Raw genomic sequence first — 57,671 nt, 5'->3', positions numbered from 1 at the left:
ACTTAGCATTTGCCACTACAATTCGTACATGGTCAGGATTGCGTCCCCGCCCAGAAAAACGCCCCGCCCCAATTATTGATAAACTCCCAGGATATAATAACGTCCTCCTCGCCACCGGACACTATCGCAACGGCGTTTTACTCGCACCTGCCACAGCGATCGCAATTCGTGAGATGATCTCTAACAATACCAATTGAAGAAGGCAGGAGGCAGGAGGCAGGAGGCAGAAGGAGCGATTTGTCCTTAATTCCCAAGGAGTCTAAATCCCTTCATAATTTTTTCCTTCTGCCCTCTGCCCTCTGCCCTCTGCCTTTCTTCTTTAATTCCAATGTCAGTTACAGAAAACAAACTTAAACTCAATTCACTAGAATGGTTTTACCGCGAAGCCACTCCAATAGGTACAAGTGACTTGCTACCTGTACTATTGCTGCATGGCTTACCATCACAAAGTTACAGTTGGCGTAACATATTACCAGCATTAGCACAACAAGGGACAAGAGCGATCGCACCAGATTGGATTGGATTTGGCTTTTCATCAAAACCAGAAAAAAGAGATTTTGCTTACACTCCCGATGCTTTTATCACAGCAATAGCCGAATTTATCCAAGCCTTAGAACTCAAACATTTTTCCCTAGTTGTACAAGGATTCTTAGGTTCGGTGGGATTACAATATGCCTTACGTCACCCAGAACAAATTGCCAACATAGCTATACTAAATACACCTGTTTCCAGTGGGGCAAAGTTACCTTGGCAAATTCAGCAAATGGGTTTACCTTTAGCTGGGGAAATGATCACTCAAGATCCTCTACTAGTTGATCGTACCCTAGAAGGTGGTAGCCGTTACCGTATAAATGATGCTGATTTGGATGTTTACCGTAAACCATTTTTAAAAAGTTCTGCTGCGGGGCGAGGTTTGCTTGCTACGGTGCGCAATTTTCAATTAAAAGCAGCTATGACAGAAATTGAATCTGGCTTTAAAGGTTGGCAAAAACCAGTTTTAGTTTCTTGGGGAATGAATGACCCTTGGTTAAGTGTAGATGTGGCAGAAAGTTTTGTCAATTCCCTACCTCAAGGAGAGTTAATTAAACTTAACAACGTTGGGCATTATCCTCAAGAACATTACCACGAAACGATTTTGCAAGATCTTTTGCCGTTTGTGCGTTGTTCTAGTTCTTGACAATAGATTTGTGTAGCTTTGATTTCTTTAAAATTAACCACAGATGGACACAGATGAACACAGATGATTTATCAGTGTGAATTTGTGTTTATCTGTGTTTTAAATACTACAAAGGCACTTGGAGTTACAGATTCATGGCTTATTCCTGGTTTAAAGCATTTCACCTTGTTGGTATTGTTGTTTGGTTTGCTGGTTTGTTCTATTTGGTACGTCTTTTTATCTATCACGTTGAAGCTAATGAAGAACCAGAACCAGCACGTACAATTCTGAAGAAGCAGTACCAAGTTATGGAACAGCGTCTTTATAGTATCATTACTACTCCAGGAATGTTGGTGACGGTAGCTATGGCGATCGGTTTACTGACTACTGAACCACAGGTGTTGAAAGAACCTTGGTTGCATGTTAAACTACTTTTTGTCGTCCTTTTGATTGGCTATCACCATTACTGCAAGCGTTTGATGAAGCAGTTGGCAGAGGATCAGTGTGCTTGGGGTAGTCAGCAGTTACGTGCTTTGAATGAAGCGCCTACTGTGATGCTGGTGGTAATTGTGCTGCTTGCTGTATTTAAGAATAATCTACCTACTGATATTACTGCTTGGGGTATTGTTGGTTTGGTGATTGCTATGGCGGCTACTATCCAACTCTATGCTAAAAAACGTCGGCGCGATAAAGAAGCGGCATTGTCGCAGCAGAGTTAATCGATTGTGGCGCGTTATGTAGAGACGTTACATGTAACGTCTCTACATTAGATGTCGTTTCATTGTTGGTTGTAAATCCTGGTTTGGTATAAAATATATAAATTTGATATCTCCAACTATAATATGTCGGATCAACCTTTGGGTAAACCTCGTCCGTTGTGGCGGGTAATTTTCTTATCTGTTGTCACTTTGATGTTGTACTATGGGTGGTATAAGTGGATTATACAAGAGGAATTGCGACGCTATAACGGTTATGGTTGGTCGGGTACGTTATGTTTAGCGCCTTTTGTTTTAGGTGTAGCTGTTCCTCAAGCTTTGCGCATATTCGATCCAGATGTGCCTGGGTGGTTTGGTTGGTTTTCTTTGCTTGGTGTTGCTTGGATTTATATTGTGCAGTTCAAGCTATATAAAACAGTAAATGAACTTTACCGCCAAGCCGGAATGAAAGAACCGCTTTGCGCTTCGTGGATTTTTGTACCGGGTTTGAATTTGATTGTTGGGTTGCGACAAATTCACTTTTTGAGTCAGTTTTGGGCAAGGGAACAGGGTATCCTTGTTAAGGATGCTCTGGCAGAGAATATTCCTTTGCTTTCGGCAAATGTGTAATGGATTTTCCTGTGTTGAAGTCAGGGAAGGCGTATGTATTATTGCAGACTATTAACACAGTCAAGAGCAAGAATTAGGGGGATGAGCCACAATGAGAATTCTGATCGTAGAGGATGATGAGTTAACTGCTCTTGCGCTCACAAAAGTCCTCGAACACCAAAATTATGCAGTGGAAGTTGCCACAGACGGTGAATTAGCTTGGGATTTAGTAGAAGCCTTTGATTACGACTTAATCATGCTTGATGTCATGTTGCCCAAGCTAGATGGTATTAGCTTTTGCCGACTCCTGCGATCGCACGACTATAAAATGCCCGTCCTCTTGCTTACAGGTCGAGACAGCAGTCATGATAAAGCAATCGGGCTAGACGCAGGTGCAGATGATTATGTCGTCAAACCCTTCGACTCTGAGGAATTAGTCGCACGCGTGCGTGCTTTACTGCGTCGAGGCAATTCGACTGCACAGCCTATACTAGAGTGGGGAAGCTTACGCCTTGATCCCAGTTGCATAGAGGTACATTATGAAAAACATCTTGTACAGCTAACTGCTAAGGAGTATGCTCTATTAGAGTTGTTTATGCGGAATCCTCGCCGGGTGTTTAGCTGTAGTGCAATTCTTGATCGCGTTTGGTCGTTTGACCATACACCAGGAGAAGAAGCAGTCAGAACTCAAATCAAAGGTTTGCGACAAAAGTTGAAAGCAGCAGGTGCTCCTGCTGATTTAGTAGAGACTGTTTATGGCATCGGATATCGCCTCAAACAACTTAGCACAGACGTTGCCGACAACGTCTCTACTGTGGAACAAATTCAACAGCAGACATTGGCAGCATTGGGTGGAGTTTGGAGGCGATTTCAAGGAAAAATTAGTCAGCAAGTGTCCGTCTTGGAACAAGCTGCCACAGATGCGTTGCAAGATACACTCAGTCAGGAACTACATGCAATAGCAGAACAGCAAGCTCACACACTAGCAGGTTCTTTAGGCACTTTTGGTTTTAGCTCTGGTTCTCAACTGGCAAGGAAAATTGAACATTTGTTGCAAGCTGGTAAGTGCGTGGGTTTGAAAGAGGGCAAACACCTACGTAAATTAGTGCTCAAACTACGTCAAGAAATCGAGCAATCACCCCTTGTGCCAGTTTCAGCAACCCAAACCAACTCCGATGAAAGATTTGACACGGATACAGAAGCAGTGGTAATGGTCGTGGACGACGATCCGCAAATTTTAGCTACTCTGCAAACCTTACTGGAACCTTGGGGACTTCAGGTAATCACCCTCAACGATCCCCGATGCTTTTGGGAAACGCTAGAAGCATCTTTACCGGATCTGCTAATTTTAGACATTCAGATGCCGCATTTGAGTGGAGTTGAACTGTGTCAAATGGTGCGAAACGAACCGCGTACTTGCGCATTACCAGTACTTTTTTTAACTGCTCACACAGATGCAGCCACTGTGAATCAGGTGTTTGCTATAGGTGCAGATGACTTTGTGAGCAAGCCCATTGTCGGACCAGAACTGGTAACTCGCATTATCAATCGCTTGGAGCGAATCAAACTACTTCGTAGTTTAGCTTCCATCGATCCACTGACTACAGTATTTAACCGTTATAGAGCAACCCAAGACCTAGATAAATTCCTGCATTTAAGCCAGCGACACAATCAACCGCTGTGCTTAGCTATCCTAGATTTAGATAACGTCAAGCTTGTCAACAATACTTTTGGTCACCCAACTGGCGATGCGGTATTACGCCAATTCGGACAACTGCTACGGCAATCATTTCCCTCCGAAGATATTGTCGGACGCTGGGGTGGGGAAAAATTTGTCGTGGGTATATATGCTATGACCAGAAGTGATGGTGTGCTGCGACTTAAAGAGGTGCTAAAAACCCTACACGAACAGGAGTTTTTAGCCCCTGACGGCAGCAAGTTTCGGGTAACTTTCAGCGCAGGCGTAGCTCAGTATCCTGAGGATGGAACTGACTTGCAATCATTGTATCAAGTTGCAGATGCAGCCCTTCATCAAGCTCATGCTGCTGGACGCAATTGTGTGTTACCTGCTGCACCCAAACCTGAACTAATTGTTTCAAATCGTTAATTAAAAATAAATTTTATGAGCGCAAATTCATGTGAAAATGAAGTTCAGCAGATGTGGTTAGCCGTGGCTAAATTAGGTCAATTGGCTTTGTCAGATTGTGAACGTAAGGAAGCCACGCAAATTTTGCAAGCCTCACTTAAAGAACTGGCAGACATTAAGTTTGCTCTAGATCAGTCCTCTATTGTAGCAATTACTGACCCCAAGGGAACAATTATTTACGTTAACGATAAATTTTGCGAAATCTCAAAATATTCTCGAGCAGAACTTTTAGGACAAAACCACCGCATTATTAATTCTGATTATCATCCCAGGGAATTCTTTCAACAGATGTGGAAGACTATTACCAGTGGGCAAGTTTGGAAAGGCGAAATCAAAAACCGTGCCAAAGATGGAACTTATTACTGGGTAGATACAACGATTGTACCGCTATTAGATCATCAGCTTAAACCTTATCAATATGTAGCAATTCGTATTGACATCACCTCACGCAAGCAGATTGAGTCAGCGCTACAAAAAGCTAAGGATGAGCTAGAAATGAGAGTAGTAGAGCGTACAGGCGAATTGATCGGCGTCAACGCACAGTTGCAGTCAGAACTCGAGGAACGTCAGCGGACGCAGTCGGCTCTTAAGCGGGTTAGCCGTCAAAATGAGCTGATTTTAAATTCAATGGGAGAAGGCTTGTGCGGATTGGACAAGTCGGGCAAAATCACCTTTGTGAATCCAGCCGCTGCTAAATTGCTGGGATACCAGGTGACAGAATTAATTGGTAAGCCCATAGATATTATCCTGCCCCCTGCCAAATTAGACGAAACACCTTCACCCTTGACATATTGTCCGATTTATGCGTCTATCCGTGATGCATCAGTGCATCAAGTTACTAACGAAGTCTTTTGGCGCAAGAATGGTTCGAGTTTCCCCGTTGAGTATGTGTCAACGCCGATTCAAGAACAAGGTGAGGTGATGGGAGCTGTTGTCACCTTTAAAGACATTACCGATCGCCAGCTAGTGGAGCGAATGAAGGATGAGTTTATTTCCGTTGTCAGCCACGAACTCCGCACACCCCTGACTTCAATTCACGGTTCTTTGGGTATGCTGGCTAGTGGGCTACTCGATCCTAACTCGCAACGGGGTAAGCGTCTGCTAGAAATTGCTGTAGACAGCACAGATCGCTTGGTGCGACTCATCAACGACATCTTGGATATCGAGCGGATCGAGTCGGGTAAGGTGACGATGGAGAAACAGGCTTGTGATGCTGCTGATTTGCTCACCGAGGCAGTAGATGTAATGCAAACTATGGCACAACGGGATGGGGTGAATTTATCAATTTCACCCATTTCAGTTAAGCTATGGGCCGATCGCGATCGCCTGATCCAAACTCTAACCAACCTGTTGAGTAACGCCATCAAATTCTCACCCCCTGGCAGTACAGTTTGGTTAACAGCCGAACGCCTAGAAGATCAGATACTATTTCAAGTCAAGGATCAAGGGCGAGGTATTCCCGCCGACAAACTCGAAACCATTTTTGAACGCTTTCAACAAGTTGATTCCTCCGACTCGCGCAACCATGAGGGAACTGGCTTGGGCTTGGCAATTTGCCGCAGTATCGTGCAACAACACTCCGGGCGCATCTGGGTTGAGAGTCACTTGGGTGAGGGAAGTACCTTTTACTTTACCCTTCCCATCCTTCAAGAAAAGGAGCAAACCACCGATAGTAGCCCTTTAGTGTTGGTGTGTCATGATGACTTAAAAACCCGGACTGTGTTGCAAACAATGCTCGAAGAACAAAACTACCGGGTTGTTACCACCGTTTCCGGTGAGGAAGCTGTGCAGCAGACAATTACCTTGCAACCAGATGCGATTCTACTTGATTTACTCATGCCAGGGATGAATGGCTGGGAAGTCATAGCGGCTCTCAAGCAGCACTCGGAGACAAAAAATATTCCCATTATGCTCTGTAGTGTATGTGTACAAACGGATACTTTAATTCCTAAGATAGATTCATACGCAACAGCTGCTTCTTTCGATCAAACACCACAAAACCGTACTGCTGATGTGTTGAACTCGAATGAAAACCACGACAATAGCGGTTTTATTAATTGGGTATGTCAGCCTGTAAATGAAACATCCCTACTGCAATCTCTCAAGCAGATTGTAGCTAAATCTCATAAGCGAGTCCGCATCTTGCTGGTAGAAGACGACAATGACTTGGCACATTTACTGATGATGCAGTTTGAGAACCATGACATTGAGGTTTTTCATGCTCCTTCTGCAAGGGAGGCAATCCGCCAAAGTCAGCAAGTGCATCCAGATTTGCTTATTCTCGATTTAATCTTACCAGATCGAGATGGATTTGCAGTTGTAGAGTGGCTTTCTCAGCATAACTACTTACACAACATTCCTTTAGTAGTTTATTCTGCTAAAGATTTGGACGACTCTGAACGAAATCGCCTCAAGCTAGGGCAAACTGAGTTCTTGACAAAAAGTCGCGTAACAGCGCTTGAATTTGAGCAACGGGTGCTGGAATTACTTTCCAGAATTACCCAGAACCAACACAAGGATGGCAGTTATGACAGACAAACGCATTTTAGTGATTGACAACGAGGAATACATTCGGGAACTCGCTCAGATTTGCCCTTTAATCCGCTACAGTTAGCAAGCTTTGTGGCAGAAGCTTTAGGCTGGAGTTTATAACAGCTTGTTGTGCCCCCAATCTGTCAATTTTAGATCTGCACGTTTTATGCATTTGTCTGCATGAACCGCTGTTTATGACCAAGTACGTATAGTAGAATAATAAGCAACACAAGAGGCTTTACTATAGATGGCTCCGACACCTTCACTTCCTCTTCCGGCTTCTGAATAATGTTCGTGGTAGGCGGAATCTCAATGACCTGGTTGTAATTGGGGACAACGGTTCCGCTAGGAGGAGTAGAAGGATATTCCATAGGGCTAGGCAGATTGCTAACAGGGGGTGTAACGGCTGCTAAGGTATCAGGTCTGTTACTTGAGGAACTATCTCCACCAAGGGATAAAATCAACACAAGTGCAGCAAGACCGCCGCCAGGGATGAGCCAGATGGGAAACCTTTTACTAGAGCCTTCTTGAACGAAGACACCTTCTTCCAGGTTGGAAGGAATATCTTGGCTTATCGTTTCTGCCACTGGCAATTCTGGAGGAGCCGCCACGAAGACATCTCCTGGAAGAGTTTGTGCAATCTGCCCATTAAACTCCTGAGGAATGCCAATATTTGGTCGTCCAAATTCCCCGCCACTAGTGGAAAATGGTAATGAAAGTACATTAAGAATGCTCTGTTTGAGCAGGTTCTCATCCCCAGTGTTCAACGCACTCAACCCACCAGAAAGGTTATTTAAATAAAACTGCTTGATATTTGCTGGCAGAGCCAGAGACTGAATCTGCTGCTGGGGGTTGGGAATTTTTGCGATCTCCTCAAACAAGAGACGTCCAAAGGAGTATTTCAAGTTCAGCAATCCACTGCGGAGGCTCTGGGAGTTACCAACTCCCAAGGAAGGTGCCCAGTAGAAGTTCTTGGTGACTTGTCCCAAACCTTGCACAGGAGTTTGACTTACCGGACTGCCAAGAAGGTATTGATAACCATCCATTATATAGGGGCTGCCGTTTCGCCAGAATGAGGCGTATGGTATCAGGTGGAGATTAGGATTGTTACCGTAAAAAGAAGCGAAATTGCGGAAGTTTTCTTCCCCACCAGAGGCTCGCATCAGCAACTCAAGGTAGCTAGCTCCACCCTGAGACTCAAGTAATTGCTCAAGTACTGTTGCAGTCTTGTTGCACCCCAGACCAAATCCCACACTACACGCAGGAATGGTTCGCATTTGAGTCAAATCTTGCCCCGAAAGCTGGTACTGGAGATACTCTGACTCCAGCCCTGCTTGAACTCCATACTGCCCTACATTGAGCTGGGCAAAAGCTCCTTCGCCTATAGCTAGTACTGCCGCACAAGACGAGAACGCGATCGCACCTAGCAAACGAACAAATCTATTCATGTTCTTTCTGATGTAGCACAATAAAGGTTGAACTGAGTTGAACGGGAAAAACTGTCCTGTGTGCATATACTGAAAATCCATCTCTACTAGACACCATCGGTAAACCTTGGGTGGGGTAAAGGTAATAGTTGTATTTATTACCCAAGGATGACCTTAAACGAATATGTATAAAAAAAATGTGAGGAACTTGTGAGTAGAGACGCGAAATTTCGCGTCTCTACAAAAGTTTCGGAATCACACGAAACTATTTTTATACATGGCAGCAACGCCAAAATCTTTAACTGAGGGGAATAGGTGCGCCGCTAGACAGGACAAGGGGGAAATTATGGGTGTTAGGAGCATGCATTGCTTGAATTCCAAGGCTAGCTCGATTCAGCAAATCTGCTTCTGTGTTAATCACAGCACCCCGGCTATCTAAGACGGAATGATGGACGTCCTAAATAGCACCAAATACCAATGAGAAAATGCAGCACAATTAACTGGTAGGTACCACCATTGTAAAGCCATTCATCCAAAGAAGCCGCTTCCCAAATTGGGTAGATGAAATCTAATTCCTTTCGGCGTTGAATGATGGTACTCATTCTATTCAACCTCCTATTACGTTCTCTCCATAGTCATATCTTGTTTTGCACTTTTGTTTTGTACAAAGCATAACTGTGCTCATCTCCAATCACTTCCGGATTGCCGATCAACAAGTAAGCTTGACTTTATCTTCAAGTTATGCTCAAAATTTGAGGAACTTGTGAGGGCATAAGAAACTCATCTTGAGCTATTTTCTTCACCAACCGATCCTGCTAGACAGTTTCTCCAACATAAATACCTACAGATCTAGCTACTTGGACGAGTTCACTATTAGGATCTACAAATAACGGACTTTTAACCACAACATCTTGTCTGGGAACAGCGACAACTTGTCCATTTTAAAAACTTTACAAAATATAGCTGCCCTCTGCCCTCTAACTTCTGACGAACGACGTCGGTCATAAAAGTTAAAATTTTTTGAACCAGTAGCCACAGCTATGGTAAAATTACCTTGAATGTAAATTTTTTACATTAATAAATTAAGTTGCTAGTAGCCTAAGAGCAGGGATGCCAAGACTAAGATAAAAATTAATACAAAAATTCTTTTACTGTATTTTCCTAATGCTTTGATAATATTCATGAATTTACCTCTTTATCTTTACAAAAGAAATACGTGAGATATAAATAATTTCAACGGAACTCAGCCTGCTCAATCTTGGCACGGAAGAACTCTAAGTATCGATCTGTCTCAAACCACCAGCCTGCACTCATCCCAGAGGGAATTGTAAATCCTCCAAATGTGCGTTCTTCCTGATATTCTCCTCCAAAGGGAATGTAAGAATAGCTACCATCCTCTGTTTTATCTCCCCAACGTGGCACAGAAAGCTTCAGCAGTTTCCCGTTAGCAGGATCTATAACTAATGTCAGCGTTACAGGTTCACCATCAATTTTTAGACTAGCTTGGATAGTCCTGTCATCAATTGCCTTCCAACTCACGCCCCCGTTAGGTAGCAATGCCGTTGGCAGCAAAACCAATTCTCCAGCTAGCCGTCCAATGCTGGAGCGCACAATATCAGGGCTGTGGGCATTTACCAATGGAAGGAGTCCCCAAAGGGAAAACTGCATACGACCCGATCCATTAATATAGTAATCAGCTCCTCGCATCTGGAACAAACTACGACCAATGGCTGCTTTCCAAACAAATCCTTTGGCTGAAATAATTTGTTTTGCCCACATCGATAGCCAGGGTTTATCTTGCCCAAGCCTGAAACTGCCACTCATAACTAAGCTTACAGAAGAACCAACAGGAGTTCCCGGTGCAATAGCATGGAAAAAGTAGCGCTGCACAGGAGCAGGTAATCCCGCAACCATGTCTTGAGTGAAACGATTTTCTGCTGGCACTGTTTCAAGCGATCGCGTAGCGTGTGCGGAACACAATCGCCAAATCTGATTAACTTCTTGATCATTCCTTACCCGGATGATGACTAGAGTTATGAATGTAATCAAAAGCAATGCACTAATAGCGAATAAAATTTTTGCCATCATTTTCCTACTCCCTTTTACCTAGAGGCGGAAATTAATCCGGGACATGTTAAAACAAATACATCCCGGCTGCCACTTTTAGAGGCTGTGACTTTGATTGGAGAAGTGTAGTGGAAAAATTGGCGATCGCTGAAGACTAAAAAATCACTTTTCTTGAGAATTTGTGCAAAAACTGGTGGTTCATCTTTAAATTTGTACAGATGAGTTTCTCCTCCTTCTATGCTTTCTCGATTCACACAGAATATCCCTACCAAGTCTACTCCATCTCTATGAATGCCTTCGGGGGCTGGATTGCCAATTTTTTGACAAGAAGTAGTGGTTCTAATCTGATGAACGCCAATCTCGTCAAAGGTGGAACACAGTTTACAAAACTCGAAGAACTCCCAAACAATTTTTTGAAAATCTTCTAGCTCTACCAGTGCATCATCTATTTCTGGATACTCTCTGACAACATTTCCCAAGAGCGGATTATATTCTTTACTTTGGAAGAAGCGGCTATGTGACAACTTAATTAAACGATTGGAACTCACTTTAAAGTGAGATAACCGCCTGAACCGATAGTGTTCTTCCAGATAAGGATCGACAGGAAGATGATCAAAATAACTCTTTAGTCTATCTAAATTGACAGAATTGATGATTTCTAAGGCGTAGTCGGTAACACAATTGAAGTTTTGTTTGGTTAAAGATGACAACATCATAATTGCCTCCTGTACTTTGATCTACTTCAGATCGGTTAGGCAATCCTCAAGTCATTTATAAAAATATCTGTAATTGCCAGCACTCTAGCAACAATGCAGTTAAATCAGATTTACTTTTTGATGATCCCTAACTACTAACAGTCTGTTTCTTCTACTTTTTTGTTGTTTTACGTGGGTTGTATTTTAATTTTTTACCCCATCTTTAATTATAAGCTCAAGTAAAATTGAATGACATTAAGTATTTATGCTCCAAGCAATGGTTGAAATACCCGTAAGGTGGGTACTGTCTATTTTTGACTGTTGAGTGTCAACTGCCTGCAGTTTGCATACCCGCCTTAACCGGGTCAAAATCTAGGGGAAAATGGGTGCTGTAATCGTAGTCTGCTTTTTCTAAGTTCGCTCCTCTAACAGAGGCTTGGCGTAGATTAGCTGAAATTAACAAGGCTCCCCTGAGATCGGCGTCACTTAGATTAGCTTGACTAAGGTCAGTGTAGCTTAGGTCAGCTCCCCTAAGATTAGCATTTTTCAAGTTCGCTTCACTCAAGTCAGCATAACTGAGGTCAGCACCTCTAAGGTTAACGCCTTGCAAATCAGCATTACCTAGTTCTGCTCTACTAAAGTCCCGTTTTCCCTCTGCGTACATCTCTACAAGAGCAGCCACAGAATTAATAGGTTGTTGAAAATTTACTTCAGACATATAACAGCTTTACTCGTTGTTTGGCGATCGCCAATGAGATTGTTAATTTTCCTAATGGAATTCATCCCATCCTGCTCGGAAGTAATAAGTTATGAATTCAAGAAGTTTTTTCTGAATTAATAACTCAAGTATGGCCTAACTCAAAACTGTTTGTTATCTTTAGCAGGATCTCCCTCAAAGGGTTGAACTCCTGTTTTTGGATAGTCGTCATCAGTAGGTCCAAAAATTCTGGTAACTGCGCCTGAAATAAAGCTGATGACACGCCCAATAGCTTCTGGAATTGATTGAAACAATTGCCGTAATATTGTTGGCTTATACATAATATTCTTTCCTTGATTGAAATTATGAGCAAGACTACCTTGTTGGTTGTAATTTCAATTTAGAAGAATAATTTGAGGAACTTGTGAGGTTTGGACAAGTTGTCAGGTTTGTGAAGCGTGTAGCACCGAGTGTAAAGTACTCAGTAAAGCCTCGGCTGTGAAAGGTTTTGACAAGGCTCCTTGGATTTTGAGGCTATTGTTTTGAGCAGTTGCCCCATTGGGCATCAGTCCACTCATGGCAATAATTCGTAAGAGCGAATTCATGCGTTGCAAAGTGAGAATCGTGGTAACACCATCAATACCAGGCATCATCAAGTCTATCAACACCACACTGATATCATTCTTGTGCTGAGCGTAGAGTGCGAGTGCCTCAGCTCCATCGCTGGCGGTTAGAACCTTGTAATTATGGCTTTCCAAGGTATTTTTAGTAATCTCGCAAATTGTCACCTCGTCATCTACTACCAAAATCAATTCGCCATTGCCGTTTGGTAGTTCAGCATCGGCTGCGGCTTGAGTTTCATTTACTTCGCTACTCGGTAGATACACCTTAAAAATGCTGCCCTTGGACACCTCGCTGTACACAGTCACAAAACCGCCGTGACTTTTAATAATACCCATCACAGTGGAAAGTCCTAGACCTGTTCCCTTGCCCAACTCTTTGGTGGTAAAAAATGGATCGAAAATACGTTCCATAATTTCCGGCTTAATGCCCGTTCCGCTATCAGCAATAGTAATCAGAATATAAGGACCCTCCTGTGCATCCACATGCATCCGAGCATAGTTTTGATCGATCCAAAAGTTTTCGGCGCTAATTTTGAGGCTCCCACCATTAGGCATGGCATCGCGAGCATTGACGGTGAGGTTCATCAGCACCTGATGAAGTTGAGTTGCATCTGCAAAAACCATCCAGAGATCGGATGCTATATTAGTGTGCGTTTCGATAGATTTTGGGAAAGTTCGGTGGGCAATATGCGCCACATCTGAAAGTAAATGCCGAACTTGGACGTTGGTACGACTCCCAGACACCCCGCTAGTAAACGACAAAATTTGCTTAACCAAATCACCACCATGTTTTGCGCTGTCTTCCAATATTTTCAACAGTTGCTGATTGTTCTCATCAAGGTTAGGTAATTTGAGGGGAAGTAGTTGAGCAGCTGCCAAAATAGGAGTGAGGATGTTGTTGAAGTCGTGGGCAATACCGCTGGCGAGAGTGCCCAGGTTTTCCAGTCGTTGGGCGTGGAGAAATTGCGCCTCCAGTTGTTTCTTTTCAGTAATATCTTCGATTGTCCCCACATGACCTTGAAACTGACCTTGTGAGGAGTAAATTGGGCTAGCAAGAACACGTACCCACCTGACTTCACCCTGAGGGGTAAGGAGCCTGTGTTCATTAACCCAGGAGCGTTGTTCTGACACTGTGCGCTGCCAGTCCTCCAAAACCTCAGCACGGTCTTCTGGGTGAATCGCCCGATCCCAACCGTAGCCTGAATCAGGTGCGCTTTGACCCGAAATGTCGTACCATAAAGGATTGTTGTAAGTATGCTGCCCTTGGGCATCGGTCTGAAAGATGGCAAGGGGAGCACAGGAGCAGAGTGTGCGAAAACGATCTTCGCTTTCCCGTAAAGCTTGTTCCGCACTGTACCGTTTTTGCCGCTCCTTAGCGTCCCGCAACTCTCGCTCCACTGCAGGCACGAGACGGGTGAGATTGCCTTTGATCAAGTAGTCGTGAGCACCTGCTTTCATTGCTGCGACGGCAGTCTCCTCGCCAATGGTGCCGGAGACAATGATAAACGGTAGATCCAGCTGACGGCGCTGGAGGAGTTTCAAGGCTTCTGGCGCACTGAAGGTAGGCATGCTATAATCGGCAATTACGAAGTCCCACGGCTGTTGGTCTAAAGCTGCCTGCATCTCAACTGCGGTTTCCACCCGAACATAGGTCAAGATATACCCACCCCGACGCAGTTCCTTTAGGGTTAGGAGAGTATCATCTTCAGAATCTTCAACAATCAGAACACGCAGGTGGGTTTTCATCTAAACTTTCTCCCTAAATTGGTGGTGGCTCGTTCATCAGTAGCCAGTACATTCCCAGTTGCCGGACTGCTTCGGAAAACTGGAGAAAATCCACAGGTTTGCGGATGTAACTATTGCACCCCAGGCTGTAACTATCGAGTAAATCCTGTTCTTCGCTAGAGGTAGTCAGAATTACCACAGGTAGCAGCTTACTGCGTTCATCTTCTCGCAAGCGGCGCAGTACTTCAATACCATCAATGCGGGGCAGCTTGAGATCCAGCAAAATTACTGCTGGTTTGACACACAGATCCCGACCTGCATGAATTCCAGTTCCAAACAAGTAATCCAGGGCTTCAACACCGTCATGAGCCACGACAATCTCATTGCTGATGTGATTGCGTTTCAGGGCTCGGATTGCCAAAGCTTCATCATCAGGATTATCTTCTACTAAAAGAATTATTTTGTCGCTCACGCTCATGCCCCTGCCTCATCTGCTACCAGTGTAAAGTAAAAAGTAGCCCCTTGTTCCACAGCCCCTTCTGCCCACACCCTACCGCCATGGCGATGCACAATTCGCTGCACCGTGGCTAGTCCAATCCCATTGCCGGGAAAATCATTCATTTTGTGCAACCGCTGGAATGGTCCAAATAACTTGTTGGCGTAAGCCATATCAAAGCCTGCTCCATCATCTCGAACAAAGTAGACTGGGACGCTCGCTCGCTCGCTCGCTCCAAACTCAATCCGTGCGGTGGTGTGCTTGGAGGTAAATTTCCAGGCATTGTTCAGTAAGTTCATTAACAACACTCGCAACAGACGGCGATCGCCTTGGGCTAACGGAACACTTTGAATAATCAACTCTACCTGCCGCTCTGACTGATGCTGTAACTCAGTGCAAATTTCACTAGCTAAAAGACTCAGATCCACAGTTTCAAAGTTCATTTCGCTGCGCATCACCCGAGATAGGTTGAGAAGGTCATCAATTAAGTGCCCCATCCGCTGAGTGGCTGCCCGAATTCGCTGTAGGTAATCCGAACCTGTTCCGTCCAGGCGATCGCAGTACTCTTCCATGAGAGCTTGACTAAAGCCATCAATACTGCGCAACGGAGCACGTAGATCGTGGGAGACAGAGTAGCTAAAAGCTTCCAACTCCCTAAGCGCGGACTGCTGTTCAATGATCGCTCGCTGCAGTCCCTGGTTGAGAACTTGAACTGCTTGCTGTGCCTGCTGGCGCTCCAGTACTTCTGCCTGTAAGTCATTTAGGAGTTCTGTATGCTGTAGGGCTACACCCAAATGGCTAGCTATTTGGGTAACAAACTCGATTTCTGTCGCTTGCCACTTTCGGGGAGCGCGGCATTGGTGAATACAGAGCAATCCCCAGAGATTTTGACCCAAAAGCAGCGGCACCACTAAATTGGCTCTTACCTGAAATTGGGACAGAATCTGAATGTGACAGTCGCTCAGCCCATAATTGTAAATATCTGCAACTGCCTGAATTCGACCTTGCTGATAATGGACTGCAAACCGATCTCCAAAGCAATGGTCGTGGATTTTTTGCGCCATTGCTGACCCAAAACGAGGCTCCACGTCTTCAGAAACAAATTCCCCATCATCCCAACCTGAGTTTGGGTAGAAGCGAAACATGCCGACTCGGTCTGCTGCTAGAAGTTGGCGAACCTCAGTAGCTGTGGTTTGGAAAAGCCGAGCCAAGTTTAGAGGTTCCCGCAGACTAGTAATTACACGGTACAATGCTTTCTGCTGCTCCACCCGAAAATACGCTTGATGGATTTCTTGCTCCAGATGTTGCATTTCGTCAGACCAAGTCTGCTTTAGCTGCTCAAATGCAGCTTCATCTCGACACAATCCCCGCAATTTTACTAATATCTCTGGTTTCATTAGGTACAGCTAGTTAGAGCGGAAAATCACTTTCAAGATTAGCCAAAATTTTGGGCTGTTGCGAGTGTTGAACAGATTTTAGAGCTAGCGCAAGGGGTAAGTAGTTCCTTTGAAACAAAATATAACAAAGATGGACCTTACCCTGTGGGCATTTCCTGGTCTAACGGCTGTGAAACAGCTTCCCTCACCGCAGGCAAATACACTTGAAATTGACTACCGAGACCCACCTCACTCGCCACGTTCACAAAACCGCCGTGACTTTTGATGATGCCCATCACAGTTGAAAGACCTAGCCCCGTGCCTTTACCAACCTCTTTGGTAGTGAAAAAGGGATCAAAAATTCTCTCAAGTATTTCCCGCTCAATTCCCATTCCAGTATCCGAGACGGTAATCACAACGTAAGCACCCACAGAGGCTTCAAGATTTATCCTAGCATAGTTTTCATCAACGGAAAGGTTTTTAGCACAGATCCTTAAGATACCACCATCAGGCATTGCATCTCGAGCATTGACGGCAAGGTTAATGAGAACCTGTTTCAGTTGAGTGGCATCGCCAGAGACAGTCCAAAGGTTGTCCGGTAGATCGGTAAGGATTTGGATTGATTTGGGAAATGTCTGTTTGGCAATCTGCTCCACTTCTTTGATCATATCCAAGACTAGTAGAATCGTGCGATCGCCTTCGACTCCATGAGCAAACAACAGCACTTGCTTGACTAAAGCCGCAGAGCTTTTTACACTAGATTCTAATATCTGAAGCATCCCCTGACTCTGCTCATCAGGTAATTTCATCTTTAGTAATTGCACTGACATCAGAATCGGTGCTAGCTTATTGTTTATTTCGTGTGCCATGCCCCTTGCTAGTGTACCCAAGCTTTCCAGTCGTTGGGCGCAAATTTTTTGTTCATTGCGCTTGCGTTCATTTAGTTCGATTTGTATCTGCTCTAAAAGTGTAGATTGCTGAATGGCGATCGCGATTTGGTCAGCCACGGCGCTTGTTAATTCTACCTCTTCTGGCTGCCACAAAGCAGGCTGAGATCTCACCAGACCCAGACTGCCCCACACTGCCGAACCAAAGTGCAACGGAATCAGCAACCAAGCTCCAGGAAAAGTTTGAGCAAAGCTGCGATTGATTTCATCAGTACAAGTACTAGCATCATCAACTCGAACGACTTCTAATCGTTTAAGTTTGGCAGCAATCTCATTGCCTTCATCGGGAATTTCTAGCCCCACACCTGATACATTCGGAGAACGGCAATAATCCGCTACATTCAACCAAATCTGGCGTTGTGGCAGATATTGCACAATGTGAGCCCTGTCAGCTTGCAGGAGTTGCGCAATCTCAAAAACTGCTGTGGAAAAGATGGTTTTCAAGTCAAGAGAATTGCGGATGGTTTGAATTACCTGATTGAGTGCCTGCTCTCTTTTCAGTTGATATTGAGTTTGCTGATACAGTTGGCTTTGTTGGAGCGCAATAGCTAGTTGCGTTGCTAATTGCACAAGCAAGTCAATCTCCAACTGCTGCCACTGTCGTGGTGATGAACAATGGTTAGCTACCAGTAATCCCCACAATTGTTCCCCTTGTAAAATTGGTACTACTAAGGTAGCTCTGACTTGAAACTGCGCTAGAAAATCAATATAGCATTGGGGGAGATTACTTGTATAAATATCCGTTGTCGCTTGGAGCCTACCTTGTTTATAGGACTGGGTACAACTTTGGGCAAAGTCGGGGTCTTTAAGACTACTGCCGACAAGAGATTTCCACCCGTTAGCTACAGATTCTACCACGACAACGCCACCCCAGTCTGGCTCAAAGCGGTAAATGAACACTCGCTCTGTCTGCAGAAACTGCCGCACTTGTGACACTGTAGTGTTAAGAACTGCTTCTAAATTCAAACTCTGCCGGATGCGGTGGGCAATATCCGTTACCAGTCGCTCCCGCGCTCTTTGCTGTTGTAGTAATTCCCCTGCTTGTTGGAACTCGGTATTGGCACGGGTCAAGTTGACTAAATTTCGTCGGATTTCAAGTTGTGCGAGAACTTGGCGACCTAATAACCGTAAACCCTCCAATTGCTCTGGATTGAGATGTTTCTCTTTGTAGTCCATTACGCATAGGTGACCGAGTACATATCCTTCCTGTGTCACCAAACATACCCCAGCATAAAACCGGAAATCAGGATTTGATGTAATTACAGGGTTTGCTCCCCAGCATTCATCAGCCAACGTATGAGAAGAAACAACGACGACATTTTGTAGTAAGCTACATTGGGGGCATATTCCCCATTTACGAGCCACAGACGTTACATCCAAACCTACCTTTGACTTAAACCACTGGCGGTTTTCATCGATGAAGCTTATGAATGCTATGGGGGTTCCACAAATATGCGCAGCTAAACGAGTGAGATTGTCGAACGCCTCTTCGGGATCAGTGTCGAGAATCTGATACTGGCGGAGGGTTTCGAGCCGAGCTGCTTCATTGTAGTTGGATCGTGTTTTCACAGTTAACAAATATTTAAGTATCTTTTAAATTTGTGTATTATAAAGGTAAAATATTCATAATTTTAATTAATTATGCCACATTTGTACACACATAAGGCAAGCGTGTATTTTTTCTAGATATGATCATATATGCTCTATATTAACTACTTTTAGATTCAATTTATTAATTAAGTTAATTAAAAATTAAGTATTCAGAAATTGACATAATTCTAAGTAATGGAGATGGCTCCTCAGCCAGTGCACTGAAGGAAGCTTGAAACTAGGTGGCATACGCTATTTTACTTAAAAAGTTACGAAAGAGGTAAAAAATGCAACAAAAGGCATTGAACAACAGAGTGGCAGTATTGGCTACTATGCATCAAAAAGAGAGAGTTATTGCTCCTCTTTTAGAGCAGGAATTAGGTGTTAAAGTTATCGTGCCACAGAATTTTAATACTGATATTTTTGGCACGTTTACAAGGGAAGTTAAACGTTTGGGGACTCAAATTGCTGCGGCAAGATTGAAGGCAGAAAAAGCGCTGGCTGTTACAGGTGAAACTTTGGCGGTAGCCAGTGAAGGTAGTTTTGCTCCTCATCCTAGTTTTCCGTATATTTCTAGTAATAGGGAAATAGTGATTTTCTTAGATAGAGAAAATGACTTAGAAATTATTGGAGAGGAATTTTCCACAGATACTAACCACAATCATCAGGTTGTACAAAGTGTACAAGAGGCGTGTGATTTCGTCAAGAGAGTGGGTTTTCCTGCACATGGCATAGTTGTCATGTTGAGCGAGTCGCCTAAAGATAGTAATGCGATCGTCAAAGGTATCACCCAAGAGACACAACTTGTCGAGGCTGTGAATTGGGCATTAGAAAATTCACAGAGTGGGAAAGTGCATATTGAAACAGATATGAGAGCAATGTACAACCCTACGCGGATGAAAAACATCGAAAAAGCTACCCGCGATTTAATTAGAAAGATTAACAGCCGTTGCCCAAACTGTGCTACACCAGGTTTTGATGTCAGTGAAAGAATTCAAGGATTACCTTGTGCTATTTGTGGTATGCCAACTTCCCTGACAAGGGCGGTAATTTATCAATGCAAAAAATGTAGTTTTAGTCAAGAAGCTTTATTCCCAGAAGGTAGAGAGTACGCCGATCCAGGACTGTGTATGTACTGCAATCCTTAAGTATAAAATAATACATAAATGGCGATAAAGCTTTTGACGAGCTAAAAAAAGCTCTCTTGCTTATGACAAACAAGAGAGCCAAAGTGTGGTGTGAGGAGCAAACTGAAAAGTTTGCTTTCTACAAGTGTAGCAAGTGAATTGTGACACCATAGTGACAATCAAGTAAAAATCATGGAAATTGTCCCAACTTGTCGTAGATATTTGTCGCAACACCCACCTGTTTTAGATTCCTGCTTTCTAGTCCTTCATTACTCCATCCATAAACTCTGACATCAGCACAGAAATTTCTCGAACACCTTCAATAATCCAATTCTTAACCTGCTGTCGGTTCTCTAAACCTGCGTAGTAGTGCAAAGCTTCATTAGCACCTGCTATTCCAGCATCAAAATGTTCGGCGTCTGCAACTATGTGACGGCTAAACCAGTAGTTTGCGGGAAGAAGCTTTCCATCAATTTCCACTTCCGTTTTTTCCAAAAATTCTGTTATATCAGGACGTTTGGTGCGGAAAAATTCATCTAGGATACGGTTTTCATCCTCACCTAATACTTCAGTTCCTAAATGGAAACCGATACCACGAAAAAGATCAGCCTCATCCATGACAACATTTAGACCGTAACTGCTATGGACTTTGAGGATAGCATTATTGGTAGGAGTATGTTGGTGTATGAGTTCGCTCAGAAGCATCATGTCATAACCAAAGAACTGTGCCATCCCTTTAAGTGTTGCTAGTGCTAGATCTCGGTGTGTGTAAGGCTCAGGCGCTTCGCGATCGCCAAACTCATCAATTGCGCCAAAAAATATGCCTGCACCTATTTTAACACTTGTATCAGCAAAGACTCCTATTTCCGTCGGACTGTTGAATAAGTTTTTGCGAATAGCAACGTGACTAGCCAAACAAGCCTGTCCAGGTCCAAAGGCAGCAGCGTATTGGAAAAAGCGACCCATCAGCCGTAAGAGTGCATCTGCACTTGTTGCCTCTTCAAGCAAACGTTTGAATCTGAGCGATGTATATTGCTCGTCAATTGTTTGACATACTTCTGACCTTTGAATGGTGATAGTATTTGTGGGTCGATTAATTACATTAACCATGATGATTGAACTCCCTTTTTCTGAGATTGTTATGTGTGTATGCAAAGAACAGCACAGTAGCTTTTTGTTAAGCTTTGTGCAATAGACTGAAAGTATGTTCTTCTATCCTCAGATCATCTATTGGTTCCACAACGACACCCTGCTCAAGAACTGTTGCTTGCAGGCTGTTCAGAGCTTTAGTATGAACATGGCGATTGATAAAATAGCGGCTTAACGTATCTAAAGACTGATATTTTGCACCAATAATAATTCGTATGCACTGTGGAGAGCCGCACAGGCATACAAAAGGGCGATTCATATCCCATTCTGTGCTGGGGTAAAAAAAGCTAAGTTCTTCATATGGTTCAATGTCTCGCAATGCACGACACTCGAAAGCTACAGTGTCTATTATTATGTTTGGACTGCACGAGTGATTAAGGTGTCTAAGCGTTGGCTCTTCCATATGTGTTTCCAAACCTACCTGAACGCTTGTGTAGGTGGGCTGGTGTATGATTTCGTAATTCGTAATTTTGTAGAAGACTGTACCCTTCTTGATTGCTGAAGTAGTAATCAGCCCAGTTCCCTTAGCAGTAGTGTTAGCTTGAACCTGCAGCATAAAGCTTGTTTTCGTTTTTATTTTGGTTGGCTTAATTTAGTAGAAAATAAGTTCGCTGACAATGAATTCCAAAAAGGATGCAATTCGACTAGTGGCGGTAGCACATTTAGTCGGATATCTTCTTTATTTTTTCGACAAAATTGACTGTCATCACACTTTATAATGTGGAAATGACATCACCTTCTAACAGTATTGGTGTTAAACAATATTTTGTTTGTAGCAGAAACTTAATTTCTGTATTGATTTTTTAATATTTTCTTAAAAATTGTACCCGTGTTTGTACTGGATTCTCAAATATTAATGCAAATAAATATTACTTTGTAAAAATTTGTACTAAAAATTATTGGGTACATTTAAGGCAATTTTTCGTAGGCATGAGCAAAAGTAAACACCAATTACAGAAAGTTATTGGCAAAATCATAACATTTTTACCCTTAGAGAGCGTTACTAGTAAATATTGAGAGGAACTGGAGCATATGGCATTTTAACATAAGTTTTACACCTTTTGCTTAGAATTTGTAGTGGTTAAAACTGGGAAAGATCAAATCCACTTTTTGTAATATAAGTTTAAACTAATACTATTAAAAATAGTATTTTTACTTAAAAGTTATAGTTTCATGACTTTGGGAACAACAAAATATCCTTTTTGTTTAACTAAAAAGTAGGTAATTAACCTAAAATTTCCATAATTATCTACCAAACTACAGATGTTAGCTTGCGCATCAGTCTAAGGTAATAAATACGACAATACAGTAGTGTAATGATAAATACATTTTTAAATCTGATGCTAGCGGGATGTAATTTTTATAATAGTAATGTATAATTTTGAATATATCCGTTCACTCAATAATGCAGATTTAAAAGTGTGTCGATTTACTGAGCGATCGCGTTGCGCGAATATAGCAATATCTTGCCGAAAGTATTGCATCTGCGCCTGCTCTGGAGGTGATTAGTGCAGCATTTCAACTGCTTGAGCAAGCAGATTATAAATATGCACAGTGGCTTGAAGAAATTCGTAAACAAGTGGAAGTCGGCATTGAGCAGCAAAGCAAACAGATGAAGTTGGCAGCAAAAGTAGCGGCTGGAGGGATGGCACCAGTAAGACGGATTGAAGTTAAAGGGCGAAAGCACTTTAACCAACCAGTTTCGTTAACAATGAATGAGTGGCGCAAGGCACAGCAATTAGGAGATTCCTACTGGCTCTATGTTGTTTGGGGTTGCAACACTCCCAATCCACAACTATTAACGATTCAAAATCCAGCCAAAAAGCTTGTAGGTGATGCGAAGGAAATTAAACAGGTAACGCGGTATTTGGTTGGGGCTGAGGCGTTGAGTAGGTATGCTAATTGTTAATTGCTAATTGCTAATAGAAGAATTGTTAATTGCGAATTGGGGAATTGTTAATTTTTGGTTGCAAATTGGGGAATTGTTAATTGGGGAATTGTTAATTGTTAATAGTAATTGTCCAATCTTCAAACTGCAATCCAGGTACACGGGAAAAATCACGCTGATTGCGTGTTACTAAAATACCATTATTGGAAATCGCGATTACCGCAATTCGTAAATCTTGTCTACCGATACGGATTTTTTGACGCAGTAATTCTGCGTAGCGACTGGCTGAATTTTGGTCAAAATCAAGTATTTTGATTGTGTTGAAGAATTCGACTCCCTGTCGCAATCCTAAATAACCCCACATCAGCCTTTGCTCTTGAGAAGATTGTCTGATTACATTAAGCCAACCACGCATTTGCTCTTCTACTGTAATCACGGTAACAGCGATTTCTTTAAGGCTAACTTGATTTACACGCTGTTTCACTAGTGGATGTTGGTTTTGAAAAAGAGAAAGAGTATCTGTATCCAGTATCCACAAACTCATTAAGCTTCATCCTCAACGTCCATTTCTGCATCAAGTTCACGGCGATAACTTTCTATAGATGCCAGAACCTCATTAAAAAGTGGATTATTTTGATACATACCTGCAAATTTCATCCAAGGATGCTCAGATTTTGACAGTTCAATTTCCTGAGAAACTATTTCCACTTTTTGCAAACGAGCATTTATAAGCTGATGCAGATTGGAAAGTGCTTCTTCGCGGGTAGCAGCAAATACTTGATATTCAGGCATTCCCCAAACAGTTGCTTGATATCCATCTTCTTTTTTTTCAATTAATACCGAATAATTTAGTTTGGGTAAGTTATCGTCTGGGGTTTTCAGTAAATCGGTAGTCATCAAATTTATCCTTTTGTTGATTGCTAATTGTTAATTGGGGAATTGCTAATTGGGGAATTGTTAATTGCTAATTGTCTTTAGATGTTAGCCGTTAGTTATTAATAGACCTTTTCTACTTTTAGGACTGTACTAGCATAACTCAAACATACCTAGATATCTTCCACTGTTATGCCTGGATAACTTCTCAATATCTCCGTTAAAGACCAACCTTGAGCCTCTGGAATGCGATTGCTCAATGAAGCAGAAATCGAACAAGAGCTTGCAGAACGTCAGGGTGACTACCTTGAGTCGTAAGAAAACTTATATTGACTCTGGTGTACTCATTACCGCCCCAGCTTGCCTGTGCCTATGGTTTAGCTTCAATGGATGCACTTCATGTTGCCGCCGCAATCCGGCTCAAAGCTGATAAGTTGATCACAACAGAAAAACCCACAAAGCCAATGTACAGAGTTACACAAATCCAGATTTTCTCAATTATGGAAAATTAGCTATTAGCTATTCCATGCCTCCAAATCCAAAGTAAAGTTATGAGGATTGTGAAGTATAAAGGAGCGACTCTGTTTCACTAAATCCCCTTGGCAGAGAACTGGAATCCTGGCTTGATAAGCTTTAACGGCTAGTTCATAAACAGGTTCATCTAATTCAAGTAAGATACGTCGGAGTTTATCCACAATAACACCCATGAGAGTTACTTGGACAGTAGTGGCTCCTTCTTGTAGGTTTGTCACAATACCTTGGATTGTGACATTAGATGCTGAGGTAAACAGATCGCCAAGGATTTCTAATTGGGAGGTTTGCGAAGCTTCCTCCAAAGTTTGCAACACCTCAGCCATCCGACGAGGAAAGTCCAAAAATTCCGACTTTAGTGGTAACAGAATTTCAAACTCTTGTCCTGTTTCATTTTTACGAGTCCAAATAGCAGCTTTATCTTCAATCTGTCTTTGCTCCTGCCAGTGATGCATCTGAAGATAGGTACGCACTTTCTCTGGTTCTAAACTTTTTAAAATTTTGGGATCGCGAACAGTGACTATCATAGAGCTTTGCCTACTCCCATATGCTGGGCTGCTCAAACACACTTAATTATAGTTTTTAATAACAGTTCTAGTCGGCTTAAGCCGACTTCAGCTATGAGCCTAAGAATTTATTCTTAGGTTAAATTGGAAAATAGCCCTGCTAGAGCGCCCGCTTTTCACCGCGTCTTAGCCTCCTCTCCAGAACAGATGCACCACTCGTCAAAGCCATAACTAAAACGTAGTAAATTAACCCAGCAAACAGCAGTGGTTCAAAGTAGATATATTTGTTCGCACCGACGATTTGGGCGCTGCGTAATATTTCCACTACACCAACGGTTGACACTAAAGCGGAATCTTTCAACAGTCCAATAGTTTCATTTACCAAAGCGGGGAGAATGTTCTTCAACGCTTGCGGTAAAATTATATCCCACATCATCAACCAGTAGGAAATACCCATTGACATAGCCGCTTCACTTTGCCCTTTATCTACTGCTTGAATTCCACCTCGGATGGTTTCTGACATATACGCGCCAGAGTTAAGGGTAAAAGTTAGTACACCCGCCTGCAATGCGGAAATGTCGAATCCTGTAAGTTGGGGAGTTGCGTAGTAAACTAGAGCTAATTGTAATAGTAATGGTGTGCCTCTAAATATGGAGGTGTAGGCGTTAGCAAACCAACCCAGCAGCTTAATACCGGAAATCTTCAACAATGATAGTACTGTTCCCCAAATTAAACCTAGTAATGCTGATAATATTGTGAACAATAAAGTTAAGGGTATTCCCTGAAGGATAAAGGGAATGTCGGGAATTATTCTTGTAAAGTCTATATTCAGTCCGGTTTTTGCTGGAGGTACTGTTGACGCTGCATCTGCTATAGTATTGGCGGAGAACCACTTGGCTGCAAGTTTTTCTAGTTCACAGTTGTCTTTGAGTTGTTGTAGGACTTTATTGAATGGTTCTACTAATGGTGAACCTTTGGGAAAGGCGATCGCCGAACCAGTTGCCCTGTCAGGAGGAATGACGTTAAACTCTAATTCTGGGTTGGCTGCAGCAAAGCCTTTAGCCACAGTATCTTCAACTATAGCTGCATCAATGCGTTTAGATTTGATTTCTTGAATTACTTCAGGAACTTTATTGAGTTGTTTGATTTCAATCCCATCGACTTTGACAGAAATTCTCTTGGCATTTTGCTCTTGAATTGTTCCTAGTTGAACTCCTACTTTTTTCCCTGATAATTCTTTGATTGTTTTGATATTACTTGTTTTCGGAGCAACAATTGTATCTTTCGCTTCATAATAAATAATAGAGAAATCTGCGTTTTTCTTCCGTTCTTCCGTGGGAGTCATCCCAGCCATAACAAAGTCAGCCCGATTGGCTTGGAGTGCAGGAATTAAACCGTTAAAATCCGACTCCATTACTTTGAGTTTAAAACCAAGTTGTTGAGCGATCGCACCTGCAACATCAATATCAAAGCCAACAATTTTTCTTTCGCCAACCTTGGTATCGTAATACTCGTAAGGAGGATAGTCAGGGGAGGTAATCATCGTCAGTGTTTCCTTGCCAACTGACGAGGCTGCTTGTAGGGGATAGCTATGAGATATTATACTGTTAATTAGCAGTATTGCTCCAAATAACAGTGATAACAGCAATGCTTGGCGTTTTTTCATGAAATTTTTACTTGGTGGATGCACTGTTTAATGTATGAACTATAACTTTTTACTGCCAAAGTATACCTTGGTAAAGATGAAAGGACAATAATTTAAAGAAACTATAAATTTTCACATTAGCATTAATACCGAAGACATTGCTAACTGACAAAATTATTGTGGTAGAAACGTTCCCCATGTAGAGACGTTCCGGCGGAACGTCTCTACGGATATTCCCCGATTAAAACCTAATTCATTGGGTTCAATAATTAGTCAATTCAAATCGGTTTGTACAAAACAAATTTGGGCGGCTGGATACCCTGATTTTCGTTGGCAAACAAGATTTCACGATCATATTATTCGTGATGAAGAATCCCTAAATCGAATTCGGCAATATATTGTGAATAATCCCACCACATGGGAATTAGACACACATTATCGCATTCCCACCAATCACCCGTAGAGACGTTCCGGCGGAACGTCAAGACAAATCACCGCACGTTCAGACAAATCACCGCACGTTGATCAAAATCCGCACAAATTAGACATGCTCGCCTGGTAATGTTACCAGTTAGAATTTTCGTACACCAGCCAAGATAAAAGCGATCGCCTCAAGAGTATGCCCATCCAACATTGCTTTACCCAGTGGGCGTTTACCAGAGGCAAGATGCTTGAAGTTTCCATGACCAATGTAATAAAATAAGCATGTCCCCATAATATTGATAGCCGTTTGCAAGGGATCGAGAGGGCGAAATGCACCCGTTGCAACACCTCGCTCTAGAATTGCTAACAATGTTGTATCAATGGCTCTTGAACTAGCGTCTTTGTAGTATTTTCCCTGATTCTGTACCGCTTCGTGGAACATAATCATCGGTAGTTTTGGGTGACGAGACACACAATCCAATAGTGCAACTAGAAACTTTTCTAAAGCTACCTCTGGAGAGAGTTGCTCTAAGTCTAGCTGTTGATTGGTTTGCAATAGTACCGCGTGCGATCGCTCTAACACCGCCTGATACAAACCTTCTTTATCTTTGAAGTAGTAATAAATCATCGATTTCGCCACACCAGTTTTAGCGGCGATGGCTTCGGTTCGAGCAGCAATTAAACCATGTTGAGCAAACTCCTCTTCTGCTGCTGCCAAGATGATGGCTTGAGTTGCCTCTGCATCTCGAACCTGTTTGGTATTTGATTTCTCAACTTTCGCTCTTCGAGCCACGGCATTTTTTACTTGTCATCTGATTTGTCAGTTAGTATAGCCTGCCTTAGACGCGCCATGGCGCGTCTCTACATAATCGACCAAATAGTCAGTTGACAAAAAACACAGCCAATCGTTTAATGAAAGTTAATCGACAGACTTGTCAGTTGATTAATAAATAAGAACTTAAATATATGCCAACAGCCAAGAAAATTATTATTGTTGGAGGAGGGATTGGCGGTGCAGCAACTGCCCTCGCCCTTCACCGTGCTAAATTCGATGTCACTGTATATGAAAGAACTCCCCAACTGCGGGAGGTGGGTGCGGGAGTGGCTATTTGGGCTAACGCCACCCATGTTCTGAAAAATTTGGGTGTGCTGGAAGATGTGTTAGGTGAAGGTCAACTAATTACACGTTATCAATTTAACTCACAACGCGGTGAGGAGTTGATGTCTTTACCTGTTGACCATTTTGAGGTTCCTGCTATGTGCATCCATCGCGCCGATTTGCACGCTATACTGTGGCGTAACTTGCCAAGCGAGCAGTTTGTTTTAGGTCAAGAGTTTGAGCGGTTTGAGACAACAAGTACAATTCATGCTCATTTCGCCTCTGGTTTAACAGTCGAGGGCGATGCTTTGATTGGGGCTGATGGTCTTAATTCGCGTGTAAGATCGCAACTATTGGATGATGGTACAATATACCGTGGTTTCACGGCGTGGCGCGGTCTTACTGATTACATTCCTAAGACACACCGTCATGATTACATCCGTGAATTTTTAGGCAATGGTAAAGCTTTTGGCTTTGTGACGCTGGGCAAAGGGCGGATGTACTGGTATGTCGCTGCTAAAGCACCATTAGGAGAAGCTGATGCAGCGATCGGGCGCAAAAGAGAGCTGCAAACCATGTTTCAAGATTGGTGCGCACCTATTCCTGAATTGATTGCAGCTACCGATGAAGCAAACATCCTCAGGAACGATCTGTACGATCGCGTGCCTACTTTACCTTGGAGTCACCAGAATGTCACACTGCTGGGGGATGCGGCACATCCAACCATGCCAACTTTAGGGCAGGGGGCGTGTATGGCACTTGAAGACGCGCTGGTTGTCACCAAATGTTTGCTTGCACACCCCGCAGTAACAGCTTTTCGACAGTATGAATCCCAAAGGTTTGCCCGTACTAAAATGATTGTTGAAGAGTCTTTACAAGCAGCAAAACTTGGTCAATGGGAGAACCATGCTGCCGTAGCACTACGAGAAATAATGATGAAACTGCTACCATTACCAGTCCTAAAAAACAAAGTCAACATTCTTCAAGGTTACAGAGCTTAGTAAAAATCGATAGATAAGTTCGACCTAGTCGGCTGATTGACTCAGCGCTTTCATAAAGGCAAGTATAGTACAATCCCTTTCCACTCTGATTGCTTACTACAGTTGACAAGCAATAGTAATTCGTCGATTGCTTGTCTAGTAGGCATCCGGTCATTCAACACGAATAATCCCGACATTTGTTCTCCTGCCAACAATCGCTCATAAGCAAAGTCGGGCATTGTAGCGCGATCGTGAGTCAAGACAACGCGATCTTGAGTTGCTGCCCAGGCTAAAATTGCTGGGTCATCTACTTCCTGTAAACCAACATCTTGAACACGCAGTAAATCTAGGTTCGGTTGACGCAGAAATAACCCCCGCACAATATCGCCATTCAAGTTTTCATCGCTTAGTAACTTCAGCATCATCACCTTTGAGATTGTTGCTGAGTTAATAAACGAGAACGAATTAGGCTTAAATCTGGTTGAACGCTTGATAAACGCTGACGCACAGATTCAGATAACTGTTCCCGCTGATTAAGATAGGATTCCACTGTGTCTCGGTGGCGAAGATAGTAGCCAATTGAGAGATAAACATCGGATAACGACAAAGATGAGTAACGCTGGACAATAGATTCAGGAGATGCACCATCCTGGAATGCTCGAATTACCAATTCCAGCAAAACTCTCGAATTACCTACTCGAATTGCTCCTGTTGCATCTTCACGAAAGGGAAGAGTCTCAGGCTCAAGAACAAGGTTCATAAGTCAATCTCCCTAAAAGCTACTCCGTTGTTGTAACCTATTATAATCGTGGAACTTCAAACAAGATAACATTTCGTAAAGGGTCTGTACTGACCAAGCGTTGAATATTGTCGTCGTAGGCTTCTATTTGCCAGCTTTCTCCTATGATGGCAATGCCTCCCTTTGTGATCGTTGAATCGGCAGGAGTAAATTGACGAATAAGCTCAAATGGCTCTGTAGGATCGGGAACGCCAAAGCGTTTTTCCAGTTCTTTACCAGCTTCTAAAACTTTAGAACTGATAAAACCTTTAAAACTGTTAAATAATTCATCGAACATGATAAATGCTTCCAACTCATAATACTTTTAGTATTCCCATTTAAAGCGCAATAAAATTCAATGATACCCAAAGTGTGAGAGTCTAGAGAAATCACCATCAACGGAGTGTGAAGAGAATGGAACAACAACGGCAGTCAACGGTTATAATTACGGGTGCATCATCGGGGGTTGGTTTGCAAGCCGCCAGAGCGCTTGCCCAAAGGGGGCAATGGCATGTGGTGATGGCATGTCGCGATCTCCCGAAGGCAGAAAAAGCGGCGAAAGAAGTAGGAATGTCGCCCGACAGCTACACAATCATGCATCTTGACTTAGCCAGCTTGGAGAGTGTTCGCTCGTTTGTGAAGAACTTTAGGGACGGCAGATCCTTAGATGCTTTGGTGTGCAACGCCGCAGTTTATATGCCTTTGTTAAAGGAACCGTTGTACAGTAAAGACGGTTATGAATTGAGTGTCGCTACGAATCACTTGGGGCATTTCCTCCTGTGTAATCTTATGCTGGAGGATTTGAAAAACTCAGGTGCTCAGGAGCCAAGGCTCGTCATTTTAGGTACTGTGACGGCAAATCCGAAGGAATTGGGTGGTAAGATTCCGATTCCTGCGCCTCCAGATTTGGGCGATCTTCAAGGTTTTGAGGCAGGATTCAAAGCACCTATCGCCATGATTAACGGTAAGAAGTTTAAACCAGGCAAGGCTTACAAAGATAGCAAGCTGTGCAATGTGTTGACTATGCGAGAGTTACATCGACGCTACCACGAGTCAACGGGTATCACGTTCTGTTCTATGTATCCCGGTTGTGTTGCAGATACGCCGCTCTTTCGCAACAGCTATCCACTTTTTCAGAAAGTTTTCCCCTGGTTCCAAAAGAATATCACTGGGGGGTATGTGACTCAAGAGTTGGCAGGCGATCGCTTGGCTGCAGTAGTAGCCGATCCAGAATACAACAAATCTGGTTCCTATTGGAGTTGGGGAAATCGCCAAAAGCCAGATCGCAAATCTTTTGAGCAAGAGATGTCTAACGAGGCACTCGATGATAAAAAAGCTCAAAAGCTGTGGGAGCTAAGTGCCAAATTGGTTGGACTTGCGTAAAATGGAGCGTGCTCTTCGCAAAAATGGAAATGGACTAATAATATGGACTCTCGCATTCAGTCATACTTGCGCGTTGCCGCGAGCCATCAACGCGACACAGAGCGGATTGGTCCGTTCCTAGCGACCTTTACCCACCATAATGATAACCCATTCCTCAACTACGCTATTCCCGACGACGATGCCACGCCGTCGTCCGCCGACGTAGCCGCCCTGATCGCTGCTTACGAAAGACGTTCGCGGATACCACGCCTCGAATACTATGTTCCGTACAATCGCGATCGCACAACAGAGATTGCTGGCATCGGCGTCCGGGCTAAATTTCGCCGTCGGGGAATAGCAGGAGCGCTCACCACTCAACTGGTACGTCTTGCCATTGATGCAGGCGTTTCCTTGGCATTTCTGATGGCAGCCCACGAAGCAGAAGCGCGGATCTACTTTCGTGCGGGATTCTCCACAATTGGGGAGATCCTGCATATCTCGCACCCGCGTGAGCAACCCTGAATTTTAACAAAGTTTCCCTCCGTAGGCGACTGCGAACCCGGAGGGCTTGTCGTCAGACATCGCATTCAATTTTCACAACGCTCAATCAATAACCTTTGTTTCGGTTGAGTGCGGAGATTTATTAGATCGTTGACTGGATTTATTGAGAGGTACTGAGATGATTTGTCTGCCACTAGCAGCTTGTTTTTTTCGCAAGTCATCTACAATGGCGTGTAAGTCATAGTTGAAAGACAAGCGCGTATTCTTCTCGGAATCTATGGATCTCTTCTAATATTTCATCCTTCCACATTTTTAATCTCCCATTAGTTCATATGGTGTACAAATGGTTGGCAGTGTATATCCTGATTAGCAGATTCACAGCGAAGAGGAAAAAGCACTGCGAGAGTTAGTACAGAACGCCTTAATGGGAACGCGCACCGTTGAGGAGATGGAGAAAATACTAAGTCAAGATGAAAATTTCATATCTGTTGAAGATGTGGCGCGTCAACTCCCACAAGGTGAGCAAAGTGAGGCAATGCGACAGATACTAGCAATTGCCTATATTGACGGTTACTTTTCACCATTAGAACGGGAGATGGTATACCGGGTAGCAAAAATTTGGAATTGGTCGAATGTAGAAATAGAAAGGTTGCTTGAAGAAGCAAAAAACTTTGGCGGAGTTAAACGCGCTAGTGACTTGTTGGGGTACGTGAATCGCTACGTGCAAAACAACGTGCTTTAAACCATTTCAGTATAGCCTTCATGGGTAAAACTAAAGCTGGAAAAAGCACTCTCCACGCGATTATTACAGGTGGTGGCTGGGATGCAATTGGTGTAGGGAAACAGCGTACCACACGTTTTAATCGCGTTTATGAGTGGAAAAATATTCGCATTATCGATACTCCTGGGATTGGTGCGCCTGGTGGTAAAAGTGATGAAGAAATTGCCGAAAGCGTTATCGAAGAATCTGATGTTATTTGTTATGTAGTAACAAACGACAGCATTCAAGAAACAGAATTTAAATTTTTACAACTGTTAAAAGAAAAAGCAAAACCATTGATTATATTATTGAATGTTAAGAATAACCTCCGCGATACCCGAAGGTTAGAGTCTTTCTTAAAAGACCCAAATAAACTGTTTGTAATGGATAGTAAAAGCGGTTTGGGTGGACACATTAAACGCATCCGCCGATATGCCAAGCAGCATTATGCTAACGATTACTTTGATATTATTCCTGTGATACTCTTAGCTGCACAAATGTCGCGGGAAGCGGAACATCAGCAATATAAAGATAAACTGTTTAAATCAAGTCATATACAGGATTTTCTTGATGCTATTCGAGTGTCTTTAGTTGAACATGGAATTATTAGGCGATCGCAAACCTTACTTGGCTCTACGGTAAGTGCAATTGAAAAGCCTAATCAATGGGTGACTGAACAGGTACAAGTCTATCAAGACTTGACTAATAACTTGAAAAATATGCGTTATAAATTTAAAGAGGAAATCATAAAAGCGGCTAGGGATAATCAAGAATATTTAGTACAACAAATCAAGACAGTTTTTAAAGATGCATTCGATACAATTCAACCTTTTGCAGAATAAAATTGGGATGTTGATGCAAGTCAGTTGAAATCTAAATGGGAAATTAGGCTGAAAGTATTGAGATTTCAAGATAGATTAAATAATGCTTTTGACGAAAGTGGGAAAAAATTCAATCATGAAGTTGAAGAATTGCTAGAAGAGATTGGTACGGAATTACAGTTGATTGCTAGATTAGGAGGTGAAAATTTCAATTTTAATCAGCAAAGTAGCATTAACTTTAAAGATATGTTGCGTATTGGCCGTAATTTGCTCGCCATTGCAGCAACTATTGGAACTTTGTTTGCGGTTCCGCCCCTTGGTATTGTCATGGCAATTGGTACTATCGTTAGCGTGATTACCGGATTCTTTAAATCTAAAAAAGAGAAGCAACGCGAAGCGGCGGAAAACATTCGCAAATCTTTAACCAATCAATTAGAGGATTATCAACAAAAAGTGCTGACTCTCGCCCAAGAAGAATTTAAAAAATATTGTGATACTATAGCCGTTAATATTAATAATTATTTTGAGGAATTGATTCAATGTTTAGAAAAGATTAGTGAGCAACTCATAACAGCTAAAAATAAATTAGATAGCTCTGCTAATTATCTTAATAGTGCTTATGCTATTGCTGCTTCTAACACTTGGGTAAAACAACTCATTGAAATTCGTCAAGACTTTGAGTTGATTCTCCGCTACATTAATAAAGCGACGAAAAATCCGGTGATTTGAAGAAGGTAGTACAACATATTAACTCGCTCTTTGAGGTGCGATCGCTTGCTGGACTTTATCCAGATGTTTTTTTCCAGAAGGGCACGCTTCAAGGGAAAATTCTGTAAATTTCTTTACGATGTCCGACTCGCTGACAAATTAATGTCTGTGTTTCTTTCTCTGCCGTAATCCCTATCCTGTAATCACCCATGCGAATTTTATACTTATCCGCGTAGCCCTTCATTTTTTACAGATACCCTAGTTCAAAAGGGTTTTCTGACTCCAGTTCTTGAAAGATAATCGGTTCGATACGAGCTTGTATTTCTTCTGGTAAAGAAGCCAAATCTTTCAAAAACCTTTTTGTATATTCAACTTTCCACATTCTTTTTCTTCAAAGATTGGTAATATGTTAAGGCTTCTTCTTTTGACAGACGTTCATTATCTTCTGATTCCATTAACTGCGCCAAACCGTAGTTCTCTAAGATTTCTTCAATTTTTTCAAACTCAGCGATGGAAATTTGTACAGCTATTGGTTGCTGATTTTCATCCATTACGTAATTTTTAGTAATTTCTAGCATTGTCCTATCTTCTCATTGATTGCTTGCAAATCTAATATTATTTTGACACTCTTATCCCAAAACTAGCACCGTTGCCAAATCTTAATATTCCCAGTGGTGATATAATTTTATGAGGTAGTACGAGCAATTGCCCACCTCACTGGGGGGATCATGTCAATCAGAACCTGATTTGGTGAGCAGTACCCTTTAAATGGCAGGTTTGTGTTTCTTGCGCTTCAGTTGTGAACTAACACCATAAAAGCCTAAAGCTAATATGCTGAGTACACCAGAAGGTTCTGGCACTGACTGATACTCAAACACCTCACCTGCAAGAGGTGGTGTAGTTGTCGGGGGACGGCGGTGCTTTGTAGCTTGCTCATATGAGTAAGCGATACTAATTAGTGTCGGTTCATCAAATTCTCTACCTAACAACTCAATTCCCACTGTAAACCGTCGGCTGTAAACCCAGCAGGCACAACCATTGCCGGAAATTCTGTAAAAGAGCTTACTAGAGCATTGGCAGGATATCCTTCAGGATAAGGTTCACCAATCAAACTTGGCTTTAAAACTATAGTTGGATACAAAAAAGCGTCGAGATTTAGTGTTTGGAAAACATTTTTAACGGTAGTTGTCAATTCTTCTCTATTTTGTAGATAAAGCAAGTATTCTGGATTTTCTTCAGGAGGCAATGTTGTTTCGTCATAAACTTGTGTACTGCGCTCTAAGTCTAAAGCTGCGGCGGTTTCTAAGGCAAGAGGATTGATCGTAATGATAGAATTAAGGTTGGGACCTTGTTGATCATAGGCATTGATCCGATTTAAGTACAATTGTGTCAATTGCTTCGATGTCAACGCACCAGCATCAAATGCGTCATTGATGTCAGCAATAGTTGCTGACTCTAAGTTGAAGGTGACTGCCTGTGTTGAATAAGGCAGTACACTCAGCATCATCACGGTTGTCGTTACAAAGGAAATCCGCGTTAAAGTATGTGCCACTGGACTACTCTTGTATGAATTTAAAAAGACTTGATAAATTCATATAGTAAATCTTTATTCCTAATTTAGGAAGATGACAGAACTTGCTTGACGTGCTTTTAATCCGGCAATGATTAGCTCCAGCCCATACTGAAACTCTTGCTCGGCTTCGGTTTTGGCAATATGGGTAGTAACTTCGATCAGGTAGGGAAACTCTTTATCCAAACGTTCGATACATTGTTGTGCAACTTCTGCTCTTGTGGCATTGGGTGTTTCCGTCAAAGGACCTGTCAGATCGGCGCACATTGAACCAACAGTATAGCCGATCAGCGTGCGAAAGGCAAACAATGTGTCTTCTGTAGAGAATCCTGCTTCCCGCAAACTTTTCAAAACAGATTCAATCGGACGCACTACTCTTGCTGTTTTCACCCGCCGGGACAAAATTAAAGGCAATACGTTGGGATGCGCTTGACAAGCCGCTCTAAAACCGAGTGCAAAACTTCTCACCTGCTCTACCCAATTGCAACCATCTGATGTTTGAGGTACTTCGATACTGCTCAGCGCTTGCTCTACTACAGCATCTAGCAATGCTGCTTTGTCAGGTAGATGGTAATATATCGACATTGTACCAACTCCTAGCTTGTCGGCTAGCGATCGCATCGTCAAACAAGCGACTCCTTCTGTATCCACTAGCTGCAAAGCTACCGCTAGTATTTGCTCTCTGCTCAGTGATGGTTTGCCTCTTGGCACTATGTCTCCTTGAGATCTAATTGAAAATTATTGCTTGACACTAATCTTATAATCATACTATTATCGTACATAGTACGATTATTATGGTGGTGAATAGTCAGCAAATGAAAGCAGTAGCGGTGAGGATGATTTGATTAATAGTTGATATTTATTTTCATATCACATAAAGAGCATGTGAAATTTATTTTTTTGATCTAGACGGGGAGCGGTGAGGCAGCGCTGGTTCACCAAGACGCCAAAAACGCCAAGAGAAGAAATTGAAGATCATGCATCTAGAGATAGATTAGGGGGTTATAAGATCGCAGTATATTTGTGGGAAGTTATTGATAGTTGCCGAAAGCATTAGCATAAATTAGTACTTATTACTACTGAGCGCCTTGGCATCCAGTTTTTTTATTTTGAGGTTATCTACTAATTATGAAATCCTCTGAGTCGCAAACTGAATATAGAGAAGAAGATATTCGTAAAACATCTCTAGAGCCACGCAGAAGACAAAATTGGTGGTGGTTATTAATTTTGCCACTGTTGCTAGGAGGAGGGTATTTGGGTTGGCGAAGTTTCAATGGTGAAAAAAAAGCACCTGCGGCAGCTAGCGGTCCACCACCAGCAAGAGTTAAGCTAGCTCCAGTACAAGCAGGGGCAATAGAAGACAGTTCAGAATTTGTGGCTTCTTTAGAATCGCGGCAATCGGTGAATCTGCAACCGAGGGTTCAAGGGCAAGTAAGTCAAATATTTGTCAAATCGGGCGAGCGCGTCAATTCGGGAGATGCAATTATCCAAATTGACTCCAGACAGCAACAAGCAGCAGTTAGTACTGAAAGTGCTTCTGTTGAGGCAGCTAATTCACAACTTGATAACGCTCGCGCTACACTTAGATCCTTACAAGCACAAAGACTATCCAATGAAGCTGACGTAAAATTAGAACAACAAGAATACCAAAGATACACTACCTTAGCAGCGCAAGGAGCAGTATCTCGACAAACTAGGGATCAGTATGCTAACAGACTTGCTACCGCTCAAGCAACCCTACGTTCCACTGATGCGCAAATTCAAGCCCAACTAGCAACAATAGCGCAAGCTGAAAAAACCATCAAGCAGGCACAAGCGAGAACTAGAGAACAACAAGTCCAACTTCAGTATTACAAAATTACTGCGCCCTTTGCTGGGACTGTGGGCGATATCCCAGTCAAAGTAGGTGATTTTGTGAACACTTCCACGCAACTCACCACGATTACACAAAATCAACCTTTGGAAGTAAATATCTCCGTACCAATAGAACGGGGACTGCAATTGCGTCAAGGAATGCCAGTGGAAGTATTAGACGCACAAGGTCGTACCATAGGTATGAGTAGAATATTTTTTATTGCTTCAAGGGCAAGTAATAATACACAAACTGTTCTCGTCAAGTCGCTGTTTGATAACGCCAACGATCAACTGCGGGCAGATCAATTTACACGCGCTAGAATAATTTGGAACCAGCGCTTAGGTGTGTTGGTGCCAGCTACAGCAATAGCTCGTATAGCAGGAGAAACTTTTGTATATGTAACTCAAACGGCACAATCTCCTGACGGGAAATCTCAACCAGTAGCACGGCAAAAGCGGGTAAAATTAGGCAGCATCAAAGGTAATAATTATCAAGTAATCGAAGGACTACAACCAGGAGAAAGAATCATTGTATCAGGGCTGCTCAATCTTAGAGATGGTGCGCCAGTCGTACCTGAGTCTTAGAAATGGTTAATTGTTAATAGTTAATGGCTAATGGCTAATAGTAACAATTAACAATTAACAATTAACAATTCTTCTATTAGCAATTAGCAATTCCCTATGTTTGTTGACTTTTTTATTAAGCGACCTGTATTCACTAGTGTAATAGCCTTTATTGTTTTGCTAGTAGGGGCTATCAGCATTCCCACACTGCCAACAGCGCAATATCCCGAAATTAGTCCGGTACAAATTAACGTAACTGCTAACTACGTTGGTGCTAGTGCTGAAGTTGTAGAAAACACCGTTACAACTGTCTTAGAGCGCCAAATCAACGGTGTTGAAGGTATGAGGTACATGACCTCTAGTAGCAGTAATAATGGTACTAGTACGATTACAGTCACATTTGATCCATCGCGCAACAAAGATATTGCAGCGGTTGATGTGCAAAATCGCGTAACCCTGGCTGAACCTCAGTTGCCAGAACCAGTACAGCGAACAGGAGTAACAGTTAGCAAACAGTCCACTGATATTTTGTTAGCAATAGGATTATACAGCGACAACAACGAGTACACTAACGTATTTTTAAGTAACTACGCTGACCTTTACATAGTAGATGCACTGAGAAGAATCAACGGTGTGAGTGAGGCGCGGATTTTTGGTGAACGTCGCTACGCTATGCGTGTATGGCTCGATCCCAATCGCCTCGCAACTCGCAACTTGACGGCACAAGATGTGATTGATGCTCTCAATGAACAAAACATTCAGGTGGGTGCTGGGCAAATCGGGCAGCAGCCGACTTCTGAAGATCAGATGTATCAGATAGACTTACAAGCTATCAGTAGGCTTACGGAACCATCTGAGTTTGAAAACGTAGTTCTACAAACAGGTGGAGATGGAACGCTGATCAAGCTCAAAGATGTAGGACGTGTGGAACTGGGAGCAGAAAACTACAACTCCTTTCTCAGATTTAGAGGCAAAGATGGGGTGGGGATCGGGATATTTTCCACTCCAGGAAGTAATGCCCTAGACGTTGCCCGGATTGTCAAAGCGGAAATGGAACGAGTGAAACAACAGTTTCCGCCGGGAATGCAATACCAAGTAGCATTTGACACGACTTTATTTGTAGAAGAATCCCTCACGGAAGTGGTGCAAAGTCTTTTTGAATCAGTTGGTCTTGTCATTCTAGTAATTTTTATTTTCTTACAAGATTGGCGCACTACCATCATTCCTGCAGTTGTCATTCCTTTAACATTAATTGGTACATTTGCGATCATCAAAGCTTTCGGATTTTCAATCAACACCCTCACCTTGTTTGGTTTGACTCTAGCTACAGGGCTAACAGTTGATGATGCGATCGTTGTGGTTGAGGATATTTCTCGCTTAATTGAGGAAGAAGAGATGACGCCTGCTCAAGCAGCTTCTACGTCAATGCGTGAACTGTTTGGCGCAGTACTTGCTTCTTCCTTAGTGCTGATGGCAGTGTTTATCCCAGTAGCCTTTTTCCCCGGCGCAACAGGACAGATTTATCGCCAATTTGCCCTAACAATTGCTTTTGCAGTGGGCATTTCAACAACTCTAGCGATCATTTTGACTCCTACCCTTTCTGCCCTACTATTACGTCGCGGACAAAAAATGGGCGGTTGGATGGGTTGGATATTTAGGCAGTTTAATAACTTAATTAATTGGACACGCAGAAAATACGAGCAGTCACTAATTTTTTTGAATCGAATTAGATTCGTTGTGATGGTGGTGTTTGTCGCGTCTTTGGTGTTAACAGGTTGGATTTATGTCAGCGTACCAACAGCATTTCTGCCTGATGAAGACCAAGGCTACTTTATTACCATTATCCAAGGACCAGAAGGGGTATCACTTAACTACACTAGCAAAGTGATGCGTCAAGTAGAAAAAGAAATCCTCAAATTGCCCGAAGTTAGAGGTACTTTCGCCGTAGGTGGTTTTAGTTTTAGTGGTAGCACTGCAAACAATGGTGTAATTTTTACAACCCTCATCCCTTGGGCAGAACGCCGTAAGCCAGAGCAGGCAGTACAGGCAATTATTGGCAATTTGCAAGGTAAGCTATCGGCAATTACAGACGCAAGAGTTTTGCCAGTGAATCCACCATCAATTCGCGGTTTAGGAAGTTTTAGCGGTTTTCAATTTCAGTTACAAGATAGGAGAGGTAACAGTGGCTTGAATACTCTGCTACAAGCTATGGGACAATTACTCCAGCAGGGAAATCAAACACCAGGATTGCAAGCGGTATTCAGTACTTATGCTGCAAGTACACCTCAGTATTTGATTGAAGTAGACCGTAATAAAGCCAAAGCTTTGCAAGTTGATGTAGATGATATCTTCAATACTCTACAAAGTTATTTGGGTTCGCGCTACGTTAACGACTTTAATTACCTCCAGCGGACTTACCGAGTTTATGTCCAAGCAGACGCTCCGTTTCGCTCTAATCCTCAGGATATTGGTCGTTTATACGTTCGTTCTACCAGCAATCAAGCCAATGGTCAAGATAACGGTCAAATGGTTCCCCTCAGCAATTTAGTGAAAGTGACTCCTAGTACCGGGGCGCAAACAATTAACCACTACAATTTGTTCCGCTCGATTGAAATTAATGGCTCTGCTGCTCCTGGTTATAGTTCTGGACAAGCAGTTGCGGCGATGGAGCAATTGGCAAACCGGGTTTTACCAAATAGTTTAGGTTATGAATGGGCAGGGATCACGTTAGAAGAAAAACAATCTGGTGGGCAAGCACCGTTGATTTTTGGCATGGGATTGATCTTCGTTTTTCTCGTGCTGGCTGCCCAGTATGAAAACTTCGTTGATCCGTTGATTATTATGTTGTCAGTTCCCTTGGCTATTTTGGGAGCGCTGTCTTTTCAGTCGCTACGAGGTCTTTCTAATGATATATACTGCCAGGTGGGTTTGGTGATGTTAATTGGTTTGGCAAGTAAGAACGCTATTTTAATTGTGGAGTTTGCCAACCAATTACGCGAGCAGGGACGCTCTATTACTAAAGCTGCCATCGAAGCATCAGAACAACGCTTGCGACCAATTTTGATGACAACATTTTCCTTTATTTTGGGTATTTGGCCATTGCTATTTCCTGAAGGAGCCGGCGCCGCTAGCAGAAGATCTCTCGGCACAGCTATTGTTGGCGGTACACTTGTCTCTACTATTTTGAGTCTGTTTCTCGTGCCAATTCTCTATATTGTGATCGGAAAAATGCGCGCTCGCCTACTGCCTCGTCGTCAATCTTATCAGCTACAGCCTGCGGTTGAAGATGGTAAAGTTCCTTCAGAAACACATCGGTAAATTGAAGGAGACAGGAGAAAATTTGCTAATGATGTTAATAAGTACTATTACCAGGGTAATAAGGTTTGATTTGTGGCATATTCCAATGCTAGCAACAACCACAGAATCAGAAAATGCTCCTGTAATTCTTGCCGGAGTAATGATGAGTTTGGTAGTTATTTACCTTGCCAGCACTATCGGTGCAGAGATTTGCGCTCGAATTAACTTACCCCCTGTTCTTGGACAACTGTTGGGTGGTTTAGTAGTCGGAATCTCTGCCTTTCATTTGCTGGTATTTCCCGATGGTGGTGGTGATAGCAGCAACTCTTTAATGATGAATTTCTTACAAACCACTGCCGGATTGAGTACAGATGGAGCAGCTAGTGCTTTTCAAATAGAAAGTGAAGTTATCTCCACTTTGGCAGAAATTGGTGTAGTCATTCTGCTATTTGAAATTGGGTTGGAATCAAACTTAAAAGAACTGCTCGAAGTAGGTACTCAATCAGCAATAGTAGCAGTAGTGGGAGTAGCCGCACCGTTTATTGGGGGTACTTTAGGGTTAATATTGTTGTTTCATGTCGCCACTATTCCTGCTATTTTCGCTGGTGCAGCCCTAACGGCAACAAGTATTGGCATTACTGCAAAAGTGCTTGCAGAACTACAACACCTTAATAGCAAAGAAGGTCAAATTATTATTGGCGCAGCAGTGCTAGACGACATTTTAGGCATAATCGTCCTAGCAGTAGTAGCTGGTTTGGCAAAGACAGGAGAGGTAGAACTGACAAATATACTATATTTGATTGTCAGTGCAGTAGCTTTCCTGGTAGGGTCAATTCTGATCGGTCGCTGGTTCAATCCTTATTTTGTCAAAATAGTCACTGAACTCAAAACTCGCGGTCAGCTTTTGATCCCTGCCCTGATCTTTGCTTTTATTCTCTCATACATTGCCACAGTTATTAAATTAGAAGCAATTCTAGGAGCCTTTACCGCAGGCATAGTCTTAGCAGAAACTCACAAATGTCGAGAGCTAAAAAATCAAATAGTACCAATCGCAGATATACTAGTCCCGATTTTTTTTGTGGTTGTTAGTGCCAAAACTAATATCAGTGTTTTAAATCCAATGATACCTGAAAATCGGGAAGGACTAATTATGGCAAGCTTCCTAATTTTAGTAGCCATTCTGGGTAAAGTTATCACTGGATTTACAGTATTTGGTCAAGCAGATATTAATCGGCTGGCGATCGGTGTTGGTATGATACCTAGAGGAGAAGTGGGATTGGTATTTGCTGGTATCGGTTCAGCCAGCGGTATCCTCCCAAGTTCCTTAGATGCGGCAATCATAGTCATGGTAATTCTCACTACCTTTGTCGCACCACCTTTATTATCGTTGGTGTTTCGCGAGCCAGCAACAGTTTCTGTGCAAGCGAAAGAAAGTAGATAAGATTGCATATTTGCTCTTCCTCGTTCCCAGGCGTTCGCCTGGGAATGATGTCTTGGCGGCTCAGCCTCCATTTTTCGCAATCATAAAATATCCTTTGTGACAAGTAGCGTTCTTGCTTCTTTTTTCAAAAAATATGTGGTTTTTACTTAGGAGAAATGTGATATTTTATAGGCAATGACTTATAGAAATTGCCTGGTGCGCTACGGGTTATTTGTTTGCCATTGTAGGGCAACAGCCGTTAGGACGAACAACTGTTCGCCCCTACAGTTTGTAAAAATCTATATTCTTTGAGCTGGGAGGCTTGCAAATGTTACGGCGATCGCACACTGCATGGCTGGTTCCACTAGCCCTCACATTCGTTAGTATTTGCTCAAGTGCAGCACGAGCAACGGCACAGACAATCTATCCATTTCTGGGCAACTATACCACAGTAGTTAAAATTACCCCCATCAGTGGAAACGTTTCACAGGTAGTTGAGACAGGTTTTAGTCTTGACGCCCAATATGGCTTAAACCAGTATGATGGTTTGACATACTCGGTGGCTGACGCCAACGGAAATCTCACTATTAACAATGATCCGGAAGTATTTGGTTTAACAGGCTACCCATTAGGCTACATTACTTTTGGAAGTGGCACAAATAAGGTGTTTGGATTAGGTGATGCCAGTGCTTCAGTTGACTTAGCAAACCTCACGGCAAAAGGTGGTGGTGTAGTAAATATCACTGGTGGTGAAGGTATATTCGAGAACGCTACAGGCACACTATTATATTCTGAAGAGGACATAGTTACTCTTGGAGATATTATTACCTTAAATGGTAAAGCTGTTGTGAGTGGTTCTATCGAAGTTCCGCAGCAAGTTCCAGAACCAGGAAATACGGCAACGCTAGTAGGTATAGGCGCGATCGGCTCTGCTTTAATGCTACGCCGCTACCGCAACTTCAGCATCGTTAAATAGACATGATCTAGAGACGTTCCGGCGGAACGTCTCTACAAGGGTTGCTGCGGGTTGTCGGCGAATGATAATTGCTATATTTTTTATATTTACAAAAAATTTATTACCGATACATTTATATTTGTATATTAAGTATAATCCACAATGTATGATTAAATAATTAATAATTGATTAGAGATAAGAAGTAAATTATGCTTCGGTCATGCATCCCTTGGTTTATTCCCATAGCTGTGACTTTAGTCAGTTTCGCATCTGGTGTAAAAAAAGTAGCAGCGCAAACAGTTTTTCCCTTTGAGGCATTTTACGATACAGACGTAATCCTCAGACCTATAGAAAATACCGATGTTTCAATCGCAACCGTTTCAGGTTTTAACCCTGATGCACCCTACGGTCTGACTAATTTTACTAGTGCAAGCAACTATAGCCGTTTTGATCCGGCTATAAATGGGTTTAGATTTTTTGCAGATCCGGCAAGGGTTGGTTTGTCCGGATTTCCAACAGGAGTTGATACATTTTTTGGCAGTGGAGATGATCGAATATTTGGCAGTAGTAATGCGATCGCCATTATTGATCCCATCACCAACACATTGAATGGTACAGGTGTTATAAACATCACTGGCGGTGCAGGTAGATTCAGTGGCGCTACTGGTACTCTTAATTTTAACGAAAGCGAGTCTCTCGATCAAGACCCAAGTGGTCCATTGAGAGGGAGGGCTTTCATCAGTGGCTCTTTCGTAGTTCCGCAACAAGTTCCAGAATCAGGAAATACTGCAACGCTAGTAGGTATAGGCGCGATCACAACTGGTTTCCTACTACGCCGCCGCCTTAAATCTGCCATCTAAAATGTAGAGACGCGAGGAACATCGCGTCTCTACAAAATCGTGATTTTTGCATATTCAGATCTTGATTCAGCAACGCCCGAACTGCAACAGTATTTAATAATAAAGAATCAAAAAATCAAAAAGATATAGCAAGTTGATTACTGAGAATCGAAGTATAAATACTGGTGTAGGGCAATTAGTTCCAAATATCATACGAGGACACTAAAATGGGCGAAGATAATCTGATCTTTGGTGGCAATTCCACTCCCGGTAATTCATCCACATCTACAGGCAGCTACAATTACGAGTTCAATTTCACTCGTACCGAACGGGTAAGAACCCCTTTCGATCCTCTGCTTGATCTTCTTGATGTTAGCATTCCAGAATTACTTGGTGGTAGTGGGAGTAATCTTGCTAGCAACCCCTTTGGTGGCAACCCCTTTGAGTTCAATCCCACAGCTGGTGTTAACAATCCTGCTATTGGCAGTAACAACCCCTTTGGTGGTGGTAATTCCGGTGACTTCGGTGGAATTTAATTATGCGTGACAAATAAGATCCCCGACTTCTCACAGAAGTCGGGGATCTTGGGAGTTTGCATCTGTGTTCATCTGTGTTCATCTATGGTTTAATTTTTACTAAATTAAATAATAAACTTCATGCTACCACCAGGTGCAAATAGCCAGCAGCAACCACCAAAGAAACTTTATCTGGATAGTAATTTTCAGATTGCTTGTGCAGTAACTCTCGTGGCAGTTTTGGGAGTAGCTAGCGTGGCTCCGTCTTTCCCCAGCGTAGCTAAAGCTTTAAACGTCAACCCCAAAAATATTGGATTGTTGATTACAGTATTTACGTTTCCTGCTTTAATTTTAGGTCCTGTTATTGGTATCCTTGCTGATAGATTGGGTAGAAAGAAAATTATTGTTCCTTCACTATTTTTATTTGGCATCGCTGGAGGAGCTTGCGCGTTGGCGCGTGACTTTAATCTTCTACTTTTATTTCGTTTTATACAAGGAATTGGTGCGGCTTCTTTGCTTTCTTTGAGCATTACCGTAATTGGTGATTTGTATAAGGGAGACAGGCGAACTACGGCTATGGGTTACAATGCCAGTATCAGCAGTATCGGCACAGCTAGTTACCCGATAATTGGCGGCTTTTTGGCAACATTTGGCTGGTTTTACCCGTTCATGGTTCCTATAGTGGCAATTCCGCTTGCGTTGTTGGTGTTGTTTGGGCTAAAAAATCCCGAACCTCAAGGCGCGCGCCACCTCAAGGCGTATTTGCAAAATGCTCTCGTCGCTCTAAAAAATCGTCAGTTACTCGGAATTTTCATCGCCAGTGCGGCTAACTTTGCTCTTCTGTACGGAGCTTATGTAACTTATTTACCAAAGTTACTTCACGATACATTCAATGCACCACCCTCAACAATTGGGCTGTTCCAATCCAGTGTTTCTGTAGCAATTGTAATTACTGCTTCCCAGTTAGGAAAGTTAGCCAATAAATTTCGCCCCACAACATTAATTAGAGCATCATTTGTGTTGTATGCTCTAGCTCTATTGATTGTTCCCTTCATACCAAACATCTGGTTACTATTAATCCCAACTACTATTTTTGGCATGGGTTTAGGGCTTGGTTTCCCTAGTATTCAGACTCTTCTAGCAGAGTTAGCACCTAGAGAATATCTGGCGACAATTTTATCAGTCAATGGGACATTTTACGGCTTAGGGCAAACTTTAGGACCGCTACTGACGGGAATAGTCTTTGGTATTGGTGGAATTAGTAGCGTGTTTTTCACAAGTGTTGTTTTTGCAATGCTTACCCTTTTTGTCTTTAGGTATTGCACCTGCTTATAATCGTGCTGCTCGCGCTTTGCACAGCCTTTATATTATGCATTCTCCGGTGGTTACCTCGTGCATCAAAACTTACTTAGAGCAGATTTATCTCTTAAAATAGTAGCTATTAGATGGCTCTTAATCGCTGTGCCATCGTCAATTCTGGTAGCTTACTTATTTTCAGAATATTTGAGCAACCTTTCATTTCCAATTTCTTGTTCAACCTGTAAACTCGTTAAGGAGACTTGATAGTGATACCAGATTTTTACAAAGGTTGGGATGTTGTCATAGATAAAGAGCAGCTAGAAAGAGAAACTAAGCTTGCTGCTTCTGTGCAAAAGTTACTTGAGTGGCTGCGAGATTACATGTCTGTAGATACAGCCACCCTTCTGCTGCCTTCGGATCAGCGAAATTTGGCAGTGTATACTACTATCGGACTGGAAGAAGAAATTACACAAGAAGTCCGTATCCCAATTGGAAAAGGCTTTGCAGGTACTATTGCCGCAAGCAATGAACCAATAATCGTCAATGATGTCTCGCAAATAGAGGTTGTTAGCCCAATCCTACGCGATTCAGGTTTGCGATCGCTCATCGGCATCCCTTTGCCCGTCAAGCAAAGTAAGATTGGAGTATTGCACGTCGGCACTACAGCGCCCAAAAAGTTCACTCAATCAGATGTGCAGCAAATGCAACGAGTGGCAAATCTCATCGAGGGGATAATAGCGGATACAAGAGTTGTCAATAACCAGGTATCTGGCTCCGAGTTAGTAGAACTGAGTATACCTACCTCTTGTGTCAAAAAACAACGATTCGCTTCTAACTTCTCTTTAATCAAGACGCAACTTTGCTCTTATGTGGACATAATACAAAACTGGCGGGGATTTTTTCACCAGTCACAGCCACTTAGTACCAAGTTAACATAGAAGCAAACTAGATCCCCGACAACGCATTTATTTGTCGGGGATCTTCTAGGGGAATCAATCCCTCAGCTCGAAATAAATGCCATTCCAGGTGTTGGAACCAACAATTCCATCTAAGCGCAAATTATGGTTTGCTTGGAGTTTTTTCACAGCTAGCTCTGTACGTTCGCCAAAAATACCATCAACTGTTAGAGACAAGCCAATCTCCTTCAAGAGGTTTTGCAGGTATTTGACATCTTCGCCAGAATTACCGCGACGCAGAGTAGGTAAGGAATTGATGGGTTTGAGAGGAGTAGCAAATAGCATTGTCATATATTCCAAAAACGTTACTGCCACCGCCAAGATGTTCTGTATAAATTGGTAGGCGATTGGTGACAAAAATATCTACAAGCCAAGATAACCGTTTTCTTGATAAATTCCCGAAAAAATTATCGAAAGATCAAGTTTGAGGTAGATGAGACTAGTTAATTAACGGTTCTTGAGCAATTTTACCTAATCCAACAGACTCTAACAACTCTACCCAGTCGGCTGAAGCAGTTGAATCCTGTGGGTAAGAGTAGCGCATCTGTGCTAATTTGGTCAAAGTTTCGTGCCAGATACCAGATTCAGCATATAACGCTGGATGATCGCGTGGTTTTGTCTTATTCAACTGACTCATAAGAGTTGAACTTGGTTCAATTCTTTGAATCCATCCTCCCACAAATGCGTCTTCAGATCTGTCTTGAGAATTGCAAATTATGGAGAGAATCCAGCGATAATTATGACCAATTTTGAGTGGTGGCATGTCTTTAGCTCCGATACTAAAGCTAACAATACCGGAAGTAGCTCTGAGCTTCAATATCTTTTGATAAACTACCTTTTTACTGTCTGCTTCTCGTAACTTCAATTCTGCTAATTGTGTAGAAATTGGGGGAATATATACAAATAACGTCGGGTATTCTGATATGGTTAGTCCTAAGTTATTTGCAGGTAACAAAGCTTGGAGAGACTTTTGCTCTGAGCCACAATTATCGCCACGGGATGCCCCTCCTAGTCTATGATCAGGCGCGCCAACTTTAGGAGGCTTATATTTAATTTTTTTCCTAGTTTCTCTAGGTTTTACACTTCGGGTTTCATTCGCAACTTGACTGGGTATGAGTTGCGATCGCGCTGTTATTGATTCAGGAAAGGCTGTAATTAGGGCTATATCTAGTAATATAGCTAAGTATAGTATGGTAGGGTTTTTCATAATATTGAGATTTTGGATTTTTTATAAACCGCAGAGAACGCAGAGGAAAGAGAGAGTAACAAAGTTTTATAATTTAATTAGGATTGTTGGTTTGATTGGGGTTAGTTTGTGGAGAGGTGTTTGTTTTTTTATTTCTGATATCTTTTCCTTTTTGCTTTAAGTTTTGAAAGTATTCTGTTTGTGTAATTTCAGCTACTTGGTACTCTTTTTTGGAGTGGTTAATTTCGATATCTATTTTTAAAGCGCTTTTGACGCGAGTGTAGATTGTTTGTGTGTATCCGCGCTCTACAAAAATGATGCTCCCGACTGTGGCGGTGAATGCGAATACCGATGGAATTAGTGGTATCCAGGCTCCTTGTAAAAAGAAACCGAAGCAGATGATAAAGTTGCTCAAGAGTGCTGCTGCACTGGTTAGTGTAAAATTGAGAGGATGGCGCAGCAAAGTGAGGATTCCACCAAAGAGGGACCACGCTCCTATCCATATAGTTTCGCCCCAAGTTGACCAGTACCACAATAGGGGACGACGATCTAAGACAGCACTAAGGATTTTACTTACTTCTTGTGCGTGAATTTCAACTCCAGACAAATTCTTATCTTTTTGCAATCCTGCACTGTAAGGAGTGAAGAAAACGTCATTGATACTTTCTGCTGTGGTACCGATGAGGACAATACGGTTTTTGATCAAATCAGGATTAACTTTGCCTGTTAATACTTCTGTTAATGTTACTTGTTTGGCAACTTTTTGGGGAGAGCGATAGTTTAGTAATATTTGGTATCCGGCTGAATTAATATTTCGGTAGCCGCCAGAATTTTGTTTTAGGCGTTTAAATACAGTTGAACCAAGTTTTAGCTCACCGGATGGGGTATTTTCAGGTTCGATTTTTTCGAGTTCTAGGTAGGATAATGCTAACAGGAGACTGAATGAATAAATGTCGGCATTAGGGTTGGCGCACAGATGTGGATTTTGTTTTGCTGTGTGATGTGGAGGATTCATAAACAGCAGAGTGCGACGCAAAATTCCTCCATCGATGGGCAAGTCGATAAATCCTACTCTTTCTTCTGGGATACCGGGGGGAGGTGCAACTCCAAGATTACCAGAAGAATCATTGACTTTGCATCCGGTGATGATGCGATCGCTCTGCTGTAATCGTTTCACTAACTCAGTATTACCCGGTGCTACAGGAAGATCTCGATAGATATCCAAACCGATCGCACGCGGTTGATGTTGCTCTAGTTTAGCTAATAATTGTTCTATGGTTCGGTCAGATAATGGCCATTTCCTTTGCGCTTGAATGTCTTGTTCAGTGACAGCAACTATGAGTAAGCGGCGATCGCTACCTTCGTCAGGGCGCAATCTGATTAATTGATCGAAAGCCCAGAGTTCCTGTACTTGTAACCAACCAAGTTGTCTGACGCCCATTAACAAAGCTGTAACAATCAAACTCGTAAAAATTACTCTCATACCAGGAACTGATATCGCTGTGTACAGCCTATGTAAATGTGGCAACACAGAATTAATTTTCCTCGACAGCTTAGTACGGCTTTTCATAAATTGATAACTTCAAGCGCGTTTCAGGTACGATGCACGGCTAACATGGTGATATCATCAAACTGGTCTGCATTGGCAATGTGAGCATTTACACTGGCTTCGATACAATCTAGTACAGCAGTAGCTGAGTCAGCAGGTTGCTGCAATAAAGACAGTAATTTCTCTTCAGTAAAAAATTGACCTTGTGGGTTGCGAGCATCAGTGACACCATCAGAGTAAGCGACTAAAATATCACCAGGTTCTAACTGAACTTGCCGAATACCAAACTCTCGATTGGGCATGATGCCAACAGCCGGACCAGTAGGTTTAAGTCTAGCCTTAATACCATTTAAACTTAAAATAGCAGGAGGTTCGTGTCCACCATTGACGTAGTGCAACAAACCTGTGGCTGGATTCAACACACCAAAAAAAAGTGTGGCGAACATATTTATCCGACTATGATTATTAGCAATGTAATTATTTGTGAGGCTAACAGCATTTTTGAGAGCAGTAGTGCCAATTCTGGGAGGTTCTACCCGCTGCCCTCTCAACTTGTTGCTCCCATCAGTAAGAGTATCCAACCAGCTAAGATGATAATGTTGTTGGGCAAAAGCCCTAATCAAGCTGCGAAAAAGAGACATAAACAGTGCAGCACCCACCCCTTTATCACAAACATCTGCTATCACAATCCCAATCCGATGGTGGGCAAGGGGAAAAACATCGTAGAAGTCTCCTGCTACTAAGCGTGCTGGATGAAAACGGGCGGCTATTTCCCACCCATCCATCTGCGGCAAAGTTTCTGGTAAAAAATCGGTTTGAATCATCCGAGCGATTTGCAAGTCTCGCTCGTAGACAAGTAAAAGCTCTTGTTCATTGCTCATAACGGAGTTGGTACGCGATACATAATCAAGATATTGCGATTTTTGTTGTCCATACGTTCATAGAGAAACTTATCAACTTCATGTAATGCCAGGTATATGCCAAGCCCACCCATTGAGCGTTCCTCTAAAGGCAGTTTTAACTCCGAAGCATTTGGGAGTTGCGCTTGTAATGGGTTGTAAGCTATACCTGTATCCTCAATAGAAATTGTCAAAGCTTGCTCGTTGATATCTGCCGCCAAGTTCAACACCCCTACCCCCTGACTATAGGCGTAGTTAATAATGTTGGTAGCGATTTCGTCTACTGCTAAGCGGCAGCGATATGCAGCTTTTTGATCTAAACCAGCTGCTGTAGTAGCACACGTCACATATTCAGTGATGAGTGAGAGAGAGTCCAAAGTTGCAGGCACTGTTAGAGGTTGCATATATTTCATTACATCAGAATATGCAACATGCTTAAACTTCTAAGACAAAGTTATCCTCATTAAGTATGATAACACTTTGGTCAAATCCAGTTTTCTCCAAGGTACTCAACACCGTAGTTTGAGCGCCAACGACGTAGATATCAACATTTGCACCCATCTTTTGCTTAGCAAAGACAAGAACCCTCAAACCAGCACTTGACATATATTCCAAATCATGCATCAGCAGAACAAGGCGTTTCACCTTCTTTGATGCTGCTTTGTCTACCTCTGCCTTGAAAATTGGCGCAGTCATTGCATCCAGTTCACCAGATAATTTCAAAGTGGCGATCGCACTATTTATTTCCAGACTTGCATTAAAAACCATAATTTTTTCTCCTTTGTTTATTCGTTATTTGTCATCTCTCGTAGAGACGCCCCGGCGGGGCGTCTCTACATGCCAACCAGAATCACCACAGAGCGCGCGCCCAGCAACAATCCACACTGATTTTCCAGCAAAGGTTCTGTACCTAGTATCCAACAATCATATGGTGGGGTAGCACCAGTATTAACAAACACATACCACTGCATCCCCAGAGCAAGTCTTGGTATTTCAAACCAGAGACTCTCCCAATGCATATTCATCGCCACATAGATATAATTATCACTCCCGGTTCGCCCATTTTTTTAAGAGTTAGAGAAAAGGGGGAAAAGGGTAAAGGCAGAAATCACATATCAGTACAAAAAGTGTGATAGAACACTTTATAACCACTTAAAACCAGACTAACGTGGACACCAAGCGAGTAAGTGCCATTTTACAAACATAAAGATGAAAATTAGGTTTGTTTCTTGTTTTTAGTTGGAAGTAACCTACAGGTTTAGTCGTTGTTAAAAACGGAGATTTTAGTGTTTCAATCTTTGACACTTGTGCAGGGAAAATCTTATCCTACTCAGGAGTAAAAGATTGACCATCAAGTTGAGTATATATAGTAATTGGAAATCCAAGTAAAACAAGAATACGCCGCTGTAAAGGAGAAAGATTAGTTAAATGGGCATAGACTTGATTTTTCACCTCAACTAATATTAGTGTAATATCTTTAAAAGCAGCAAGGATAAGTTCAGCAGTTGGGCGTGTAGTCTCTCTTTTGGGATTACCTGTATAAAGTCCGGCAAGTTTTTCTTGATTTTGTTTAAGAGTAGAACGTACCTGAAACTCTAATAAAGTTAACACACGTAAACCAATAGAAAGTAATCGAATCAAACCAGTTATATGGTCTTCCCGCTGCAAATAAATTGGTGTTAATGACAACGGAAAACCTTTAATTCTGGCAAATCCGCGCTCTGTTAAATACTCGTCTCTATAACAACGAACTGCTTGTTTAAGAGGTAGTAGATAAGAAGTTTGATTAGTTACGTAAACACGCCAACCCAACAATCTAATAATTTGCGCAACCGATGATTCTAATATCTCAAAATCTAGATTTATTGAGATTAACTCTACGGTTTGAGGTGGTCTATCTAGATAGCGTCTAGTCGTTTTTTCTTGTTTGGTAACTTCCAGATTAATTTTAAATAATCCATTGGTACGATAACGTTTTAAAATCGCTGCTATAGCTGTTTGCCAATCATCAACTGACGTTAATTTTTTCTGGCCGCGTCGCGGCTGCTTCAATAGTTCCAGAGCTTTTGATGTTTTTTGTAAACGTTCACGCAACGACTTTTCTTCTGTTTCTGCAATGGCAAAGGAACGTACTACTAATTGTCGCTCATTCCAAGTAAATTCTTGCTCATCTACTTTAATTGTCTGAACTACTTTCCGCTCAAAGCCTTCGGCAATCTGTTTATTTTTACCATCGGCATAATCATAATCTATTGTTGTTAATTGTTGCTCTCCATTCCAAACTGGTTCAAGATATTGTGCTATCTCCTCTTTTGTTATTTGTTTAGCACTTAACGGACAAAGATAAAAATCTTTCCCTAAAGCAATGTGACTACGGGTTGCTATTGATGCCATTTTGCAGTCACCAACATATAACAGTCCTGATTTTTGAAGTGTTAACCTTACTTGATTAATTGCTGGAATATATAATGGGTCGTCTGCTTTATTTCCTGATAATATTTCTGTAGCTATTGGCAGACCCAATGGGTCTAACGTTGATAGCATAATTTTGACTTGTGCCAAGTCTGGTCGATGGTCTTTACTATGCCCGAATTGAAATAAACCCTCTGAATTTACTCCACAGTGACTACTAGCTGTTGTACTATCTAATCGGATATTTTCTGGATTTAAATCGTAGACTTGTATCATGTTTCCAGAAAGTTCTGCCTCAAATAGTTTCCAATCATCATCTCTATTAAGATAACGTAATAGCGATTGCAAACGGTCGTCTGTAAGGTCTAATTCTTCTAACTTTTCCCCAACAAACATTTTTAATGTTTCTAACCTTTTCGCTACCCATCCTTGGACATGGTTTAAACGATGATCGGCTTGTGAAAGTATGTGCGTTAACCAAATTATTGCTATACTCCCGCTTGCTTTCACCTTGCCAATTTCCATGTGCGCTTATGTGCTTATCAATTAATTGCTTTACACCCATACGCTCTAATTGGGTTAGCAGTACGGGTATATCATCAACTCGTTCGTTTGTAATTATAGGTTCTGTATGCATAAACCCGAACATACACCTACTCTGTACTTTTGAGAATATGTCGCTAGGTATACTTTCTAGTGCTCATTTTCTCTAACTCTTAAAAAAATGGGCGAACCGGGAGTTATCAGTAACCGTACCCTCTTTAGCATGTTTGCCACAAAGCATAAAAGCGAGACTGCGACTGGAATCAGACCAATCTGCATTCCATGCTTGAGTGCCGTGCCAAGTAATATCTGCATAACCACTACCTACGTAATCTACATTCCGGAAGTGGTTTTTATTTCTCAATATAGGATGGGCATTGCGAAAGGCGATGCAGTTTTGAAAAAACCTCAATAAGTCGGCATTAGATTTCAACAGATTCCAATCTAGCCAATTAATTTTGTGATCGTGGCAGTAAGTATTATTATTACCGTTTTGAGTGCGCCCAACCTCATCACCCATCAGGATCATTGGCACTCCTTGGCTAACCATTAATATAGATAAAGCATTTTTAATCTGTCGGTGTCGCAAGGCATTAATTTCTGAGTTATCAGTTAATCCTTCCCAACCACAGTTCCAACTGTAATTATCATTAGCACCATCATGATTATTCTCGCCATTGGCTTCGTTGTGTTTCCAGTTATAGGAAACTAAATCAAACAGTGTAAAACCATCATGACAGGTAATGAAATTAATCGAAGCTGTCGCACCCCGATTTGCCGAAGCATAGAGATCCGGCGAACCTTGAAGTCGCTGTGCCATATCTCCAACTTGCCCTGGCTCACCGATCAGGAATTTGCGAATAGTATCACGGTACTTACCGTTCCACTCTGCCCATCGCCCAAATGCCGGGAAAGAACCAACTTGATAAAGACCACCTGCATCCCAAGCTTCTGCTATTAGTTTACACTTAGCGAGAATCAGGTCGAAGGCAAGGCTTTCTAACAAAGGTGGGTTTGACATCGGCGCTCCCCAAGGATCGCGCCCCAAAATTGCTGCTAAATCAAAGCGAAAGCCGTCGATATGGTACTCTGCTCGTGGATGGCGGCAAAGGTTCCTGGATGCTTTACCCCAGATGAAGGATCGCGGGTAAAACTGCGGACGTGCATCTCGTAGATGATTAAGTCTTCAGATGGGATTTCTAAGGGGCGATCGCCTTCCCAATCAAAATCATCAAAAGCCAGACGAGCGCGATGCTGATACACATTGTACCAGTCCGGAGGCTCTCCCCAAATATCCCGCCCACCGATAATTTTGGCATAGGGGTCTAAGAGAACTTTCGTCTGGTCAAACCAATGACCTTCTTTTGGATTAAAAGGTCCATCCATACGGTAGCCGTATTCTAGGTTCTCATAGTCCAAGTCAAATACAACCATGCAGAAGACATTACCAATGCGGAACTCTTGAGGAAAAGGAATTTCCACCATTGGCTCAAGAGCGTGCTTTTTAAACAGCACCAAAGTACAAGACTTAGCATGACGCGAGTAAATGGAAAAATTAATGCCTCCTGGAATTAAAGTAGTTCCGAACGGAAACGGACGCCCTGGACGTAGTTTAAAGTTCTTGTAAGTATGGGTGGGATGAATGTCAATTCTTTCCATTTCTTTTTACTTGAGCGAAGGGACTTGGACATTGAGGGCGGCGAAGGCTAAATCAATGGTGTCGCAAGTATTAAAGAACTCGAGAAATCCAGTAATAGACATGGTGTCTTGAATTTCTTCCGAAAGCCCTACTAAAACAATCTTTCCTTCCTGGGCAGATATTTGCCGGTATAGCGACAGCAGCATTCTTAAGCCAGCGCTTGACATGTAAGGCACTTTGGTCATTTCTAAGATCATCTTGATTCCTGCTTGGGCAAGTGGTAAGATTCGCTCCTGAATTAGGGGAGCTGTATTTGTATCTACTTCACCGATTATTTCTACTAGTGTTACTTGTTCTTCGTTCATATTAGTTGGCTCTTGTTCTGATGTTTTTAGCATTGTTACTTGCTGTATGTTGATGTTCATGGGGTAATTTGCACTTTGATTTTTAATCGTTCTTGGGTGTTGGGGAGGTTGACGGTTAAGGCTTGTGCGTCAAAATCTGTATACTCTTGCTCATCAACCCATACTTGACTAATTTGGATGCTACCAGGTGGTAGGATATCTGGTTGCACTCGTAAGATGTTGTCTTTGAATGCGCCTGGTAAAGGTTTGAAGTAAAAATTCATGGGCTGCTTAGCAATTAGCAGGTTGGTGTAAACTGCTGACAGGTAGGACAATTCAGTTGAGTGATAACCGCTCATCGAGTGGCTGCCTTTGAAGCGCTCGTTACCCAACAGGTAGGGCAAACCGTTGGCTAAGACGTTGAAGTAGATGCCGCCATCGTCATGATCGAGGAAGAAGGCATTGTAAAATGCTGCAGCTTCACGGGCATGACGCAAGTCTTCCGGATCTTTGAGGATGCCGTGTAAGATCAGGTAGGCTAGAATTGCTTGCTCTTGCTGCCACCAAGCTTTGCGATCATGCCAGACAAAGCGGTATTGCTCTTCACCTTCGCCCAGTATTCGCTCAACCACATCATACCAACCACCACGTTGGCGATCGCTACCCGCATCAGGCATCAGTGCAGCAATTTTTCGTGCCAAAGCTACATACTCCTCTTTAGGTTTGAGGCTATTCATCCGCATCAAATTCCAGGCAATTTTGAGATTATGTCCTACAACAGCCCGGTTTTGCTGCCATCCCCAGGTGGTATCGTGGCTCCAATCTTCATAAAACCGCTCCTGAACAAACGGGCTATGCTCGTAGTCGGGAAAATACTTAGTGATTGTGTCAAAACTGTACTCCAACATATCAGCATACTTCTGTTCGCCAGTTGCCAGCCACAGATTAATCAGGTAGGCTGGAGCATGGTCGCCGATTGAGTTCCAATTCTTACGCGCTCTGTTCGGGCCCAAAGATTCAGCATAAGGACTGAGTGTCAACGGGTCAATATGAGAAAAATAACCAACACCGTTTTGATCCCAGAAAAAGCGGTTTAACAAATCGACAGTCATTTCCGCATCCTTTAAGATCCTTGCATCGCCAGTCACGCGATAAGTTTGAATCGGACCTGCTAACGCATAAATTTGTTCATAAGCTGGAATAGCATCGTAATCATCACCAAACTCAGAAGTCAACAGTTTATGCTCACGATTGCCTGTCACCTGAATACCGTGATACCAGTAAATCAAGTCCTCATCAGGATCGTAAAACCGCATGTGTTGACGCAAATACTCAGTACCTTTCTCCGCCGCCTCCAAAAAGCGATCTTCACCAGTCATCAAAAAAGCAGAAGCAAAACCATAAACCAACCGAGAGACAGTATCAGTCTCCTGCAAAAAATCATCTTTCTTTTTCGTGCCAGCTAAATTAAGATAAGTGCGGTATTCCCGATAATCAATCGGCTGTTGCGGATAACCAAACTGCCATTGCAAATACGAATCAGCAATCAATACCTTCGCCAAAAAAAGAGTATGAAGAGAGAGGGCGCTTTGTAGTATAGTTGTTATCTTCCCAAACAACAACTTAAAAGCTACAATTCGCCCATGTTAGACATCTTATCACTGTTACAATGCTTGCTACCGCAGATCAACGCTACGACGATGCGTCGAATGAACCAGATAATCCTGGCAATGTTAGCTTCGGAGCGGTCGAGTCACCGTGTTGGGAATGTCTCGTTGGGCAGGGATTGGTGGTAGTTATCGAACAATGTTGAGATTCTTTCAATACCTTCGCCAAAAAAAGAGTATGAAGAGAGAGGGCGCTTTGTAGTATAGTTGTTATCTTCCCAAACAACAACT

58 protein-coding genes and 5 pseudogenes (1 of these 63 running past the window's edge) are annotated in these 57,671 nt (G+C 42.4%); 25 read left to right on the top strand and 38 right to left on the bottom strand.

The features are described from left to right. The 6 genes from ICL16_RS19775 to ICL16_RS19750 all read left to right on the top strand — a co-directional run. Positions 1-197, top strand: the end of a protein-coding gene (locus ICL16_RS19775) for an NAD(P)/FAD-dependent oxidoreductase (protein ID WP_190831007.1). The gene continues 988 nt to the left of window position 1, outside the view; the window shows 197 of its 1,185 coding nt (coding positions 989-1,185); the start codon falls outside the window, past its left edge; its stop codon occupies positions 195-197. Between the two features lie 131 nt (positions 198-328). Further along, positions 329-1,177 carry an alpha/beta fold hydrolase gene (locus ICL16_RS19770; protein ID WP_190831005.1) on the top strand — a complete coding sequence of 283 codons (849 nt, stop codon included), beginning with the start codon at positions 329-331 and terminating at the stop codon, positions 1,175-1,177. A 134-nt stretch (positions 1,178-1,311) separates the two neighbouring features. Then, a complete protein-coding gene (hemJ, locus tag ICL16_RS19765) occupies positions 1,312-1,875 on the top strand; it encodes a protoporphyrinogen oxidase HemJ (RefSeq protein WP_190831003.1) in 564 nt (187 codons plus the stop codon). A gap of 123 nt (positions 1,876-1,998) precedes the next feature. Then, positions 1,999-2,481 (top strand): hypothetical protein, encoded by a 483-nt coding sequence (locus tag ICL16_RS19760; protein WP_190831001.1) that lies wholly within the window; start codon positions 1,999-2,001, stop codon positions 2,479-2,481. Between the two features lie 91 nt (positions 2,482-2,572). Next, positions 2,573-4,567, top strand: coding sequence for a response regulator (locus ICL16_RS19755; protein WP_190830999.1), 1,995 nt, complete (start codon positions 2,573-2,575; stop codon positions 4,565-4,567). A 15-nt stretch (positions 4,568-4,582) separates the two neighbouring features. Then, entirely contained in the window at positions 4,583-7,162 is a 2,580-nt protein-coding gene (locus tag ICL16_RS19750) for a PAS domain S-box protein (protein ID WP_190830997.1), read from the top strand. 140 nt (positions 7,163-7,302) lie between these two features. Here ICL16_RS19750 and ICL16_RS19745 read toward each other — a convergent pair whose 3' ends face one another. From ICL16_RS19745 to ICL16_RS47740, 11 genes and pseudogenes are all read right to left on the bottom strand, one after another. Continuing rightward, positions 7,303-8,586, bottom strand: a complete 1,284-nt coding sequence (locus tag ICL16_RS19745; protein ID WP_190830995.1) for a hypothetical protein — start codon at positions 8,584-8,586, stop codon at positions 7,303-7,305. A 416-nt stretch (positions 8,587-9,002) separates the two neighbouring features. Then, positions 9,003-9,125: pseudogene (locus tag ICL16_RS47750) on the bottom strand (photosystem II q(b) protein); the annotation flags it as partial. A 673-nt stretch (positions 9,126-9,798) separates the two neighbouring features. After that, the gene (locus ICL16_RS19730; RefSeq protein ID WP_190830993.1) at positions 9,799-10,653 is read right to left on the bottom strand and encodes a DUF6920 family protein; all 855 of its coding nucleotides are present in this window, start codon (positions 10,651-10,653) and stop codon (positions 9,799-9,801) included. A gap of 14 nt (positions 10,654-10,667) precedes the next feature. Next, positions 10,668-11,345, bottom strand: coding sequence for a 2OG-Fe dioxygenase family protein (locus ICL16_RS19725; protein ID WP_190831113.1), 678 nt, complete (start codon positions 11,343-11,345; stop codon positions 10,668-10,670). A gap of 310 nt (positions 11,346-11,655) precedes the next feature. Beyond that, on the bottom strand, positions 11,656-12,045 hold the full coding sequence (locus ICL16_RS19720) for an Alr5209 family pentapeptide repeat protein (RefSeq protein ID WP_190830990.1): 390 nt from the start codon (positions 12,043-12,045) through the stop codon (positions 11,656-11,658). 140 nt (positions 12,046-12,185) lie between these two features. After that, positions 12,186-12,365: a hypothetical protein gene (locus ICL16_RS19715; protein WP_190830986.1), complete on the bottom strand. Its 180-nt coding sequence runs from the start codon at positions 12,363-12,365 to the stop codon at positions 12,186-12,188. A gap of 102 nt (positions 12,366-12,467) precedes the next feature. Further along, on the bottom strand, positions 12,468-14,393 hold the full coding sequence (locus ICL16_RS19710; RefSeq protein ID WP_190830984.1) for a hybrid sensor histidine kinase/response regulator: 1,926 nt from the start codon (positions 14,391-14,393) through the stop codon (positions 12,468-12,470). 13 nt (positions 14,394-14,406) lie between these two features. Further along, a complete protein-coding gene (locus ICL16_RS19705) occupies positions 14,407-14,850 on the bottom strand; it encodes a response regulator (protein ID WP_190830981.1) in 444 nt (147 codons plus the stop codon). Then, positions 14,847-16,265 carry a GAF domain-containing protein gene (locus ICL16_RS19700; RefSeq protein ID WP_190830977.1) on the bottom strand — a complete coding sequence of 473 codons (1,419 nt, stop codon included), beginning with the start codon at positions 16,263-16,265 and terminating at the stop codon, positions 14,847-14,849. The genes ICL16_RS19705 and ICL16_RS19700 overlap by 4 nt, the downstream gene beginning before the upstream one ends. Before the next feature lie 140 nt (positions 16,266-16,405). Then, positions 16,406-17,650: pseudogene (locus ICL16_RS47745) on the bottom strand (ATP-binding protein); the annotation flags it as partial. A gap of 84 nt (positions 17,651-17,734) precedes the next feature. After that, positions 17,735-18,760: pseudogene (locus ICL16_RS47740) on the bottom strand (GAF domain-containing protein); the annotation flags it as partial. A gap of 308 nt (positions 18,761-19,068) precedes the next feature. Here ICL16_RS47740 and ICL16_RS19690 point away from each other — a divergent pair. Beyond that, positions 19,069-19,929 (top strand): DUF6671 family protein, encoded by an 861-nt coding sequence (locus ICL16_RS19690; protein ID WP_190830967.1) that lies wholly within the window; start codon positions 19,069-19,071, stop codon positions 19,927-19,929. A 237-nt stretch (positions 19,930-20,166) separates the two neighbouring features. Here ICL16_RS19690 and ICL16_RS19685 read toward each other — a convergent pair whose 3' ends face one another. Next, positions 20,167-21,018: a hypothetical protein gene (locus ICL16_RS19685; protein WP_190830966.1), complete on the bottom strand. Its 852-nt coding sequence runs from the start codon at positions 21,016-21,018 to the stop codon at positions 20,167-20,169. Positions 21,019-21,085: 67 nt separating this feature from the next. After that, positions 21,086-21,613 (bottom strand): SET domain-containing protein-lysine N-methyltransferase, encoded by a 528-nt coding sequence (locus ICL16_RS19680; RefSeq protein WP_190830965.1) that lies wholly within the window; start codon positions 21,611-21,613, stop codon positions 21,086-21,088. A gap of 945 nt (positions 21,614-22,558) precedes the next feature. Between ICL16_RS19680 and ICL16_RS47290 the strand changes: the two genes are divergently transcribed. Further along, positions 22,559-22,966: a protein NO VEIN domain-containing protein gene (locus tag ICL16_RS47290; protein WP_190830964.1), complete on the top strand. Its 408-nt coding sequence runs from the start codon at positions 22,559-22,561 to the stop codon at positions 22,964-22,966. Positions 22,967-23,057: 91 nt separating this feature from the next. Here ICL16_RS47290 and ICL16_RS19670 read toward each other — a convergent pair whose 3' ends face one another. Then, positions 23,058-23,489, bottom strand: coding sequence for a type II toxin-antitoxin system VapC family toxin (locus ICL16_RS19670; protein ID WP_190830963.1), 432 nt, complete (start codon positions 23,487-23,489; stop codon positions 23,058-23,060). Beyond that, positions 23,489-23,842, bottom strand: coding sequence for a type II toxin-antitoxin system HicB family antitoxin (locus ICL16_RS19665; RefSeq protein ID WP_190830962.1), 354 nt, complete (start codon positions 23,840-23,842; stop codon positions 23,489-23,491). Before ICL16_RS19665 ends, ICL16_RS19670 begins: the two co-directional genes overlap by 1 nt. A 305-nt stretch (positions 23,843-24,147) precedes the next feature. Between ICL16_RS19665 and ICL16_RS19660 the strand changes: the two genes are divergently transcribed. After that, positions 24,148-24,330, top strand: a complete 183-nt coding sequence (locus tag ICL16_RS19660; protein WP_202895624.1) for a PIN domain-containing protein — start codon at positions 24,148-24,150, stop codon at positions 24,328-24,330. 3 nt (positions 24,331-24,333) lie between these two features. Here ICL16_RS19660 and ICL16_RS19655 read toward each other — a convergent pair whose 3' ends face one another. Together ICL16_RS19655 and ICL16_RS19650 are read right to left on the bottom strand one after the other, a co-directional pair. Next, a complete protein-coding gene (locus tag ICL16_RS19655; RefSeq protein ID WP_190830961.1) occupies positions 24,334-24,876 on the bottom strand; it encodes a hypothetical protein in 543 nt (180 codons plus the stop codon). Between the two features lie 139 nt (positions 24,877-25,015). After that, a complete protein-coding gene (locus ICL16_RS19650; RefSeq protein WP_190830960.1) occupies positions 25,016-26,521 on the bottom strand; it encodes an ABC transporter substrate-binding protein/permease in 1,506 nt (501 codons plus the stop codon). A 235-nt stretch (positions 26,522-26,756) separates the two neighbouring features. On the opposite strand from ICL16_RS19650, the gene ICL16_RS19645 reads away from it, so the two are divergent. Then, complete coding sequence (locus ICL16_RS19645) at positions 26,757-26,963, top strand: hypothetical protein (protein WP_190830959.1); 207 nt, start codon at positions 26,757-26,759, stop codon at positions 26,961-26,963. Between the two features lie 108 nt (positions 26,964-27,071). On the opposite strand, the gene ICL16_RS19640 is transcribed toward ICL16_RS19645, so the two are convergent. Beyond that, entirely contained in the window at positions 27,072-27,716 is a 645-nt protein-coding gene (locus ICL16_RS19640) for a TetR family transcriptional regulator (protein WP_190830958.1), read from the bottom strand. 173 nt (positions 27,717-27,889) lie between these two features. Here ICL16_RS19640 and ICL16_RS19635 point away from each other — a divergent pair, with 173 nt between their 5' ends. Further along, positions 27,890-29,023, top strand: coding sequence for an FAD-dependent oxidoreductase (locus tag ICL16_RS19635; RefSeq protein ID WP_190830957.1), 1,134 nt, complete (start codon positions 27,890-27,892; stop codon positions 29,021-29,023). Positions 29,024-29,073: 50 nt separating this feature from the next. Here ICL16_RS19635 and ICL16_RS19630 read toward each other — a convergent pair whose 3' ends face one another. The 3 genes from ICL16_RS19630 to ICL16_RS19620 are packed head-to-tail and all read right to left on the bottom strand — an operon-like array spanning position 29,074 to position 30,078. After that, a complete protein-coding gene (locus ICL16_RS19630; RefSeq protein WP_238360858.1) occupies positions 29,074-29,427 on the bottom strand; it encodes a DUF5615 family PIN-like protein in 354 nt (117 codons plus the stop codon). Further along, complete coding sequence (locus ICL16_RS19625) at positions 29,427-29,762, bottom strand: DUF433 domain-containing protein (protein ID WP_190830956.1); 336 nt, start codon at positions 29,760-29,762, stop codon at positions 29,427-29,429. Before ICL16_RS19625 ends, ICL16_RS19630 begins: the two co-directional genes overlap by 1 nt. Positions 29,763-29,802: 40 nt before the next feature. Beyond that, the gene (locus ICL16_RS19620; protein WP_190830950.1) at positions 29,803-30,078 is read right to left on the bottom strand and encodes a hypothetical protein; all 276 of its coding nucleotides are present in this window, start codon (positions 30,076-30,078) and stop codon (positions 29,803-29,805) included. Positions 30,079-30,194: 116 nt separating this feature from the next. Here ICL16_RS19620 and ICL16_RS19615 point away from each other — a divergent pair, with 116 nt between their 5' ends. The 5 genes from ICL16_RS19615 (at position 30,195) to ICL16_RS45770 (ending at position 33,953) form a co-directional block, all read left to right on the top strand. Next, the gene (locus tag ICL16_RS19615) at positions 30,195-31,163 is read left to right on the top strand and encodes a protochlorophyllide reductase (protein WP_190830948.1); all 969 of its coding nucleotides are present in this window, start codon (positions 30,195-30,197) and stop codon (positions 31,161-31,163) included. 42 nt (positions 31,164-31,205) lie between these two features. Next, on the top strand, positions 31,206-31,664 hold the full coding sequence (locus ICL16_RS19610; protein ID WP_190830945.1) for a GNAT family N-acetyltransferase: 459 nt from the start codon (positions 31,206-31,208) through the stop codon (positions 31,662-31,664). A 403-nt stretch (positions 31,665-32,067) separates the two neighbouring features. Beyond that, positions 32,068-32,385: a tellurite resistance TerB family protein gene (locus tag ICL16_RS45780; protein ID WP_238360857.1), complete on the top strand. Its 318-nt coding sequence runs from the start codon at positions 32,068-32,070 to the stop codon at positions 32,383-32,385. Positions 32,386-32,405: 20 nt separating this feature from the next. Then, on the top strand, positions 32,406-33,245 hold the full coding sequence (locus ICL16_RS45775) for a GTPase (protein ID WP_238360856.1): 840 nt from the start codon (positions 32,406-32,408) through the stop codon (positions 33,243-33,245). A gap of 24 nt (positions 33,246-33,269) precedes the next feature. Beyond that, a complete protein-coding gene (locus ICL16_RS45770) occupies positions 33,270-33,953 on the top strand; it encodes a hypothetical protein (protein ID WP_238360855.1) in 684 nt (227 codons plus the stop codon). Positions 33,954-34,179: 226 nt separating this feature from the next. Here ICL16_RS45770 and ICL16_RS46855 read toward each other — a convergent pair whose 3' ends face one another. The 5 genes from ICL16_RS46855 to ICL16_RS19580 form a co-directional block, all read right to left on the bottom strand. Further along, positions 34,180-34,314, bottom strand: a complete 135-nt coding sequence (locus ICL16_RS46855) for a type II toxin-antitoxin system RelE family toxin (RefSeq protein WP_273039032.1) — start codon at positions 34,312-34,314, stop codon at positions 34,180-34,182. Next, complete coding sequence (locus ICL16_RS19595) at positions 34,301-34,510, bottom strand: hypothetical protein (protein ID WP_190830943.1); 210 nt, start codon at positions 34,508-34,510, stop codon at positions 34,301-34,303. Before ICL16_RS19595 ends, ICL16_RS46855 begins: the two co-directional genes overlap by 14 nt. A 186-nt stretch (positions 34,511-34,696) precedes the next feature. Next, positions 34,697-34,933: a PEP-CTERM sorting domain-containing protein gene (locus ICL16_RS19590; RefSeq protein ID WP_190830941.1), complete on the bottom strand. Its 237-nt coding sequence runs from the start codon at positions 34,931-34,933 to the stop codon at positions 34,697-34,699. Continuing rightward, the gene (locus tag ICL16_RS19585; RefSeq protein WP_190830939.1) at positions 34,915-35,484 is read right to left on the bottom strand and encodes a hypothetical protein; all 570 of its coding nucleotides are present in this window, start codon (positions 35,482-35,484) and stop codon (positions 34,915-34,917) included. Before ICL16_RS19585 ends, ICL16_RS19590 begins: the two co-directional genes overlap by 19 nt. Positions 35,485-35,544: 60 nt before the next feature. Further along, positions 35,545-36,213, bottom strand: coding sequence for a TetR/AcrR family transcriptional regulator C-terminal domain-containing protein (locus tag ICL16_RS19580; protein WP_190830937.1), 669 nt, complete (start codon positions 36,211-36,213; stop codon positions 35,545-35,547). Between the two features lie 417 nt (positions 36,214-36,630). Here ICL16_RS19580 and ICL16_RS19575 point away from each other — a divergent pair, with 417 nt between their 5' ends. The 8 genes from ICL16_RS19575 to ICL16_RS19540 all read left to right on the top strand — a co-directional run bounded on the left by ICL16_RS19575 (position 36,631) and on the right by ICL16_RS19540 (position 47,183). After that, positions 36,631-37,941, top strand: coding sequence for an efflux RND transporter periplasmic adaptor subunit (locus ICL16_RS19575; RefSeq protein ID WP_190830936.1), 1,311 nt, complete (start codon positions 36,631-36,633; stop codon positions 37,939-37,941). A 96-nt stretch (positions 37,942-38,037) separates the two neighbouring features. Continuing rightward, positions 38,038-41,238 (top strand): efflux RND transporter permease subunit, encoded by a 3,201-nt coding sequence (locus ICL16_RS19570; RefSeq protein WP_190830933.1) that lies wholly within the window; start codon positions 38,038-38,040, stop codon positions 41,236-41,238. Positions 41,239-41,269: 31 nt separating this feature from the next. Further along, a complete protein-coding gene (locus tag ICL16_RS19565) occupies positions 41,270-42,658 on the top strand; it encodes a cation:proton antiporter (protein WP_190831107.1) in 1,389 nt (462 codons plus the stop codon). Between the two features lie 307 nt (positions 42,659-42,965). Further along, entirely contained in the window at positions 42,966-43,613 is a 648-nt protein-coding gene (locus tag ICL16_RS19560) for a hypothetical protein (protein WP_190830931.1), read from the top strand. 188 nt (positions 43,614-43,801) lie between these two features. Next, complete coding sequence (locus ICL16_RS19555) at positions 43,802-44,452, top strand: hypothetical protein (RefSeq protein WP_202895623.1); 651 nt, start codon at positions 43,802-43,804, stop codon at positions 44,450-44,452. A 206-nt stretch (positions 44,453-44,658) separates the two neighbouring features. Continuing rightward, positions 44,659-44,967: a hypothetical protein gene (locus ICL16_RS19550; RefSeq protein WP_190830929.1), complete on the top strand. Its 309-nt coding sequence runs from the start codon at positions 44,659-44,661 to the stop codon at positions 44,965-44,967. A gap of 120 nt (positions 44,968-45,087) precedes the next feature. After that, entirely contained in the window at positions 45,088-46,281 is a 1,194-nt protein-coding gene (locus ICL16_RS19545; RefSeq protein ID WP_190830927.1) for an MFS transporter, read from the top strand. Between the two features lie 230 nt (positions 46,282-46,511). Further along, entirely contained in the window at positions 46,512-47,183 is a 672-nt protein-coding gene (locus ICL16_RS19540) for a GAF domain-containing protein (protein WP_337907086.1), read from the top strand. Between the two features lie 54 nt (positions 47,184-47,237). Here the strand turns inward: ICL16_RS19540 and ICL16_RS19535 are convergent, their stop codons facing one another. From ICL16_RS19535 to ICL16_RS19485, 12 genes and pseudogenes are all read right to left on the bottom strand, one after another. Next, positions 47,238-47,558 carry a peptidoglycan-binding domain-containing protein gene (locus tag ICL16_RS19535; RefSeq protein ID WP_190830923.1) on the bottom strand — a complete coding sequence of 107 codons (321 nt, stop codon included), beginning with the start codon at positions 47,556-47,558 and terminating at the stop codon, positions 47,238-47,240. A gap of 82 nt (positions 47,559-47,640) precedes the next feature. Then, the gene (locus tag ICL16_RS19530) at positions 47,641-48,408 is read right to left on the bottom strand and encodes a DUF928 domain-containing protein (protein ID WP_190830921.1); all 768 of its coding nucleotides are present in this window, start codon (positions 48,406-48,408) and stop codon (positions 47,641-47,643) included. A gap of 73 nt (positions 48,409-48,481) precedes the next feature. Further along, the gene (locus ICL16_RS19525) at positions 48,482-49,870 is read right to left on the bottom strand and encodes a CHASE2 domain-containing protein (protein ID WP_190830919.1); all 1,389 of its coding nucleotides are present in this window, start codon (positions 49,868-49,870) and stop codon (positions 48,482-48,484) included. A gap of 110 nt (positions 49,871-49,980) precedes the next feature. Further along, complete coding sequence (locus tag ICL16_RS19520) at positions 49,981-50,817, bottom strand: PP2C family protein-serine/threonine phosphatase (protein WP_190830917.1); 837 nt, start codon at positions 50,815-50,817, stop codon at positions 49,981-49,983. Then, positions 50,814-51,239, bottom strand: coding sequence for an ATP-binding protein (locus tag ICL16_RS19515; protein ID WP_190830915.1), 426 nt, complete (start codon positions 51,237-51,239; stop codon positions 50,814-50,816). Before ICL16_RS19515 ends, ICL16_RS19520 begins: the two co-directional genes overlap by 4 nt. A 31-nt stretch (positions 51,240-51,270) precedes the next feature. Beyond that, positions 51,271-51,603 (bottom strand): anti-sigma factor antagonist, encoded by a 333-nt coding sequence (locus ICL16_RS19510; protein WP_190830913.1) that lies wholly within the window; start codon positions 51,601-51,603, stop codon positions 51,271-51,273. 65 nt (positions 51,604-51,668) lie between these two features. Further along, entirely contained in the window at positions 51,669-51,860 is a 192-nt protein-coding gene (locus tag ICL16_RS19505) for a hypothetical protein (RefSeq protein ID WP_190830911.1), read from the bottom strand. Between the two features lie 301 nt (positions 51,861-52,161). Next, positions 52,162-53,884: pseudogene (locus ICL16_RS19500) on the bottom strand (IS1634 family transposase). Between the two features lie 72 nt (positions 53,885-53,956). Continuing rightward, positions 53,957-54,811, bottom strand: coding sequence for an alpha-amylase family protein (locus tag ICL16_RS45765; RefSeq protein ID WP_238360853.1), 855 nt, complete (start codon positions 54,809-54,811; stop codon positions 53,957-53,959). A 35-nt stretch (positions 54,812-54,846) separates the two neighbouring features. Then, the gene (locus ICL16_RS45760) at positions 54,847-55,449 is read right to left on the bottom strand and encodes a hypothetical protein (protein ID WP_238360852.1); all 603 of its coding nucleotides are present in this window, start codon (positions 55,447-55,449) and stop codon (positions 54,847-54,849) included. A 6-nt stretch (positions 55,450-55,455) separates the two neighbouring features. After that, positions 55,456-55,854, bottom strand: coding sequence for an anti-sigma factor antagonist (locus tag ICL16_RS19490; protein WP_238360851.1), 399 nt, complete (start codon positions 55,852-55,854; stop codon positions 55,456-55,458). Then, positions 55,851-57,323, bottom strand: a complete 1,473-nt coding sequence (locus ICL16_RS19485; RefSeq protein ID WP_238360850.1) for an AGE family epimerase/isomerase — start codon at positions 57,321-57,323, stop codon at positions 55,851-55,853. The genes ICL16_RS19490 and ICL16_RS19485 overlap by 4 nt, the downstream gene beginning before the upstream one ends. A 93-nt stretch (positions 57,324-57,416) precedes the next feature. On the opposite strand from ICL16_RS19485, the pseudogene ICL16_RS19480 reads away from it, so the two are divergent. Continuing rightward, a pseudogene (locus tag ICL16_RS19480) lies at positions 57,417-57,597 on the top strand (transposase); the annotation flags it as partial. Positions 57,598-57,671: the final 74 nt, after the last annotated feature.

The sequence above is a fragment of the Iningainema tapete BLCC-T55 genome, from assembly GCF_014698965.1.
Taxonomy (GTDB): domain Bacteria; phylum Cyanobacteriota; class Cyanobacteriia; order Cyanobacteriales; family Nostocaceae; genus Iningainema; species Iningainema tapete.
Note: the sequence above shows the minus strand (reverse complement) of the source record. Positions and strands in the feature narration are given on the sequence as shown.

Coding starts and splice junctions, on each gene's coding strand:
- ICL16_RS19770 (WP_190831005.1), top strand. CDS start 329: ATGTCAGTTACAGAAAACAAACTTAAACTCAATTCACTAGAATGGTTT.
- hemJ (WP_190831003.1), top strand. CDS start 1,312: ATGGCTTATTCCTGGTTTAAAGCATTTCACCTTGTTGGTATTGTTGTT.
- ICL16_RS19760 (WP_190831001.1), top strand. CDS start 1,999: ATGTCGGATCAACCTTTGGGTAAACCTCGTCCGTTGTGGCGGGTAATT.
- ICL16_RS19755 (WP_190830999.1), top strand. CDS start 2,573: ATGAGAATTCTGATCGTAGAGGATGATGAGTTAACTGCTCTTGCGCTC.
- ICL16_RS19750 (WP_190830997.1), top strand. CDS start 4,583: ATGAGCGCAAATTCATGTGAAAATGAAGTTCAGCAGATGTGGTTAGCC.
- ICL16_RS19745 (WP_190830995.1), bottom strand. CDS start 8,586: ATGAATAGATTTGTTCGTTTGCTAGGTGCGATCGCGTTCTCGTCTTGT.
- ICL16_RS19730 (WP_190830993.1), bottom strand. CDS start 10,653: ATGATGGCAAAAATTTTATTCGCTATTAGTGCATTGCTTTTGATTACA.
- ICL16_RS19725 (WP_190831113.1), bottom strand. CDS start 11,345: ATGTTGTCATCTTTAACCAAACAAAACTTCAATTGTGTTACCGACTAC.
- ICL16_RS19720 (WP_190830990.1), bottom strand. CDS start 12,045: ATGTCTGAAGTAAATTTTCAACAACCTATTAATTCTGTGGCTGCTCTT.
- ICL16_RS19715 (WP_190830986.1), bottom strand. CDS start 12,365: ATGTATAAGCCAACAATATTACGGCAATTGTTTCAATCAATTCCAGAA.
- ICL16_RS19710 (WP_190830984.1), bottom strand. CDS start 14,393: ATGAAAACCCACCTGCGTGTTCTGATTGTTGAAGATTCTGAAGATGAT.
- ICL16_RS19705 (WP_190830981.1), bottom strand. CDS start 14,850: ATGAGCGTGAGCGACAAAATAATTCTTTTAGTAGAAGATAATCCTGAT.
- ICL16_RS19700 (WP_190830977.1), bottom strand. CDS start 16,265: ATGAAACCAGAGATATTAGTAAAATTGCGGGGATTGTGTCGAGATGAA.
- ICL16_RS19690 (WP_190830967.1), top strand. CDS start 19,069: ATGCAACAAAAGGCATTGAACAACAGAGTGGCAGTATTGGCTACTATG.
- ICL16_RS19685 (WP_190830966.1), bottom strand. CDS start 21,018: ATGGTTAATGTAATTAATCGACCCACAAATACTATCACCATTCAAAGG.
- ICL16_RS19680 (WP_190830965.1), bottom strand. CDS start 21,613: ATGCTGCAGGTTCAAGCTAACACTACTGCTAAGGGAACTGGGCTGATT.
- ICL16_RS19670 (WP_190830963.1), bottom strand. CDS start 23,489: ATGAGTTTGTGGATACTGGATACAGATACTCTTTCTCTTTTTCAAAAC.
- ICL16_RS19665 (WP_190830962.1), bottom strand. CDS start 23,842: ATGACTACCGATTTACTGAAAACCCCAGACGATAACTTACCCAAACTA.
- ICL16_RS19655 (WP_190830961.1), bottom strand. CDS start 24,876: ATGATAGTCACTGTTCGCGATCCCAAAATTTTAAAAAGTTTAGAACCA.
- ICL16_RS19650 (WP_190830960.1), bottom strand. CDS start 26,521: ATGAAAAAACGCCAAGCATTGCTGTTATCACTGTTATTTGGAGCAATA.
- ICL16_RS19635 (WP_190830957.1), top strand. CDS start 27,890: ATGCCAACAGCCAAGAAAATTATTATTGTTGGAGGAGGGATTGGCGGT.
- ICL16_RS19630 (WP_238360858.1), bottom strand. CDS start 29,427: ATGATGCTGAAGTTACTAAGCGATGAAAACTTGAATGGCGATATTGTG.
- ICL16_RS19625 (WP_190830956.1), bottom strand. CDS start 29,762: ATGAACCTTGTTCTTGAGCCTGAGACTCTTCCCTTTCGTGAAGATGCA.
- ICL16_RS19620 (WP_190830950.1), bottom strand. CDS start 30,078: ATGTTCGATGAATTATTTAACAGTTTTAAAGGTTTTATCAGTTCTAAA.
- ICL16_RS19615 (WP_190830948.1), top strand. CDS start 30,195: ATGGAACAACAACGGCAGTCAACGGTTATAATTACGGGTGCATCATCG.
- ICL16_RS19610 (WP_190830945.1), top strand. CDS start 31,206: ATGGACTCTCGCATTCAGTCATACTTGCGCGTTGCCGCGAGCCATCAA.
- ICL16_RS45780 (WP_238360857.1), top strand. CDS start 32,068: ATGGGAACGCGCACCGTTGAGGAGATGGAGAAAATACTAAGTCAAGAT.
- ICL16_RS45775 (WP_238360856.1), top strand. CDS start 32,406: ATGGGTAAAACTAAAGCTGGAAAAAGCACTCTCCACGCGATTATTACA.
- ICL16_RS46855 (WP_273039032.1), bottom strand. CDS start 34,314: ATGTGGAAAGTTGAATATACAAAAAGGTTTTTGAAAGATTTGGCTTCT.
- ICL16_RS19595 (WP_190830943.1), bottom strand. CDS start 34,510: ATGCTAGAAATTACTAAAAATTACGTAATGGATGAAAATCAGCAACCA.
- ICL16_RS19575 (WP_190830936.1), top strand. CDS start 36,631: ATGAAATCCTCTGAGTCGCAAACTGAATATAGAGAAGAAGATATTCGT.
- ICL16_RS19570 (WP_190830933.1), top strand. CDS start 38,038: ATGTTTGTTGACTTTTTTATTAAGCGACCTGTATTCACTAGTGTAATA.
- ICL16_RS19565 (WP_190831107.1), top strand. CDS start 41,270: ATGTTAATAAGTACTATTACCAGGGTAATAAGGTTTGATTTGTGGCAT.
- ICL16_RS19560 (WP_190830931.1), top strand. CDS start 42,966: ATGTTACGGCGATCGCACACTGCATGGCTGGTTCCACTAGCCCTCACA.
- ICL16_RS19555 (WP_202895623.1), top strand. CDS start 43,802: ATGCTTCGGTCATGCATCCCTTGGTTTATTCCCATAGCTGTGACTTTA.
- ICL16_RS19550 (WP_190830929.1), top strand. CDS start 44,659: ATGGGCGAAGATAATCTGATCTTTGGTGGCAATTCCACTCCCGGTAAT.
- ICL16_RS19545 (WP_190830927.1), top strand. CDS start 45,088: ATGCTACCACCAGGTGCAAATAGCCAGCAGCAACCACCAAAGAAACTT.
- ICL16_RS19530 (WP_190830921.1), bottom strand. CDS start 48,408: ATGAAAAACCCTACCATACTATACTTAGCTATATTACTAGATATAGCC.
- ICL16_RS19525 (WP_190830919.1), bottom strand. CDS start 49,870: ATGAGAGTAATTTTTACGAGTTTGATTGTTACAGCTTTGTTAATGGGC.
- ICL16_RS19520 (WP_190830917.1), bottom strand. CDS start 50,817: ATGAGCAATGAACAAGAGCTTTTACTTGTCTACGAGCGAGACTTGCAA.
- ICL16_RS19515 (WP_190830915.1), bottom strand. CDS start 51,239: ATGCAACCTCTAACAGTGCCTGCAACTTTGGACTCTCTCTCACTCATC.
- ICL16_RS19510 (WP_190830913.1), bottom strand. CDS start 51,603: ATGGTTTTTAATGCAAGTCTGGAAATAAATAGTGCGATCGCCACTTTG.
- ICL16_RS19505 (WP_190830911.1), bottom strand. CDS start 51,860: ATGAATATGCATTGGGAGAGTCTCTGGTTTGAAATACCAAGACTTGCT.
- ICL16_RS45765 (WP_238360853.1), bottom strand. CDS start 54,811: ATGTCAAACCCACCTTTGTTAGAAAGCCTTGCCTTCGACCTGATTCTC.
- ICL16_RS45760 (WP_238360852.1), bottom strand. CDS start 55,449: ATGGAAAGAATTGACATTCATCCCACCCATACTTACAAGAACTTTAAA.
- ICL16_RS19490 (WP_238360851.1), bottom strand. CDS start 55,854: ATGAACATCAACATACAGCAAGTAACAATGCTAAAAACATCAGAACAA.